General features: G+C 60.4%; 57 protein-coding genes and 3 pseudogenes (1 of these 60 only partly in view). 18 read left to right on the top strand and 42 right to left on the bottom strand.

All coding sequences use genetic code 11. The features are described from left to right. Together RT460_RS09680 and RT460_RS09675 are read left to right on the top strand one after the other, a co-directional pair. Positions 1-506, top strand: partial view of a YadA-like family protein gene (locus RT460_RS09680; protein WP_313318672.1) — the 3' portion only. Its footprint begins 1,186 nt before the window's first position; only the last 506 of its 1,692 coding nucleotides appear in the window; the start codon falls outside the window, past its left edge; it ends in the stop codon at positions 504-506. Between the two features lie 134 nt (positions 507-640). Next, entirely contained in the window at positions 641-1,126 is a 486-nt protein-coding gene (locus RT460_RS09675) for a GIY-YIG nuclease family protein (protein ID WP_313318670.1), read from the top strand. A 126-nt stretch (positions 1,127-1,252) separates the two neighbouring features. Here the strand turns inward: RT460_RS09675 and mobF are convergent, their stop codons facing one another. Further along, positions 1,253-4,204 (bottom strand): MobF family relaxase, encoded by a 2,952-nt coding sequence (gene mobF / locus RT460_RS09670; protein WP_313318668.1) that lies wholly within the window; start codon positions 4,202-4,204, stop codon positions 1,253-1,255. Between the two features lie 74 nt (positions 4,205-4,278). On the opposite strand from mobF, the gene RT460_RS09665 reads away from it, so the two are divergent. Continuing rightward, positions 4,279-4,782 carry a GIY-YIG nuclease family protein gene (locus RT460_RS09665; RefSeq protein ID WP_313318667.1) on the top strand — a complete coding sequence of 168 codons (504 nt, stop codon included), beginning with the start codon at positions 4,279-4,281 and terminating at the stop codon, positions 4,780-4,782. A 1-nt stretch (position 4,783) separates the two neighbouring features. Here RT460_RS09665 and RT460_RS09660 read toward each other — a convergent pair whose 3' ends face one another. The 10 genes from RT460_RS09660 to RT460_RS09615 all read right to left on the bottom strand — a co-directional run bounded on the left by RT460_RS09660 (position 4,784) and on the right by RT460_RS09615 (position 15,047). After that, a complete protein-coding gene (locus RT460_RS09660) occupies positions 4,784-6,694 on the bottom strand; it encodes a type IV secretion system DNA-binding domain-containing protein (protein ID WP_313318665.1) in 1,911 nt (636 codons plus the stop codon). Continuing rightward, on the bottom strand, positions 6,672-7,745 hold the full coding sequence (locus RT460_RS09655; protein ID WP_313318664.1) for an ankyrin repeat domain-containing protein: 1,074 nt from the start codon (positions 7,743-7,745) through the stop codon (positions 6,672-6,674). Before RT460_RS09655 ends, RT460_RS09660 begins: the two co-directional genes overlap by 23 nt. Positions 7,746-7,889: 144 nt before the next feature. Further along, a complete protein-coding gene (locus RT460_RS09650; protein ID WP_313318663.1) occupies positions 7,890-8,012 on the bottom strand; it encodes a hypothetical protein in 123 nt (40 codons plus the stop codon). A 113-nt stretch (positions 8,013-8,125) separates the two neighbouring features. Continuing rightward, the gene (locus tag RT460_RS09645) at positions 8,126-8,293 is read right to left on the bottom strand and encodes a hypothetical protein (RefSeq protein WP_192095073.1); all 168 of its coding nucleotides are present in this window, start codon (positions 8,291-8,293) and stop codon (positions 8,126-8,128) included. Between the two features lie 160 nt (positions 8,294-8,453). Next, positions 8,454-9,164, bottom strand: coding sequence for a hypothetical protein (locus RT460_RS09640; protein WP_313318662.1), 711 nt, complete (start codon positions 9,162-9,164; stop codon positions 8,454-8,456). Between the two features lie 42 nt (positions 9,165-9,206). Next, positions 9,207-12,083 carry a hypothetical protein gene (locus tag RT460_RS09635; protein ID WP_042613141.1) on the bottom strand — a complete coding sequence of 959 codons (2,877 nt, stop codon included), beginning with the start codon at positions 12,081-12,083 and terminating at the stop codon, positions 9,207-9,209. Positions 12,084-12,085: 2 nt separating this feature from the next. Beyond that, positions 12,086-12,694 (bottom strand): hypothetical protein, encoded by a 609-nt coding sequence (locus tag RT460_RS09630; RefSeq protein WP_042613140.1) that lies wholly within the window; start codon positions 12,692-12,694, stop codon positions 12,086-12,088. Positions 12,695-12,757: 63 nt separating this feature from the next. Then, entirely contained in the window at positions 12,758-13,762 is a 1,005-nt protein-coding gene (locus RT460_RS09625) for a hypothetical protein (RefSeq protein ID WP_313318661.1), read from the bottom strand. A gap of 196 nt (positions 13,763-13,958) precedes the next feature. Then, on the bottom strand, positions 13,959-14,579 hold the full coding sequence (locus RT460_RS09620; protein WP_313318660.1) for a hypothetical protein: 621 nt from the start codon (positions 14,577-14,579) through the stop codon (positions 13,959-13,961). A gap of 33 nt (positions 14,580-14,612) precedes the next feature. Beyond that, positions 14,613-15,047 (bottom strand): hypothetical protein, encoded by a 435-nt coding sequence (locus tag RT460_RS09615; protein WP_313318658.1) that lies wholly within the window; start codon positions 15,045-15,047, stop codon positions 14,613-14,615. 993 nt (positions 15,048-16,040) lie between these two features. On the opposite strand from RT460_RS09615, the gene RT460_RS09610 reads away from it, so the two are divergent. After that, a complete protein-coding gene (locus RT460_RS09610; RefSeq protein WP_313318657.1) occupies positions 16,041-17,093 on the top strand; it encodes a hypothetical protein in 1,053 nt (350 codons plus the stop codon). Positions 17,094-17,111: 18 nt separating this feature from the next. Here the strand turns inward: RT460_RS09610 and RT460_RS09605 are convergent, their stop codons facing one another. From RT460_RS09605 to RT460_RS09540, 14 genes and pseudogenes are all read right to left on the bottom strand, one after another. Next, on the bottom strand, positions 17,112-17,372 hold the full coding sequence (locus RT460_RS09605; protein WP_313318656.1) for a hypothetical protein: 261 nt from the start codon (positions 17,370-17,372) through the stop codon (positions 17,112-17,114). Continuing rightward, positions 17,359-17,717, bottom strand: a pseudogene (locus RT460_RS09600) (hypothetical protein). Before RT460_RS09600 ends, RT460_RS09605 begins: the two are co-directional and overlap by 14 nt. Positions 17,718-17,808: 91 nt before the next feature. Beyond that, positions 17,809-18,162, bottom strand: coding sequence for a hypothetical protein (locus tag RT460_RS09595; protein WP_313318655.1), 354 nt, complete (start codon positions 18,160-18,162; stop codon positions 17,809-17,811). After that, on the bottom strand, positions 18,155-18,367 hold the full coding sequence (locus tag RT460_RS09590; RefSeq protein ID WP_313318654.1) for a hypothetical protein: 213 nt from the start codon (positions 18,365-18,367) through the stop codon (positions 18,155-18,157). The genes RT460_RS09595 and RT460_RS09590 overlap by 8 nt, the downstream gene beginning before the upstream one ends. A gap of 346 nt (positions 18,368-18,713) precedes the next feature. After that, positions 18,714-19,289: a hypothetical protein gene (locus RT460_RS09585; protein ID WP_313318652.1), complete on the bottom strand. Its 576-nt coding sequence runs from the start codon at positions 19,287-19,289 to the stop codon at positions 18,714-18,716. Next, entirely contained in the window at positions 19,289-19,873 is a 585-nt protein-coding gene (locus RT460_RS09580) for a ParA family protein (protein WP_313318651.1), read from the bottom strand. The genes RT460_RS09585 and RT460_RS09580 overlap by 1 nt, the downstream gene beginning before the upstream one ends. A gap of 196 nt (positions 19,874-20,069) precedes the next feature. Continuing rightward, on the bottom strand, positions 20,070-20,540 hold the full coding sequence (locus tag RT460_RS09575) for a hypothetical protein (protein WP_313318650.1): 471 nt from the start codon (positions 20,538-20,540) through the stop codon (positions 20,070-20,072). Further along, the gene (locus RT460_RS09570; protein WP_313318649.1) at positions 20,537-20,779 is read right to left on the bottom strand and encodes a hypothetical protein; all 243 of its coding nucleotides are present in this window, start codon (positions 20,777-20,779) and stop codon (positions 20,537-20,539) included. The genes RT460_RS09575 and RT460_RS09570 overlap by 4 nt, the downstream gene beginning before the upstream one ends. Continuing rightward, positions 20,776-21,003 (bottom strand): hypothetical protein, encoded by a 228-nt coding sequence (locus tag RT460_RS09565; RefSeq protein ID WP_313318647.1) that lies wholly within the window; start codon positions 21,001-21,003, stop codon positions 20,776-20,778. Before RT460_RS09565 ends, RT460_RS09570 begins: the two co-directional genes overlap by 4 nt. A 2,107-nt stretch (positions 21,004-23,110) precedes the next feature. Further along, complete coding sequence (locus RT460_RS09560) at positions 23,111-25,063, bottom strand: ATP-binding protein (protein ID WP_313318646.1); 1,953 nt, start codon at positions 25,061-25,063, stop codon at positions 23,111-23,113. Positions 25,064-25,181: 118 nt separating this feature from the next. Then, on the bottom strand, positions 25,182-25,676 hold the full coding sequence (locus RT460_RS09555; RefSeq protein WP_313318645.1) for a hypothetical protein: 495 nt from the start codon (positions 25,674-25,676) through the stop codon (positions 25,182-25,184). Between the two features lie 75 nt (positions 25,677-25,751). Continuing rightward, complete coding sequence (locus tag RT460_RS09550) at positions 25,752-26,135, bottom strand: hypothetical protein (RefSeq protein WP_313318644.1); 384 nt, start codon at positions 26,133-26,135, stop codon at positions 25,752-25,754. Position 26,136: 1 nt separating this feature from the next. After that, on the bottom strand, positions 26,137-26,316 hold the full coding sequence (locus RT460_RS09545) for a hypothetical protein (RefSeq protein WP_313318643.1): 180 nt from the start codon (positions 26,314-26,316) through the stop codon (positions 26,137-26,139). Positions 26,317-26,327: 11 nt separating this feature from the next. Next, complete coding sequence (locus RT460_RS09540; RefSeq protein WP_313318642.1) at positions 26,328-26,939, bottom strand: hypothetical protein; 612 nt, start codon at positions 26,937-26,939, stop codon at positions 26,328-26,330. Between the two features lie 111 nt (positions 26,940-27,050). Here RT460_RS09540 and RT460_RS09535 point away from each other — a divergent pair, with 111 nt between their 5' ends. Next, positions 27,051-27,443, top strand: coding sequence for a helix-turn-helix transcriptional regulator (locus RT460_RS09535; RefSeq protein WP_192081650.1), 393 nt, complete (start codon positions 27,051-27,053; stop codon positions 27,441-27,443). Positions 27,444-27,651: 208 nt separating this feature from the next. Next, positions 27,652-30,270, top strand: a complete 2,619-nt coding sequence (locus RT460_RS09530) for an AAA family ATPase (RefSeq protein ID WP_313318641.1) — start codon at positions 27,652-27,654, stop codon at positions 30,268-30,270. A gap of 47 nt (positions 30,271-30,317) precedes the next feature. Here the strand turns inward: RT460_RS09530 and RT460_RS09525 are convergent, their stop codons facing one another. The 11 genes from RT460_RS09525 to RT460_RS09475 all read right to left on the bottom strand — a co-directional run bounded on the left by RT460_RS09525 (position 30,318) and on the right by RT460_RS09475 (position 35,007). Next, entirely contained in the window at positions 30,318-30,638 is a 321-nt protein-coding gene (locus RT460_RS09525; protein WP_313318640.1) for a hypothetical protein, read from the bottom strand. 121 nt (positions 30,639-30,759) lie between these two features. After that, entirely contained in the window at positions 30,760-30,945 is a 186-nt protein-coding gene (locus tag RT460_RS09520) for a hypothetical protein (RefSeq protein ID WP_313318639.1), read from the bottom strand. Positions 30,946-30,981: 36 nt separating this feature from the next. Next, complete coding sequence (locus RT460_RS09515; protein ID WP_313318638.1) at positions 30,982-31,146, bottom strand: hypothetical protein; 165 nt, start codon at positions 31,144-31,146, stop codon at positions 30,982-30,984. Beyond that, on the bottom strand, positions 31,143-31,436 hold the full coding sequence (locus RT460_RS09510; protein WP_313318637.1) for a hypothetical protein: 294 nt from the start codon (positions 31,434-31,436) through the stop codon (positions 31,143-31,145). Before RT460_RS09510 ends, RT460_RS09515 begins: the two co-directional genes overlap by 4 nt. Before the next feature lie 512 nt (positions 31,437-31,948). Further along, on the bottom strand, positions 31,949-32,323 hold the full coding sequence (locus tag RT460_RS09505) for a hypothetical protein (protein WP_313318636.1): 375 nt from the start codon (positions 32,321-32,323) through the stop codon (positions 31,949-31,951). Then, the gene (locus tag RT460_RS09500) at positions 32,308-32,532 is read right to left on the bottom strand and encodes a hypothetical protein (protein WP_313318635.1); all 225 of its coding nucleotides are present in this window, start codon (positions 32,530-32,532) and stop codon (positions 32,308-32,310) included. The genes RT460_RS09505 and RT460_RS09500 overlap by 16 nt, the downstream gene beginning before the upstream one ends. A 141-nt stretch (positions 32,533-32,673) precedes the next feature. Next, positions 32,674-33,069, bottom strand: coding sequence for a hypothetical protein (locus RT460_RS09495; protein WP_313318634.1), 396 nt, complete (start codon positions 33,067-33,069; stop codon positions 32,674-32,676). Between the two features lie 140 nt (positions 33,070-33,209). Next, positions 33,210-33,881, bottom strand: coding sequence for a hypothetical protein (locus tag RT460_RS09490; protein ID WP_313318633.1), 672 nt, complete (start codon positions 33,879-33,881; stop codon positions 33,210-33,212). Further along, positions 33,878-34,198: a hypothetical protein gene (locus RT460_RS09485; RefSeq protein WP_313318632.1), complete on the bottom strand. Its 321-nt coding sequence runs from the start codon at positions 34,196-34,198 to the stop codon at positions 33,878-33,880. Before RT460_RS09485 ends, RT460_RS09490 begins: the two co-directional genes overlap by 4 nt. Next, entirely contained in the window at positions 34,198-34,569 is a 372-nt protein-coding gene (locus tag RT460_RS09480; protein WP_313318631.1) for a hypothetical protein, read from the bottom strand. The genes RT460_RS09485 and RT460_RS09480 overlap by 1 nt, the downstream gene beginning before the upstream one ends. A gap of 258 nt (positions 34,570-34,827) precedes the next feature. Then, positions 34,828-35,007: a hypothetical protein gene (locus RT460_RS09475; RefSeq protein WP_313318630.1), complete on the bottom strand. Its 180-nt coding sequence runs from the start codon at positions 35,005-35,007 to the stop codon at positions 34,828-34,830. A gap of 245 nt (positions 35,008-35,252) precedes the next feature. On the opposite strand from RT460_RS09475, the pseudogene RT460_RS09470 reads away from it, so the two are divergent. The 7 genes and pseudogenes from RT460_RS09470 to RT460_RS09440 all read left to right on the top strand — a co-directional run bounded on the left by RT460_RS09470 (position 35,253) and on the right by RT460_RS09440 (position 43,279). Further along, positions 35,253-35,671 (top strand): annotated as a pseudogene (locus tag RT460_RS09470) (low affinity iron permease family protein). Positions 35,672-35,756: 85 nt separating this feature from the next. After that, positions 35,757-36,173, top strand: coding sequence for a hypothetical protein (locus tag RT460_RS09465; RefSeq protein WP_313318629.1), 417 nt, complete (start codon positions 35,757-35,759; stop codon positions 36,171-36,173). A gap of 136 nt (positions 36,174-36,309) precedes the next feature. Further along, positions 36,310-36,807, top strand: coding sequence for a ferritin-like domain-containing protein (locus RT460_RS09460; RefSeq protein ID WP_313318627.1), 498 nt, complete (start codon positions 36,310-36,312; stop codon positions 36,805-36,807). A gap of 49 nt (positions 36,808-36,856) precedes the next feature. Beyond that, on the top strand, positions 36,857-37,495 hold the full coding sequence (locus RT460_RS09455; protein ID WP_313318625.1) for a DUF6766 family protein: 639 nt from the start codon (positions 36,857-36,859) through the stop codon (positions 37,493-37,495). 1 nt (position 37,496) lies between these two features. Beyond that, the gene (locus tag RT460_RS09450; protein ID WP_313318623.1) at positions 37,497-38,060 is read left to right on the top strand and encodes an isochorismatase family cysteine hydrolase; all 564 of its coding nucleotides are present in this window, start codon (positions 37,497-37,499) and stop codon (positions 38,058-38,060) included. Positions 38,061-38,187: 127 nt separating this feature from the next. Further along, the gene (locus RT460_RS09445) at positions 38,188-39,876 is read left to right on the top strand and encodes a diguanylate cyclase (protein ID WP_313318621.1); all 1,689 of its coding nucleotides are present in this window, start codon (positions 38,188-38,190) and stop codon (positions 39,874-39,876) included. Positions 39,877-40,072: 196 nt separating this feature from the next. Further along, on the top strand, positions 40,073-43,279 hold the full coding sequence (locus RT460_RS09440) for an LpqB family beta-propeller domain-containing protein (protein ID WP_313318619.1): 3,207 nt from the start codon (positions 40,073-40,075) through the stop codon (positions 43,277-43,279). Positions 43,280-43,413: 134 nt separating this feature from the next. Here RT460_RS09440 and RT460_RS09435 read toward each other — a convergent pair whose 3' ends face one another. Beyond that, complete coding sequence (locus RT460_RS09435; RefSeq protein WP_313318618.1) at positions 43,414-44,307, bottom strand: LysR family transcriptional regulator; 894 nt, start codon at positions 44,305-44,307, stop codon at positions 43,414-43,416. 94 nt (positions 44,308-44,401) lie between these two features. On the opposite strand from RT460_RS09435, the gene RT460_RS09430 reads away from it, so the two are divergent. Further along, positions 44,402-45,124, top strand: a complete 723-nt coding sequence (locus RT460_RS09430; protein WP_313318616.1) for an SDR family oxidoreductase — start codon at positions 44,402-44,404, stop codon at positions 45,122-45,124. A gap of 758 nt (positions 45,125-45,882) precedes the next feature. Here RT460_RS09430 and RT460_RS09425 read toward each other — a convergent pair. Together RT460_RS09425 and RT460_RS09420 are read right to left on the bottom strand one after the other, a co-directional pair. Then, a complete protein-coding gene (locus RT460_RS09425; RefSeq protein ID WP_313318615.1) occupies positions 45,883-46,221 on the bottom strand; it encodes a tRNA-binding protein in 339 nt (112 codons plus the stop codon). A 179-nt stretch (positions 46,222-46,400) separates the two neighbouring features. Further along, the gene (locus RT460_RS09420; protein WP_313318614.1) at positions 46,401-49,316 is read right to left on the bottom strand and encodes a S41 family peptidase; all 2,916 of its coding nucleotides are present in this window, start codon (positions 49,314-49,316) and stop codon (positions 46,401-46,403) included. Positions 49,317-49,764: 448 nt separating this feature from the next. Between RT460_RS09420 and RT460_RS09415 the strand changes: the two genes are divergently transcribed. Beyond that, positions 49,765-50,679 (top strand): LysR family transcriptional regulator, encoded by a 915-nt coding sequence (locus RT460_RS09415; RefSeq protein ID WP_313318613.1) that lies wholly within the window; start codon positions 49,765-49,767, stop codon positions 50,677-50,679. A gap of 35 nt (positions 50,680-50,714) precedes the next feature. Further along, positions 50,715-51,242, top strand: coding sequence for a hypothetical protein (locus tag RT460_RS09410; protein WP_313318612.1), 528 nt, complete (start codon positions 50,715-50,717; stop codon positions 51,240-51,242). Between the two features lie 246 nt (positions 51,243-51,488). On the opposite strand, the gene RT460_RS09405 is transcribed toward RT460_RS09410, so the two are convergent. Both RT460_RS09405 and RT460_RS09400 read right to left on the bottom strand, forming a co-directional pair. Then, positions 51,489-52,115 carry a TetR/AcrR family transcriptional regulator gene (locus RT460_RS09405; protein ID WP_313318611.1) on the bottom strand — a complete coding sequence of 209 codons (627 nt, stop codon included), beginning with the start codon at positions 52,113-52,115 and terminating at the stop codon, positions 51,489-51,491. A gap of 204 nt (positions 52,116-52,319) precedes the next feature. Further along, positions 52,320-53,789 carry an aldehyde dehydrogenase family protein gene (locus RT460_RS09400; protein WP_313318610.1) on the bottom strand — a complete coding sequence of 490 codons (1,470 nt, stop codon included), beginning with the start codon at positions 53,787-53,789 and terminating at the stop codon, positions 52,320-52,322. A 300-nt stretch (positions 53,790-54,089) separates the two neighbouring features. Between RT460_RS09400 and RT460_RS09395 the strand changes: the two are divergent. Next, positions 54,090-54,287: pseudogene (locus RT460_RS09395) on the top strand (hypothetical protein); the annotation flags it as partial. Between the two features lie 214 nt (positions 54,288-54,501). Further along, on the top strand, positions 54,502-54,858 hold the full coding sequence (locus RT460_RS09390) for an HNH endonuclease (RefSeq protein WP_313318609.1): 357 nt from the start codon (positions 54,502-54,504) through the stop codon (positions 54,856-54,858). A 328-nt stretch (positions 54,859-55,186) separates the two neighbouring features. On the opposite strand, the gene RT460_RS09385 is transcribed toward RT460_RS09390, so the two are convergent. Continuing rightward, positions 55,187-55,672 carry an H-NS family nucleoid-associated regulatory protein gene (locus RT460_RS09385; RefSeq protein WP_313318608.1) on the bottom strand — a complete coding sequence of 162 codons (486 nt, stop codon included), beginning with the start codon at positions 55,670-55,672 and terminating at the stop codon, positions 55,187-55,189. Between the last annotated feature and the right edge of the window lie 99 nt (positions 55,673-55,771).

The raw sequence follows: 55,771 nt of genomic DNA, 5'->3' as shown, positions 1-55,771 counted from the left end.
TGCAACTCTCGGATGCCGGGTCGGTGAGCGTCGGCGCAACCACGGTCAATGCCCAAGGCGTCTCCATTCAAGGGGGTCCCTCGGTCACGACTGCGGGAGTCAATGCCGGCAATCAACGCGTGACCAACGTTCAAGCGGGCCGGGTCGAGCGTGGGTCGACGGACGCCGTCAACGGCGGCCAGCTCTGGGACGCTCAGCAAGCCTGGAACGACCGCTGGACCGATACCGACCGCCGCTTGCGCCACCAGGACCGTCGGGCCAATGGGCTCGGGGCGCAGCTCGGAGCGATGTCCCAGATGGCGACCTCTGCGGCGGCGAATGGTGGGACTGCCGTGGGCCAGGTCAACTTGAACGTTGGGGTGGGGTTCTCGGGCGGCGAAGCGGCGATGAGCTTCGGCTGGGGGGCCCGAATCTCGGAGCGCACCAGCGTCTCGGCTGGCGTGTCCTTCGGCTCAGGCAACAAGCCCGTAGCCGGCTTTGGGATCAGCATCAACCTGGGGCGCTGAACGATTGCGTGGTGAGAAAAGGAGGTGATCGCATCTCGGCAAGGGCCCCAGAAGGGGCCTTTGTTCGTGGCAGGCCTTGACGAATCGGATCTTTCTTTTATGGGTATGTAGGTATACCCATCTATGGAGGACCTTTGAACTGGAAACGCAATCAAAAATACCTGCCCCGCCCTCGGCGCCTCTACGGGTTGTTCTTCAACAACGGGTGCTGTTACGTGGGGCAGACCGTCGATCTGAAGCAGCGGGAGCAGCAGCACCGCAGCGCTCGTGGGGGTTGGCAAGGCAAGCCGTTCACCTTTGTTCCGCTTTCCAGCATGACTGGCACGCAGGCCGACGCGGAGCTGCACGAGTATGCCTGGCGCTACAAGGCGTTCAATCAGGGCTGGCGCATCTATGCCAAGCCCCCAGGGCAACTCATTCGCGATCCTCGCAGGCGCACCACGGGTTACATGAAGTCCCTGGCATCTGGCTATCGGTGGCCAGAGGCGGCCCCAGGAAAACGTCACGTTCTCGGGTCTTCACCGTCGCTGGCATGGGGGTTTTTCAAGTGGTTGATTCTCTATCCCGCACTTCTCTGCGCTGCTTTGACCCTCCTTCGCCTCGGTGCAATGGGTCTGTAGCTGTGTGGCCCGGCAGAAGCCGTAGTCCACCCTGCGATCTCTTTCAACGCGGCCAATGGGCCGCGCCTGAAAGCAAAAGCGTGAGGGGAAGAAGGCAAGGGGCGGCATGGCCGCCCTGCATGCCTATCACCGGGTGATTCCCTGCCGTTGAAGAGGGGTTTGCACCGGGACTGCCGGCTCGGCCTGTGGTCGTGGCGTGCGTCGAAGCGCCTCGAACACTTCAAGTAACCCGCGTGCCCTGCGCTCGCCCTCGCTCATCTGGGCTTGGGCCTGCCGCTGCTCGCGGTGCTCTTTCACTACCTTGTCCAGCTTGCCTTGGATGCCGCTTCGCTGCATGGGGGGCCGCTGGGCTTTCGGGGCCGCAGACGCAATGGGCTCCTGCTTACCCCCCTCTTCCACGGCTGGTTGCGAGTCATGACGGAGCCCAGCGTCCAGGACTGTGGACTTCAGTCGCTCCAAGCCCAATCGAGTGTTCAGCTGCTCCACGTCATCGTAGGTGCCGTAGAGCCTGTAGCGGCCCGTGGTGAGCCGGGTAAACGCCACCAGCGAACTGGCGTTGTCCATCATCCCCAAGTTCATGAGGTGGAACACCTCGCGCTTGCCCTGCCCTTGGGATTTATGGACGGTCACCGCGTAATCGTGGACCACTGCCTTGTGCTGGTGGGTGTTCCACACCACCTTGCGCCCGTTCTCCTTTGGGTTCTCAGACCGCAGCGTGCCGGTGATGTCGTAGCCGCCCGAGCGCGACGGTTTCATGGATTCGATGGTGGCCTGGGTGCCGTTGACCACCCCCAGCTCTTTATTCTTTGCGGTGAACATCACCCGATCCCCTTCCACCAAGGCTAGATCGAACTTGCGGCCATTGACGCGCCCCTCCACCACCACTTCATCGGTGCCGATCTCGCCGCGCTCCTTCAGCCCTTGGCGAATCCCGGCGTTGAGCGCGCCCACCTCGGCCCGGCTATGCGCCAGCACCAGCTTGTCGTCCAACGGGGCCTTGTTCTTGAAGTAGTCGGTCACGAGGCGCTCGATGGATTTCTCCTGCGAGTGGGCTTCCACGATGGAGTCCATCAGCCGCTTTTTTTGCTCCTCACCCATGTCCAGCGTTTGTTGCCGGCTGCGGGCGCCCTTCTTCAGATCTATCACCTTGCCGTTCTCGTCCCGAGCATAGAATCCCATTGCCGTCTCGCGGTCCTCCTGCCGCGCCTGCCGGCGAATCTCGGTCAACTTCACGTCGCCCACCGCCTTTTTGGTGAGCTGAAAGCCGGACCCGGCCCCGATGGGCTGCAACTGCTCTGCGTCGCCCTGGAGGATGACCTTGGCCTTCGCTTTCTCGGCATAGGCCAACAAGGCTCGGGTGTCGCGGGTGTCCACCATGCCTGCTTCATCGATCACGATCACGTCGTTGGGCTGAAGCAAGCGCTTCCCCTCATCCAAATCGAACAGCATCTGGGCCATAGACGCGGAGGGCATCCCCGATTCCGCTTCAAGCTTCTGGGCGGCCTTGTTCGACACGCACACCCCCAAGAGCACCATGCCTTCGGATTCCAGGGCCTCCTTGTAGAGCTCCGAAATCGTGGTCTTGCCCGTGCCTGCCAGGCCGCTCAAGTTCGCTACTCCACCACTGCCTCGGCAGATGTGGTTCACGGCCACCAACTGCTCCTGCGTAAGCTGGAAACCCTTGACTTGCTGGTAGTCCTCGATGACGCGATTCACCGTGGCCTGCGAGGTGTGGTGCTGGGCCTCTTTGGCACGGCGGTTGGCGATGTCCACCACCGCTTGCTCGGCTTCCAGCATCCACGGGGCGCAGAACCGATCCTCGGTGTGCTTGCGGGCCAGCGTCAGCCCCCGGTCTTCGTCTGCCAGGCGCTCGGCGTTGACCAGCACCAGGCCATTGTCTTGCTTGAACTGTTCAATGCGGGCATCGAGCCCTGCCGCGTCCAGCTTGCCGGCGTATTCCATCCCCAGCACCCGCACCAGATCAATGCGGTTGAACACCGCCTCGTTCTGATGCAGCAGCTCCAGCAACTCGGCGTCGCTCTTGTGCTCCACTGCGTCCAGGTTGCCCTGCGCCGCTTTTAACGTTTCCGGGGTCAGCTCGAAGCCCTTCAACGCTTCCTGCCAGTGCTCCGCCAGCTCGGCATACGTGGGTTCGTGCTTGTGCTTGCGGGTGGCCTTGTTCGCCTGCTGGTTGGTGACCCCGTGCTGCTCTGCGTATTCGAGCAGGGCCTTCCGGCGCTTGCTGAAGTGGTCGATGACGTCCTGGTCGATGCCGGCCAGGCGTGCGTAGGATCGGTCGGTTTCTTTGCCGTCGTCGTCCAGCTCCCGGACGTGCTCGACCTGGTAGCCCAAGTCCTGAAGGTTCTTGTAGAGCTCCAGCTTGTAGATTTCGTCCATGGCCCGGGCATGCCGGTAGATTTCGACGGCATCGAAGGTCGATTCCTTGCCGTCCTCGCCCAACGCCACCCCGTAGACCAGGTGGTGGGTGTGGAGATCCATGTCCAGGTCTCGCCCGGCAAAGTGCTGGTGGCTGGACCACACCAAGCCGCTGACGCCGATCACGTCTTTGCCGCCTTTCCCGCGGCGGGTCTCGACCATCGATTCCAGGCGGTTCATCGCCGTTGCAGAAGCGGCCTGGTGCGCCTTGAGCACCGCATCGCGCCGTTCTGGCGTTTCCATTGCAAAGAGAATCCCGACGTCCTTGGGCGCCGACACCGTGACGTCATAGCCGACCCGGTGACCACCGACCACAACAACCTCGGGCTTGCCCTGGGCATCCATGATGGGATCCCCGTTCTTGTCTACCTTTGGCCGCACCCTCCCCTTGTGCCCTGCGTTCTGGCATAGCGCCCTCCCCGTCAGTGGGTCGAACCCCTCAGCCAACTTGCTCATTGTCTCGCGTGTCACCGCGGCAGAGAGCAGGTTGAGGTGCGCGGCCATCTTGCCGCCCCACGCCATGGTGTCCTGCGCGTTTCCGTCTTTGTCGAAGTAATACTCGGTAGCCATCAGATACTCAACGACGGCTGCACCGGACTTGTTGTCCGTGCCTTGGGCGGTCAATGCGGTGACGTTGAACATGGGGCTCTCCTCTGCGGGTGTTCCCCAATGCATAGCAAAAATGCTCAAATCAGCAATGGGAATCGGAGGCCTGGATGATCTATTTCTTCATTGAAGACACCGACGAGCTGGTCAAGATTGGCCGAACCAAAGACATCGAACGGCGCCGTCGCAATCTACAAACTGGGAACCATCGCAAGCTGTTGCTGCTCGGCTGGATCCGCACCGACGACGACGTCCGCGTGGAGAGAGAGATCCACGAACACTTCAACGTTCAGCGAGGCCACGGCGAGTGGTTTCACATTGACCCAGCGGATGTCCTCCCAATCCTCTCGCACTTTGGCATTGACGGCTTTGTGGGGACGACGGAGGACTCATTCGCCATCGTAGGTCATGACCGAGATGGCATACCCGAATACATGGGTGTCTGGAACTGGGGTGACTTGGAGTTCGAAGAGTGCTGCCCGTTTTGCGGATCCTTCTGCGGCATGCATTTCCAAGACGCTTCTCACATGTATCACTGCATCAACTGCGACCGGCTTGAGAGCTTCGAGTTCTTGTCACCAAGCTACGGCCAGGATGAGGAAGAGCGAGATTGATCTACTTCCGGAAGATGTGTTCCAGCTCATCGTCACTGACGGCGCGGAGCTTCGGCGGCGTTGCCCCCCGCTTCTGAAGCTCTGCGCTGGCTTGATCGGCGGTCAGTTTCAGGACGCGCTGGACCTCCGCGGCGCTCTGCGCGTTGGCTTCGGGCAGGGAATTTTTCTGCACCGGTTGCGCCCCCTGCTTGGTCCACTTCGCACGTTTCTGGCCATCTCGGACCTTCGGGTAGCTGACGCCCGGCCAGGACAACAACAACAAATCGCCGGAGCTCTGCACGATGGCCCGGATGCCCCAGTGTTCCTTGCCGTAGGCCTTCCCTTTGCGGAAGCCTAGATCGTCGGTGAGCCGGCCTGGTGGCACAATCGCCTTGCTCTCCTCGTGGATGGTCGCCTTGTCGTCATGCGTGCGCCAAGCAACGGTCCGCTTGCCCAGGTTCCGGCTGATTTTTTCTCGCGTCTCGCCGACCTGCAACTGGCAAACAATGTGTGTGCCGACCAACCCACTGAATGCCCGGGCTGTCTTGTCGCCGTAGACCTTCTCAACCTGGCTCCAGTCCTGCACGGCCATGCAGGCCACTACGCCTTTTGAGCGGCCCAGGGCCAGCAATGGCTCGATGTTGAGCTTGCCAGCTGATGTGAGCTCATCGAAGAAGAACCCCAGGAATCGCCCGGCTTCATCATCCGGCAGGCTCGGCCCAATGATTTCTGGCACCGCGACGTTGATCATGGCCGAGATGTAACTGCGCGCAAGCACCTCGTCCGGCCCTGATTGAACGATGACCTGCTTGCGCCCCGTGTAGTCGTCTTTGATCCAATCCAACATGGAGAACATGCGCCGGGGAATGCGCTCAGGCCAGGCCAGGGCCAGGCGCTCGATAACCGCCGTTCCGTTGGCGAGGACGGCCATGCAGCTGGAGGTGGTGTTGCTGTCTGGATTGGAAATCAGCGCTCCTGCACGGGGGTAGTAGAGCGTCATGGCCTCCCCCATTTGTTCAGCGGGTCGGACAACCAACTCGGCCAGTTCTGACCACCCCCAGTCCTTGCCTTTCGTCGCTTGTAGCTCGCGCACGCAGCCTTCCAACAGCGCTTGCGCTGCGGAAGCCCAGAACGCCCCAGAGCCTTCTTCGCTGGGAATGATTGATTGGGAAAAAGCGGCGGCTTGGGTCACGGTGGCTACGTCCCTACCCACGTCCCAGACCCAGCTGCGTTTGTCGAACGGGCAAACAATCGCCGGCCGTTTGAAGATGGAGGTGAAGTCGCCCTTGATGTCATAAACGAAGGCTTTCTTGTTTAGCCGCATCACCTGCTCCAGCAGGTGCTTGAGGATGACGCTCTTGCCCGAGCCCACGCTTCCGTAAAGGAACATGTGACGAGCCAGAAGCTTCTTGGAGACCATCCAATCCGGGTGCAGCGACAAGGCATGCACCTCGTCTTCCCGCTCTTTCTTGGTGAGCGAACGCCGGCGAGCTTCAGTCAGCGCTTCTTTGCCCTGGAGCAGTTGAGCACCGGATACGTGCCAGGTGTTCGAGCGAGGGATGAGGCCCCGGCGGGTGACCCACGCAGCCGCCCACCCAGCTAACCCTGCAGCAACTCCAATCCTCGCCAGTGTGCCGAAGGTGGCCTGCTCGCGGGCGACCTCCCAGAACGCGCTGGCCGGCTCACGCAGGGAGATGGTGCCGGTGGCAAGGTTGCCCAGCGCCGCCAGGCTTCCGGTGAGGCCTTGGCTGTAGTTCATGAGGGTGTGGCTGCTCCCAATCTGCCAGCCCAGCCATAGCGCGGCTGGATAGGTCACCGTGGCGACGCAGACCCCGGACAGCAGGGCCTGGGGCCAATACCGGACGTCCCGGCTTGGCTCGATGCTCGATGGGACCGTCCAGCTCCAGCAGTCATAGACCGAAGGCTTGCTCACGCCCCTTCCCCCTTCCCCGGTGCACGTCACCAGGCTTCCGCCCTTCCCGGTCCAAATGCCCGGGGTCCGCGCCTGCAGCCAGCAACTCCAGGCAGCAACGCGCATGATTGTGTTGGGCAGCAACGTGGAGAGGTGTTTCGCCAAGGGGGTTGCCCAAGGCTGGATCCGAGCCGGCCCGAATCAACCGACGAACGATGCCGGGGTGGCCGTGGCGCGCAACAAGGTGTAGCGGCGTCTCACCATTGGTGTTGGGGACATTGGGCTCGGCCTGCATACCCAAACACGCCTCCACCCCATCGAGGCTCCCCGTCGTTGCGTGGTCGCAAAGCCAAGTCTGCCAAGGCGCTCCGTAGAGCCCTAAGTGCGGAGAACGCGCATGGGCAGCAGCAATCACCTGGCTCCCATGCATCCGTGTCAACGCGTCGCCGTAGGTCGCGATGAGGTGCTGTTCTGTCGCCTTTGCCTGCTGCTCGGGAACCTCGAAGCGCTGCAGCACGCGGGCAATGTCCAAACGCGGCAGGGGTGGCGAAGGCAGCTCGGGCTGGGCCCGCAGCGCCTGGAGCCGATCGGCGGCGATGCGGTTGGCCTGAACCTGGTCGATGGATTCGCGCAGTTCCGACAGGAGGCCGGCCCGTTGATCACTGGGCAGCAAGGCGTAGATCTGAGCGAGCGCCTTGTGTCCTTTGACGCCGGCATAGATCGTCGCATCCAACTGATAGGGGGAAAGAGCGGGTCCAACCTGGACCAGCGTGGCATGGCCGCCCTGACCCAGCTCAAGGTTGATTCGATTGGAGAACCGGCTGGGCGTCATCACCCAGTCGAAACCCACCTCTGTGCAGGTGTCCAAACCAGCAACTTGGGCCTGACGGCAGAACTGCTCGGCCAACGCCAGCGCTTGCCTGGGGTCGGACGTGGCCAACTGCTCGTGGTGCTTGCCGTAGAACCGGGCAAGGGTCAGCGGGTGGAGGATGGGGTGGAGCAACGACTCATGGGGACGATTCAAAAAATCGCCCCCGCTCAGGGTTGCTTGATTGTCGATGTGGGGTTCCATCCCCATTGCATACCGGTTTTTTCCGGTTTGGCAATCACCCGCAAACTTTCAGGAAGAGTGCAATCCCGACCACAAAACCGACCTGAAGGACAAACACGACGTTGTGCAGGTCCATTTGTTCTAGATCGGCGCGGATCCAGGCAATCATGCCAACCAGCCGGCGACGTTTGCGACCACGTAGCTCACCACGGAAATCCCACCCAGCGTGAGCAACAGGTTTCCCACGTTGTCTACCGAAAACTCATAAGCGTCAGCGAAAATATGCATGAGGACCTCCCTCGATTGTGTTTTGTGTAAACCCAGTCAAACACAAATGCACACATTGGCAAGCGCGAAAACGAGAAGCGCTCGACAGTTTTCCATTTTAGTCAACGCCGTAACTATTGCTTGATGAGATGTTCTTTGATCAGTCGCGAGAGGGCATCGGCCAGGGAGTAACCATGCTTGCGCGCATACGCCTCCAAGGCTTCACGGCACTCGGGCTCAACCCGCGCATTGATGACGGCGGTTCGTTTTGGCCTGGCAAATCGCTTGGGATTGTTGTTCATTGCTTCAGCATGCGTCCGCTTTTCCCTTTGTCAAACCCCGATCCTTGCTGTTGCCTTAAGCTGCTTTTGACGTTGCATTTATGGGTAGATCGGACCACTCATGATTCGACGCTGCATACACAAAGGGCCCCGAGGAGCCCTTTGTGGGAAGCGTCTGTCTTCACTGACGGAAGACGTTGGGCTGGCGCTCGCGATCCTGCTTCTGCCAGTCGAACTCGCTCTCGTATTTGCGCATCTTTTCCTGCTCGGCCTTTGCGGTGGCAGCAAAGGTGGCAAACCCGAACTTGCCATGTCCGTATTGGGGCACGCTCGCCTCCGTGCCACCGTCTCCCCCCTGCGTGGCTTGACGGTTCTTTCGCCATTCGTCCACCCGCATCATCGGGGTCTCGACCGCCCCATCGACGCGCTGCTCCTGCTTTTTCTCTTCCGAGGGCAGCATGCCCAGGCCTTGACGCTGCTTCACGGTCTCGTTGAGCTCGTCCTGCTTGCCTTGCATGCGCGCCTGATGCTTGGCTACCACCTCCGGCTCGGATTGCCGGGACCATTCCCGGATGTCTTTGCGTGCTTCCTTCAGGCCGGTCTCGATGCCCTGCAGCTTCTCGTCGTATTCGGCTCGCTGCTTCCGAAGGAAGAGGCCGGGGCGGCCGGCCACCTCCATCTCGTGGCGTTGAAGGCCTAGACTCTGAACCTGCTCCTCCAACTGGATGATGCGCTCCGGATCGAGGCGCTTGTCCAACGAGCGTTGCATCTTGTCCACGTCGCGCTGCTCGCTCTCGGCTTTCCGGTCCAGGGAGGTCCATTGCTTGGCGTCCTCACTCGTGGAAGCGGCCATGCGATCGCGAAACTGCTGGTCTTTTTCGTTGTTGCTCATAGTGATTGGCTCCTACTGTGCGGGGATATTTGGGAGGGAGGCTTACGCCGCCCTCGATGCTTTGATGGCCTTGACCACGTCGTCGACCTTGTCCAAAGGCAAAAACGGGGTCTTGCAGATGTCGGCCCGCCGAACACCGGCGCGGTTAAACCAGAGGATGGCGCGCCCCTGCTGGTTCAGCAGCCCGTTGAACTCCGCCTTGGAGAACAGCGGCTGCGACTCGCGGTGCCCGTTGGCCGGGATCTCGATGTCTTTTGTCGCCTTGATGCCCGTGAACTTTTGCCCCACCCATCGGGCCTTGCTGACCGGGTCAATGTGGCTTGCTACTACGCGACCGGCACCAGCCTTGCGCAGCTGTTTCATGCCCGCCGCGTTGGGGTGGTTGGGATCGAACAGGGCGTTGTCCAGCACCGCCTGAAGACCATTTTCGTAATCCAGGCCAGCCGTTTTCTGCTTGAAGACGGTCATTTCCTCGACTCCGAAGCGCAGTTCCATGTATTCGTAACTCTGAGGCGAGGTGCGATACAAGGCCCAGTTCTGGAAGCTGTTGCAGAACTGCTGGGCAGCGGCTTGCGGCAGCTTGGCCAAGATGCCCTCGTATCCCTGGGTTGCGTAGATGCACGCCATTTTTGTTGAGCGAGAGATCGGCAGGATGCGCTGCTCTTCACGGCCAATCAGGTTCTGGCATTCGTCCATGATCTGGATGACGGGCAGCTCACCACGTTGGCGCCACTCGGCCTCGCTGACTTCGTTGCGAAGCTTGATGCCGGTGTAGAGCCGTTGGCTGATGAGGTTCTGGACCAAGATGCCGGCCGTCCCGTGCCGGGTGTCTGGGACGTTGACGCCCATGGATGTCCCCTTCAGCACGTTGCCGACGTTGACCGACCCGTGCTCAATGCTGCTCCACGGCACCCCTTGGTCGTCCACCAGGTATTTGCCGCGCATGAGCGGCACCAGCCTGTTCTGAACGTTGGCCATGAAGCTGCCACGGGTCTCTGCGGCAAAGGACGGCCACGTCTTGAGCACCCAGCCGAACGACTGCTGGAGCAGCGAACCGGGCTGCAGCAGATCCGGATGGATGGTCTGCGGGGCCGTTGCCAGCCGCTGTGCCCAGTCAGCCTTGCGCGCAATAAAGTCTTCGTCGTTGCCCAAGTGAATGGGTTGAACCCCGATGTAGCCCGCCGCAGCCAGCAGGCCTTCCCCGGGAATATTGCTGTTGGCGCGCACGTCTCCGATTGCTTGAATCAGTTTGTCGAAGCGCTCCAGCGTCCACTTCCATTCCCGCTCTGCGGCAAGGGCCTGAATGCGCTCTTCCAGCTGCACGCCAAGCCGGTTCAACGCATCATCAATGTCGGCGACGTCTTCCCCATTGGCTTCGTCGTAATCCCTGACCTGAAGCAACCCTTCGATCTCGGTCTCCAGCTCAAGCTTTTTCACCGCATCCAGCGCACGCAGCTTGAGCTCGTGGTGATGAAGCGCTTCGAGGATCACGGCGGCGTGGTCAATGACCAAACTCGAGATGCCCGTCCAGATGTCCGCGTTGTCGTCTTCCATCTTGGTGTTGGTCAGCGCTGCTTTGAGTCCCTGCGCGTCCAAGCCTTCGATCAGTCCCAGGTGAACGCCGGTCTCAATCACCATGTCCAGCATGCCCCGCACCTCGCCCGCCAAGGCGCCCTTGCCGCAAAAGACCGCGAACGCACACGGGTAGCCGGATTTAAGAATCTCGGCCATCAACCAGCGGATATACGCGGACTTGCCCATGCCGGTTTCGGCCCAGATCATGGCGTGCATGAAGAGGTCCTCAACGGAAATGCCCGCTGGCGAATCGGTATCGTAGGACTTCTTGACGCCCTTCTTCCGCAGGTGGCCCAACGCCACGCCCCACTGGATGAAGGGGCTGGGGTCGGCCAGCGCTTTGCGGACCTGGGTCTCCAATGCTTGGCTGTTAAGGTCCTCCATGAGGCCTTGCTTGCCGAGGTTGAAGCGCGCGCTCTGGGACTGAAGAACCAAGGTGCGTTCTTTGTAGTCTCGTGCGTAGTAGACGAAGCCGTAAGCACCGGCCATCACGAACCAGAGGAAGCCCCCGATGACCGGCGGGAAGAGCATCGTCATGGCGATGGCGACCAAGCCGGCAGTGCTCCACAACGCAAACCCTTTGATCCGGGTCCAACGGCCTCCCCAAGCCTCGTCGTCCTGTTCAACAGGTGCAATCAGGCAATAGAGCAACCCGGCTAACAGATAGACGTTGAGGATCGTTGCAAACACGCCAAACGCAAAGCCGCTGGATCCTGCCGCCAGAAGCAATCCCTTGGCCGCCGCAAGGGGAAGCACGAAAGTCAGCACGGCTGCCCTGAACGCCTCGGGCGCCTTCTCGCTGCGCGCGATCGCGCGCACGTAGGGCACCACCGCCGGCAGCAGAAGCCAAGCCAGCCATCCCACGACTGGAATGGAGGTCAGGGCAGCGATCACGGCACCGATGGTCGGCAGGGCTGCATACATCAAAAACAGCGCGGTGCTGTCCCCGCCCTGCAAGCGATCGTGCGGATGGACCAGGCTTTCGATGACTTGACCGTCCCTCGACAGCTCGGCACGTCCCTCTTGGTTCTGCAGGTCCCGCGGAGCCGAGGGCCAGAACGGCGCGAACTTTGCGTCTTTCTCGTCCAATGCGTCAGGGACGACGTAGGTGTTAGTTGTTGCGTCGTAGACGGCTCCCAGTGCCTCCGCTTTGGGCCCGTAACCGGCTGGCACCACCAACCTACGGCTCGACACACGGTTGTGTGCGTTCACTTGCCCGCGAACGTTAGCAAAACGTGCGGCGACGTTGAACCAAATCCGATCGGCCACCGGTCGAGCCGGTGCTCGCAGCAGCACGCGATGTTTGAGCTGCACGGCGACGTCCAGCAGCGAATAGATGTTCATGATCATTGTTCCCCCTTGGTCGCCAATTCGTTCCACACGCTTGAACACAACGAAATGTCGCTGTTCGTATAGCGGCCGGTCTTGAATTTGTTTTCGCAATCTGCCCTCACCTTGGGGTCTGTTTCCTCTTCGGCTTCGGGCGAAGCTCTGTCTGCCGTCAGCATCGGGGCGGATAGGCTTTCGTTCTGAGGCGCTGCTTTGGAGGAGATCAGCGCCCTAACCCCCCTCTTCACGTCCACCTTGCCTAGCAGCGAAGCGCCCTGACCAATGGGAGAGCCCTTCCAATCAGCGAAAGGAGCAGAGGCCAATGCACAGACCACGCTGACAGCGGCAACGGCCAAGAACGTTGCTTTGGGAATCTCCGCCTTGCTCACCAGTCGGGCCTCCTCCGCGTGCTGCTGGTCGATCTGCCATGTTTTGAAATCGTGTTTGTGCTCTTGAACCGGACGGTCCACAGCCAAGTAGTAGTAACTATCAAGGACATCCTGAAGTGTGCCCCGAAGACCCAAGCCCTCAGGGCGACCGAGGAATCGTTCCCCGTGCCAGCGCATGAAACGGGACGTGACTGAAACCCCCGTGTCTTTATATGGAAGAAACAGCCAACCCAACATAACGCCTCCCTTTTGTGTAGATACCCATTACTTGTAATGGATCATTTGGTTTCGGCAAGGGGATTAGTTGATCCCGGCCTTCTTTGCCCATGCATCCATGTCGTCGTCGGCTTTTTCCTGCCATCCGTTTGTTTCATCGGGTTTTGGCTGGGTCGCGGGGACGGCGTAGGCTTTCGGCTTTGCCGCTGGCCGGGCCGCAGGCATCGAGACCTTGGGTGTAGGCGTGGGATCGGCAATGACAGAGCGGACGGGCTTTGCGGCCGGCGCTTCAACCGGGAGGATCGCGGCTGGCAGGGGCTTAGCCTTTGCTTCTACGGTTGAGGCAGGCTCACCCTCCACCGGCACGGTGGGCGGCAGCGGATCAACGACGGGAGCCGGGCCCGGGGTGGCAACAACCGGGGGCACTGCCACTGCGGTTGGCGTGGCCGCAGGCACGGCCGGCGTTTCGGAATCGTGGCGAGTGACCCACCATGCCGTAGTGCCCACGAGCACTAGGACAACAAAAGCAGCGGCAGCCAAGGTTTGCCAGCCCTTCGTCCGACTCGGCACGTTGGTGGGGGCATGGTCCGGCGTTGCCGATACGACGGGCGCCCCCTGAGGAATACTCATAGAGACGGATGGGGATTGCTGATCAGGGGTGACAGGGTCCACCACTTCATCGGGCAGGTCGCGCAACTGCGGGAGCGTGCCCATCCCGTCGTAGATCAATGCAGCGACTGCGGGGTGCTCACGAAGCGCCCTGGCTATCTCTTTGGCTGCTTTATTCGCATTGGCTTCCATTGGAACCAGTCGCTCGAGCAGCGCTGTTTCGTCCTCCGACTCGACCGTGGTTTCCGTCACAACCGGTGGTGAAATCGCCTCGGGCTCAACCTGCAGCATCTCGGCAGGCGCAGCGGATGGAATCGCGGCGGCGGCGTTTTGCGCTCGCTCTGCTTCCTTCTTCCCCTTGGCCTCTGCTGCCCGGCGTGCGATGGCGTCTTGGGCCTCCTTGGATTTTTCGACCGCCTTCTCTGAGATCTCTTTGGCCTTGTTCCCGAACACGCGGCCCCAATGCTTGGCAGCGTTCATGACCTCGCTTGCGCCTGGCGAAGGAGCGGACCGCTCAGGGCTCGGCGTCCCTGGCATTGCCGGGCCGTCGTCAAACATTTCAGCCAACTCTTGGAGGCGGCGGAGCTCTTCAGGGGATGGGTTGTTGCTCATGGTTCCTCCAGGAGATTGAGAGAGATTTGGACCAGGGGCTCACGCCCCCGGTCCACGGCTGGCATCAACGAACGTCGGGAATCGGCGTGACACGGATCAGGAACGGCTCGCCGTTCTCTCCGCATGCCACTTCGGCCTTGTGGCCTTTCAGGGCACCGCGGCTCTGCAGCTCATCAAAAGGAATCGGACAGACAGCCAGGTCACCGCCTTCGAACCGAACCGTCAGTTGAATGTTCGAACGCTTGATCAGGGCGGCCAGCTTGTCCAAAGTTGCGGACGTCTTCTGGTTGACCGGCGCCATGTCCTCGGGCTTGTAGCGAATGGTCAGTGCGTCCAACGCCTCTGCTTGCCCGTCCGGGGTCTGGACGGTCTTAACGCGGATTTGGGCATCCAAGCCAGCAGCCTTGGCTGCATTTGCTACTTCCTGGGCTTCCTTGACCTGAGCGCGATAGCTGGCAATGCCACCTACGACGGCGCCGGCAGCGCATGCCACTGCCGCCGCCTTGTCTTTCTTTCCGGTCAGATAGGCCAGGCCACCGCCGGCCAGGCATCCGATGCCGCCGGCCTTGAACAAGCGCAGCTTGTCCGTCTTCTTCTGCGGTTCTGGCGGGGCCGCGTCTTGGGCAAACGAAAGACCCGGGGCGAGCAATGCGCCAATGGTGAGAGCGAGTGCGAAACGTTTCATGGATAGGTCTCCTTTGAGGCAGTGGGGGAAGCGTTAAGAGCCGCTGGCGTAGCGTTGCCAGTCGGTCGAGGTGGGGTTGGAAGGCGCCGTCGCCGCTTCTGGCCGGGACTTGCGCAGGCTTTCTTGGGATGGCTCGGATGGCGACAGGAACTGGCTGAAGGCCCGAAGGGTGTCCATCACCAGTTCTCTGTTCTCATGGATCGTCACGCTTTGCTCGGCTCGTAGATCCGCCAGCAGGCTCTCCAGTGCCAAGGCACTGCGAATTTCGGATTCACGGGCCGTGGCTCGAATCTCGTTGAGTGTGTCCGTCGCTTCCAAGCCTTGAAGCACGCCTTGGGTTTTCTCGATGACAGCGAATCGCAGGAACTTATTGAGCGAAATGCCCTGCTCTTTGGCGCAATACCGGGCGCGCTCCAGCTCATCGGTGGCGATGTTGAACGACTTGGTTAGAAGCGACTGGCGAACCACTTACTCTCCCGCATTGAAAACCCATGCACCATGGATTAGCAGAGGTTTCAGTAAGCGCAAGCGGACTAAGGCGGAAAACTTCAACTCTGCTGGTTCTTCAGCATTTTTCAGCCAATCTGTTGGCTAAGTTGTTAGCCAAGACGTAGAACAAGGCGCAGCAAGGCTTGACCGGGTGGAAACGCGCAGCGTTTCTAGCCAAGCCGGAAAAACACCTTGGTGCGACTTGTGTATAGCCCACTCCCCATAAAGTTAGGAAGTCCCGTAGCGATGAATGGGGAGACAAATCGGTTCCTCGCAATCGCACCCCAGTTTTCGCTCCACCTCTTGCCCTTCCGCTTTTCCCCGGTAGAAGTTTAGGAAAGCCCCAATCCTTAACGAACCCGGAGACCCCAATGCCCCTCGCCTTCGCCCCACCGCTTCCACCCAATCCGTTCCGCTTCCCCCCTGCAACCCATCCAGCGAAGCACCCCGGCACCCTGCTTCCCAACGATCAGCCCCGCGCCCGCTTCCGTAACGGTTCCCCTTCCAACCCCCACGTCCCCGCCCCCCTGTCACCCCCTGTTTCCGCTGATCGATTCCTGGGGTTCTGGTGGTCGAGTGAAGGGGGTTGGACGCGCTGCTCGGGTGTTTGGAAAGCCCTGCCTCAATCCGTTTTAGTCAACTCTCCTCGGAGGCTCTGGCGGCCGAGTGCTGGGAGTTCGGCGCTCGGGCTGCTTGCCCGGAAAGCCTTGAGTCATTCCGTTTTAGTCAAGCGGGTTGCCAAGGTTCTCGTTCACTGCGCCCCGGCATTCGATCAGCGCATTGGGGTTCAGTGCTGGCCTGGGAACGGATCGGTGAAGCGGGTTCTTGGTTTGGGATCGGCGGTTGCTGGGGAAAATCGACTGGCTCGGCAAATCGTTTTAGTCAAATCTTTTTCAAGCGCCTGCAACGCCCCTCTGCCCACGTTTTACGATCCAGGTGCTGGATTTGCGTTGACCGAATGGGGGGTATTCGATGCTTGAGCTGACCCCATACCTGGAGGCCATCGCCCGAGCCGATGCCCCACTGGAAGGCAAGGCCAACGCGTGGCAACGCAAAGCGAGCTTGGCGGAGTTCGGCAACGCCTGCGCCTTCTGCACTGCTCCGCTGGACCTGTCTTCTCCCAAGTCTTGGACCGCAGCCGCGTTGGTTCCCGCGCAACTGGGCGGCCCCTCTGGCGTGGTGGAGAACTGGGTTCCTTCGTGCCGTTCCTGCGCGTCTAGGAAGGGCCTGCGCGATGTTGTGAGCTGGTTGGACTGGCAAGCGTTAGCGGCCCCTGACCGGGTGGCCTTGCTGTTGGCGCGGCGTCGTTCCGCGTTGCTCTACGCAGAGAACCACTTCACCCCTCTATCACGGCACTCGAAGCGCGAGCGGCTGCTCTCCCACCTGGGCTTTCGTTTTCGACAAGCCCGCTTCCGGATCTATGCTTGGTCGGGTGTGGTGGATGGGGAGCGCGTGTGCCTGGTGGGCTGGAGCACCCGAGCGGGTGATCCCCTCTCTCTGGCTGAGAGCCTCTTGGCGTTGCGCTTCAGAGATGGCGGCGAGGTGCTGGTCGAGGGACAGACCACCCTGATTCGGGTGCCAGCGGAAGGCTTCTTAGATGCCGTGTGGCGGCTCATTGAGGGCCATGGGATCGTCGTGGAGTTGGACGTGCCTGGCGGTTGCCCGCTCGATGCAAACGACTGGAGAGAGTGCTGGCGCCACCGGGTCCATGATGCGGTGAGCAACCAAAAGCGGGTTCCGATGACTGGTGGGAAGGCGCTGTCTCATGCCCCCAAAGTGCTGTCCACGAAACCGGATTCGGTTCGCCGGCTGGCCCAGCTGCAGGCAGCAAAACGGGCTGACCGGCTGGAGGAGGCGGAGCATCGTGTCCGAGAAGCCCAGTTTCGGAAGAGTAAATACCTGGAGCGGGTGAAGCGCGGCCTGGAGGCCCCAATGCCGCTGAACGATTACCGGGCGTGGGCAGATGAGGTGCGGGCGCTGGGGGTGACGTGGGCTCGGTTCGTGAACGAGAGCCGGGAGCAGTAGTCACTGCCCCAGGACTGGTCAGACGTGCAACGTGTTATCGAAAATGTCGGATTCGGGGTCCGTCTCAATGGTCGTGCTGCCGTCCGCCTGGACCGTCACTGTCACCGTGACGTCTGGACTCTTATGCTCGGCAACATAGACACCAGGCTTGCCGGGCACGGGCCTGAGGTCTGATGGAGTGATGAGGATTCCGTGCATGATGGGGTCCATGCCCTGCTCCATGTCCCCCTCGTCATCGCTGTAAACCGGGACATCGATCTTCGCTTCACCCTTCAGCATGTTCAATTCCTTTCCGTGGTGTGGTCTCGCGAGTATCCACTTTCTGGAACCACCCCGCATAGGGAGAGTTCTCCACAAGTGCCGGTTCCAGTCCGGGGCTCCATCGGTCCACCACACCGGGCCCCGTTCGCCCAGGCCTCTCTTCGCGCTGTCCACGGCACGCCGTGCGGCGGCCAGTGCCTCCTCGTCCCCGTTGAACTTCGCTGACTTCGCGGCCCGCCGCGCTTCCATCAACTCGCTGACCAGGCGCTGCCTCTCCTGCTCCCCCAAGCCTGGGTTGGCGGTTCGCCACAGTCTTCCTCGCACGATGAGGTAGCGGCCGTCTGGGGTGGTTAGGGGACCCATGTGTGGAGGGTATGGGACCAGCGGTGACGTGGGAGCGGACAAAGGAAAGGCGGAACATAGGCCGCCGTTTGCATTCCAGGTCCTCTCCTCCTCACCGGCTCTGCTCCAGGCACCGGCCCACCAGCTGCCTCAACGCCTCGCCCAACGTGACCCCCGCTGCCTTGGCATCGAATGCCAGAAGCTCCGCCTTTTCCTGGGGAACCTTAGGGTCGGGAAGCAGATCGTTGTAGCGCTGCCCCTGCCCGGCCTTGGCACGAACCCGGGACGAGAACGGCACGCGAACCTCGGCGTGCCTGCTTACCAGTGCTGCCAGAGCGGCGGTGGGCGTCAGGCCCAGTTGGCGCGCCAGGGCTCGAAACGCGTCGGCCTTGTCAGTGGAGATGCGAACCGTAGGCAACCGGCGCGGGGCCAGTTGCTTGGGTTGGATGGCGTAGGAGTTACGCAACTTCGTCCTCTTCCTCGCTCTCCTGTCCGTATGCCCAGACATCGCCGGTTTCATCCACGATGCGCATGTTGCGCCATTCGAGGTTCTGCTCCAGATCTTCCATGCCCGCCTCGGCCTCGGCGAACGTCGCGTATTCCGCGTTATCGATGGGCTCCCAGTTTCCGCCGGAGTAGTTGGCTTGGATGGTGAAAGTATTGTTTTGCATGACGGTTACCTTTGGGTCTTCAGGTCAGCGGTATTGCCTCCCTACAAATCCACGTTACGACAACCCCCTCTTTTGTAAACCAAAAAACCCAACCTTTTTCTGACTAAAATACAGAACTGCCGGAGCAACGCAGAAAACACAAAACCCTGAAACGCCTCACACTTCCATGATCTGCCAAGCGCCGGGCCCGGCGGCAGCCGAGGCCGCCTTCTGCGTTTTCCCACGCCGCTTTTGTTTTGAGCCGCATTTGACGTTTCTTTTTCCTCTAACCCGCGCCACCCTTCATCGCCCCTTGCCAGAGAAAGAGAAGGCGGCCACTGGCCGCCTGTCATTCGCCAACCGAGGGCTACCGTTGCTTCCTCGCCCGCCCCACGATGGCTTTCCGGACCTGCTTCCGCACCGGATCCAGGTCATCGGTCGCCGTGGTGACCACCAAGCGTCGCTTCGACTTCTTGAGCTCTTGGCAAGCCCAGGACGCGAGGGCGATGATCGCCGTCGTGACGATGGGCTGCTCTTCCCCGGTGACGTCCTGGATCTGTTCGCGGAGCTTCGGCGGCACGGTGACCATCGTTCGCTCCACCCGTCCACCGCTCTCGTCCCTGTAGTCGAACATCGTTGAATCTCGGCCCACCTCCAGATAGATCTTCTGCCCGGATCGGGTGTATGGCGTCTCTTCGGTGTAGTCGAAATAAGTCTTGCGCCCCGCGGCGTCCCCCGCGGCCACCATGAGCTCGGCGAGCTCCTCCTCAGAGAACTGCCCCAGGTCGATGAGCGGTGCATATTCCCGCTCCGGCTTGGAGTGAACCACCTTGGCGGCGGCGGCCAGGTTCTTGCGGACCGGGGCTTTCTTGGGCGTGGCGTTCTTGACAGGGTTCTTCGTGGTAGCCATGAGCTCAGGCAGGGGCAGCAACGGGGCATCCATCATGCATGCCCCCGGCCCGGGTTGGTCAACCTTTTTTGGATGGCGGAACCTACCCGCAAAATGTCCTCGCGCGCCTTGTCCACCCCAGCGCCACGCATGGAAAAGACGGTCTCCCCCAGCTCGTAGAAGCTTCCCAGCGCCGCGCGCTCGGGGATGACGATGGCCCCGGCCAGCTCCGGGTCTTTCAGCCGCCGACGGTGTTCAGCGCGCTTCAGGTTCACTCGGTTTGCCACCGGCAGGAAGGCCTTGCCCTGCTTCCGGAGGGTCTCGATGGTATGCAGGTAGACGACGTAACTGCCCCCGTCGAGCAGGGTGGGAACGATGTAGAGGTCGCCGTCTGGCAGCTGATCTTTCACTGGGGCACTGGGCGGCAGGTCTTGGATTTCCAAGTCGAAACCCGGTGAGGCCGAGCGGCCCACGGTGAATGGGGTTTCGTCTGAAAGCGCGGCCCAGGCCACAGAACAGCAGTGCGGATCTCGGTCGTTCACCAGAACTCGGTGCTGGGAGGCGAAGAGCGCGGCAAGATTGAGCGAAAGCGTCGTTTTTCCAACGCCCCCTTTGAAGCAACAAACAACAAGTCGCATGTTCAAGTCCTTTTTTGGGTAGGTTGTGCAACACATTAGGATGCAAACCTATTCCCGCAAGGCCCCTGCAGCTAGAGGGTTTTAGCCATGCAGACGTCCTGGGTTCAGAGAGCCAAGGGCCCGGCGGGAGCCGTGGCCGCCCCTGCCTTTTCGCCCCCTACGCTTTTTCGGCGGCGAGCAGCCGCCGGCCCTTGCTTCAAGCCAACTCGGCGATGCGCCGTGGGGATTGAACGAACGCGGGGTGGTGTCGGTGGAGTTCGGTGTTCATCCGATCCACCGTATAGCGTGCGAACCAGGCCTGCATGGCGGGCGCGAGAACGCCCTCGCAAACTTCAGCCAGCGTCTTACCATCGGCCACCCGACGCTGTTCCAGCCTTCCAAAGTGGTGCCTCTTAACGACGAACCGCTCCCCGATCCGAACCAACGGGTTGGCTCCCGCGTCCAGAAGCGCTGCAACCATGGCCGCATACCCCCCTGCTTGGTGACGGTCTGACTTGAGCACATTGGCATACATGACCGCGGCCACCGCCAAAGGGGTGATGCCCGGATCACCGGCCACGCCGGCATCCAAGGCTGGCGTTCCCCTGAGCGCGTGCAGCCATCCGTAGAAGGCCATCGAATCGTTGGTTTGAATGGCCCGGATGAGGTTTTCGGTCCCAGCGCTCATTGCCCACCTCCCAGGATCCCGATGAGCACCAAGGCCGACAAAACGTATACGGGCAACAACATCACGCGCCACCACTCCGCCGAGACGTCCTGAAGAGCGCTGCTTTGGCGACGCTGGGCCGGCAGTTGGTAGAACCGAACCAATGCACGCCCGGCGTCAAGGGGGTTGGCAACCATATCCCGATAGAACACCGCAGCGCTCAGGATGCCGACCAAAAGCAAGGCCATGTTCAAGCTCATGCGAAGCGCTCCTCTTCCTTGTTCCAGCGTCGCTCACGGCGGGCCCGGGTGGCGAGGCGCTGGATTCGGCGGTGCTTGTCGGCCAGTTGGTTCAACCCGTTGGTGCGGTCCAGGAACTGCATGGCGGTGTGGAGCTGGAAGTGCGTCAGGTCGTTGCTAGCGGGCTCTACGGGATGGATCTTCATGTCTTCAATCTCTTTTTGTGGATAGGTCGATTTACCCATTAAATCGCTCCTACACCACGATCCAACCACATCTCCAACCGATGTCAACCCATTGATTTGAAAGCTTTTTGACTAAAAACAGGCGCTGCCCTCAGGGCTTGTCAAAACGCGATTCTGTCGCATGCTGAAGTAAATGACACCGCATGCCCGCCCACGCCCACGTTTGCCCGCTCCAGGCTTTGGCCTGGCCGAGTTGTTACTGACCTTGGGTGCTGTCGCCGTCATGGGTGCAGCGGCGTTGTTCTTTTATCCCCGGGTCCAGACCAGGGTGAATGTGGCAACGGACGTTGAGAACCTACGGGCATTGGCGAGCGCCATTGATCGCTCCTACGGCGTTGTGGGCACGTATCGAAACGTGAGTGCGTCTAGCGTGGTCGAGGACAACCTGGCGCCCGCCGACTTCCGAAAGGCATCCTCTGGGTCGGCGCTGACCAACATCTGGGGCGGCCCCATCGCCATCACTCCTTCCACGGTTCGGAGGTTTGGAGACAGTTTCACTGTGGCGTTTTCCGGCGTGCCCCGCCGCGCCTGCGTGCCGTTCCTCAGTGCGGTGGCGGGGGATGCATTCGTTCAAGACGTGCGAGTGGACGGGACCTCGGCGAAATGGAACACGGGAGGCCAGCTGGATGTGCCCACATTGGCCGCCGCCTGCGAGGAGAACGGGAACGTGTTGGAGGTGGTGTATTACTCGGGGCTGGCAAGCGGAGGCTCGGTGGCCACTGTCATCGATCCGGTGGCGCCTTTGCCCTCTCCATTCCCTGATCCTCCGACGGGGACACCGGTAGGTCCCGTGGCTGGCGCGCCTTCGGTGGCCGATGCACTCCCAGGAGATCCCGTCGCGCCCTCGCCTGGGGGGTTGCCTCCTGCTCCTCCTGCAGTTCCAGCCCTGCCCCCTGCCGCAGCGACCCCGTTGGTGCCCCAACCCTCACCGGTCGGACTTCCACCGACCTTGCCGCCGGCGTTGGTGCCCTGTCAGCAGGCAGAGTCGTTTACGCAAACGGGAACGTGCCCGGCGGGGACGTGGGGGACGGAAACGCTTCGCACCCGCACCGTCTGTCCGCACGGAGGCGTTGATCCCAACACCGACGCGGCGTGGGAGCATCCCGAAGCCTGGGCACGGCCCGTCGTGGTGACGGCAACGATTGCCAGCAGCTGCCAGGCCTGCCCCACCAACGAGCGGCAAACGCAGTCCCAGTGGGTCACCCGCACGGGATCATGCCCTTCGGGGATGACTGGGAATGTGTCGCAGGAATGGGAGCAGGTCCGTTCGCGGGATATCACCTACGCCTGTCCCGCCGGTCGCACAACGGTTCCATTGCCTAACGTTGGTGGATGGTCGGCCTGGTCAGATACCGGCAACCAGCGCAACGCGGTCAACACGTGCGCGTCCACGGTCCCCCGCTGCAGCGATGGCAGCTTGCAGGTAGCGGCGTGGTATTCCTCCGATTACGTGGACCTCCCGCTCCCTTCGGGCTCCTCAGCGATTCAATACTGGTATCCCGATGCTGTGGTTCGTCTGACTCCAGCGGAGACAGCACGGCTGCAATGGGCATTGAACAACGTGCCGGTGACCCGCGTGGAGACCCCTGCCCCGATGCCTGGTAACTGGCCGGCAAACGTCAGCGAGTCAGCGAGCTACGCGGAGCAATGCAACGCATTGGCAGACGTGGGAAACATCAACTATGCCTACTCGTATGAGTTTGAGTGCGTGTCCAACATGGGCATGCACTACTGCGACTACAACTGGACCGGTGGGGGCACATCCATGGCCGTGTGCAGGCAGGCCTGCGCCTCAGAATTGGTCGGGAGGACGAACAACCCCTACCACTGGGCGTGGCCTGAGTCGTCAGTGGTTTCCGCCACACCCTCCGCAACCTGCACGGGGCAGCCCGGCTGCACCCCCAACGGCGGGTATGGGAGCCAGGAAGGCCTGCCGGCGTGCAACGAGCACAACGTGGGCCAGGCCGTCTCTTTCAACTGGTATCGGCAGTTCTACAACCCGGTCCGGGTGGACTATCAGACGCTTACGCTAACTTGCCGAGGACCCGTATGAGCTACAGATCAGATGGGGTGGTCAGTTGTGGCACTCATTGGCAGACCAGTGAGGCTACTCAGCAGGCGGCACAAACGATGCCTGGCTTGGTGTTCCCATGACCTTCTGGACAAGCTCGTAACCGGAAACCTCCTCATACCGGGAGGGGATTCTTGCCTTGAGCCCATGGAGGCGACGATTCGCCGTCAATGCGAGCTGGTTGTAGGTGGTCGCCGTCACCCGGCCGCGGCGGGAACCGTTGTATTCGCGGTTAGTGACGGTCGAGATGTTGGAGGCTACCGAATGACCCACCACGAAGGCATGGAAGAACGGAACCCCCTCAATGCCTCCACTCGAGACCAGCTCATCGACATACTCAGCCGCCTGGTTCATTTCAATGCGACCGATTTCAGAGCGCCCCTTCTTCAACTCAATGAGCAGAACATCGCGCATCATCACCAAGTGATCTTTAGCAGTATCAAAGCTCTCTGTGCCGACAATTGAGATGGTGGCATCGGAAAGGACGACGATGTCAGGGCGTTTTGCAGCATTGGCGAAAGATTGGTCGCCCCTTCTCGCTTTGAATAGGCTGGTGGCAACGGTGCGTAGCGTGTTGTTCGACGCATACTCCGAACTATCGAACTCCGGCCCAAACAGCCAACGCGCCTGTGTCACAAGCGGGTGTAGTGTGTGCAGCTCATCCGCTTCCGGGTCGCCGCTGAGCTTCTCCATGGCGGCGATGATGGACAGACGACTGTCGATCTCATCCAGAACGGTGAGCGCATCCTCCACAGTCCACTGCCCAAGCAGTCGATCCAGCCCGTCGATGTCATGCTCATCCAGCTGCATCAGCTTGTCCAGGAAGCTTGCACCGCTGCGCCCCCTCTGAATCTTGATCACCGCCTTGACCACTTTGCTGAGGGTCTCCGGCGGTATCCCTGGTTGGTCCTGCACCACGGTTTTTGTGAACTGGGCCACTTCAAGCATGGACCGTCGGGGGAGCGTCCGCAGATCTTCTCGATTCTTGTAGAGCGCGTCTTCTGAGTTTTCCTCGATCAGGTGAGCCGACAACTTCTCGACCATTTCCTGGGCATACCCGTTGGCCGTTTCGAAAAGGCGATCAGTGCGCTCCGTTGTCTTGAACTTCGACCAGTCTGGTTCGACTTCGGATAACCACTCTGCTCCGCACTCGATCACGATGGCATAGCGCTTAGCGAAGCGCACCCGCCCGTCCAGAACGGCCATTTGCCCAACGGTCCAACTCGGCAGACCCACCAAACGATTGCTCACCCAGAACGCAACACCCTGGTAACGCGTGGACTTGGCCGTGCGTGTCGTGTCCACCACATACGCGGTGACACTGAAGCCGTGTTCGACCTGAATGTTGCGCTCTTCCAGAAGGCCTTCATGCTCGGACAGGGGGACGGACTGGCCGTTCACCGAGACGATGAACTGCGGGTCGTGCAGGAAACGACCAGATAGAACAGTCCTGATCCGATCTGGATCGGGGCGATGGCGTTCAACTTCCACCAACAACCGGGTGCCATGGCCCATCCGCGTTCCCGCCTGATGACTATGAATGTAGAACGGCGACGGCTGATTTCTGGTCCCGATCACGAAGGTCGAGAGAACGCCGTTTGTCCAGGTTTCGACCGTGTAGCGATCAGAAAAGCACAACAGACCATGGCGACCTATGCCGTTGCGCCCAAAGGCCATGCGCACCCAATCGTCGCGTTCAGAGGGAAACTGGACGTTCTCCCCTTGGGTTCTTTGCCGGTTGTATCCCAAGGTCATCCAGCGCTTTCGAAACTGGTCCTCGGTCATCCCGTGGCCATCGTCCTCAACCGACAGCAACCCACCCGTTTCCGCCGGGATGATCACAGCTACTTTGGCCGCCCCGGCATCCCACGTGTTGGCTACCAGCTCAGTGAGCGCCATGTCAGGGTCATAGCCAATCCGCCCCAGTGAGCGCAGCACGTAGTCTTCTTCAAAAAGAGCTTCGTTGGCTGCCTTGCCCTTCTTGGCCATGGGGATGCCCGCTAAATGCTTGATTGTGAATGTGTGCAAGACTATGCCGCCTTCCGCCGACTTTGGCAAAAAGCTACGCCTTGCCCTTCTCACCCGCCGCGACGCCGGCGGGCATGCGTTATCTGGGGAGCGCGGTGCGATCCCATGCCCGCTTGGCCCAGCCGACGACTATAGCCATCACAACCAACACCGGCAGACCGTAGAGGAAGGCCCCGTAAAAGGCGTAGTTGGCGAAGGTTACATAGAGGGGGTCGTCCATCAGTCGCAAACCGAGCCACGCCGCCATCGCCACCAGGCCTCCGCCAAGCAAAGCGCCCACTGCCGCGCCCTTCAGGAACCCGTGATTGCGGAACGTCGGGACACGACCGGTTTGGACGTGCCAGCCCCAAAGCCGCTGAGCTCGAACATGGAGAGCGAAGCAGAAGGCCAAGAACGCAAAGATCAGGCCTCCCGGCACGCAACAGATCAGGCCTATGAAGAAGTCCCGCTTCATGATTTCCAGTCCCGCTGCCAGTGCGACGAGCCCCAACGGGCCCAAGATCACGAGCGGCAGGATCATCTGAGACGGCCCAGGTGGGGCCATCATGCGGGGCTGCGGTGCGTAAGCAGTCATCTTTTCTCTCCCTTGGGGTCGTGGCTGCACGCTTGATCGGAACCCGTGTGCAGTCAAGACATGGCGCCCAGGCGTTTAGCCTGCGGACGTCCCTTCGTCCTTCACTTCGACCACCTGCCAGCCCTCGCCTTGCGGGCGGAACACTGCACGCAGCTTCGGCTTGAGGGTGCCCGGCTCCGGCTTGGTGGGCTGGCCACCGATGGAACCCTGGGCTTTTACCGACCCGCCCACCATGCACTCCTGATCCCCATTGGGCTTTTTCTCGCAATCGAGCTCCAGCCCACCCGCATCGGTGACCTCAAACTTCCAGGTGCGCTGCAACGTCGCCTGCTTCCCTTGCTCGGTAAAGAACCCTTCTACAACTTTGACCCCATCCTCCTTGGTGGGCCCCTTGTCACCAGAGCAGGCCGTCAGGGTCAGGAGTGCCACTGCTGCGGCCACGATCATTGCTTGTTTCATGTCATGCGTCCTTGTCTTTGGAAGGGATGATGCCGATGACCTGGTTCTTGTAGCCGATCTCCATCCGGTCGATTTGGAGAACAATGTCCGGCAATCCATTGGGCTGAAGCCCGCCCTTCACGACTTTGAAAAAGATTCGGTCGCCGGTAGCGTCGCGTCCCACCCGGCCAAGCTCTGCCACGTCTTCGGGCTTCAGGCGCAGCGCCGCGTGATAGCGCCCACCGCGTTGCCCTTGCCGAAGGGCGATGCACCGATCACCGCCGTGGGAAGAAACCCGGGGGAGTTCGGATACCAGGAGTTGTTAAAGATTTTGGCGTAGGCGTGGAGGATGCCGGTTTTCTGGTCGATCTCCACGTCGAGGTGCGGCCGAAGGTAGAACGCATCCGTTGATGCAATCTGGCGCGCCTTGGCGTCAAAGGCGGAGGCAGGGTCGCCCCTCTCTCCCACCCGCTTGAACTGGTGCTCCCAGGAGCCGATGCAGTGGGTCCGGGTGGATGGGGCCATTGCGAACCCGGCTTTGGTCAGCGCGATCAGGTTGCCTTCGCACATATCGAAGCCGCCTGAGGCTGTGGCCGCAAGGCCCCAACGGATCCGCGTGTAGCCGTCCAACACCGGTGGATCGCCGTCGTCCCAGTAGGTGCCGGCGGGCTCAAAGTAAGGGCTCCTGACACGATCAGCCGCCGCCTTGGGCGTCCCCGAAATGGCCTGCCCGATCTGTCGCAGCAATCCCGTTGCATCTTGGGCGTGAGCCCCGGTTGAAACCATCAAAGCAACCGCGCAAATGCCCCCTGTCCAACGCTTCATACCCTGCTCCTAGCTATGGGTTGCCGCCAGCTTACGTGTCACGTAGAGTCTACCCGGGGCGTAGGCCTTCCGTCATCCTGACCGCATGCCTGCAATGCATCCGTTCAGCCCATGACCGCTGCCCCGTCCACGCCTAGGGCGATCGTGGCCGCGCGCCTGCGCCAAGCCCGTGACCTTCGGGGTTTGAGTCAGCGCGAAGTGGGGATCCGGATGGGCTTGGACAAAGACACTGCCTCCGCGCGAATCTCTCGATACGAGTCGGGATCGATGTCGATCAGCCTGGAGGCGCTCTTTAAGCTCGCCGAAGCACTGGAAGTGCCGCCTGCATACTTGGTCGCCACGACGCCAAGCATGTCCGAAGCCATTCTTGCCCTGAGCATGGAGGGCATCTCCCAGCAGTCCCACCTGGCGGACATGTTGAACGCGCTCGTCAAGCTGCCGATTCAAGAGCGCGAAACATTCGCCAAACTGCTTGAAGCCAAGACCAAAGACGGTCCCGCGTAACGGGACATTTCCTTCCGCATCTGGCGACATCGCCCATCGTCCTTGAGTTGGCCTCGAATACGGGCTATCGGCCTGCCCTGCCAATCCTTGAGCGCAATCCTTGATGCATAGGACCATCGCCGACTTGCCCCCAAATGTGACCCGCGTCACTATTGGCAAAGGGGGACGGAGCCTTCCTGGCTACCGCCACGCACAAGGGAAGTGACCGATGGCAAAGAAGGACGGGGCTACTGCGCCCGCGACGCTAGAGAGTTGGCTGGACTTGCGCCCGAGTTGGTTGCGAATGGCCGCGGACGGGTTGGTGCGAGACCGGCGCAATCCGAACGAACTGGAAATCGACGCACTCGCCGATCATTGCATGCAAGAGGCGGCCAAAACCCTTGCCGCCAAGCATCCCGCTCTGGCTCCTGGCGTCATCTTGGGAACCCCCACCGCGGGATCACTGCGCATTGATTCGGTATCCGAGATCCGCGGCGTGAACGCAATCGGACCAGATGCGGTGCTGGACGTGTCTACAAAGGGTATGACGGTTGTTTACGGTGCCAATGGCTCGGGCAAATCTGGCTACGCGCGCCTGTTGAAGCACATCTGCGGTGCACGCGCCAAGGGGATGATTCACGGCAACGTGTTCCACGATGCACAGCAATCCGCTTCTGCTCAGGTCGCCGTCACCACACTCAGTGAAATCGATGGATCCGCTACCCCCAGCACCCTCGCCTGGAACGCAGCGTCAGGACCACACCCGAAGCTCAACGCGGTGCCAGTGTTCGACTCAGCAACCGCCATGGAGCTTGGCGACACCCCAAGCGAAGCAACTTACCTGCCCCGTTCGATGCGTTTCGTCAGCGCCCTGATCTCCATTGCTGACCGGGTTGGAAAACGCCTAGAAGCCCGAGCGGGCCAGCTCCAGACTCACCTCCCACTTACACCAGTAGAGCACGCCCAGTCCGTGGCCAACCGCTTTCTCCAGTCTCTGAAGCCTGCGCTGGACCATGATGCAATCGACAAGGCCTGCGCTTTTCCTGACCTGTGGCTTAAAGAGCGACTGGCCTTGGAAACGGCGCTTGCGCAAGCCAATCCTGCTGATGCCCACGCAAAGGCCATCTCGGATCTGGATCGCCTCTCGAAGTTTGCCGAGAACATGGGTGAGCTTGCATCGGCATTGAGCGACGAGAAAGCGCTTGGCCTGATCGCGGCACGCAAAACCGCTGCGGACAAGCGGCAGGCCGCCACTGCCTACGCCACCGCCTTCATTGAAGGCATGCCACTGAAGGGCGTTGGGGACGCGGTCTGGGAGACGCTCTGGGAGGCGGCCAAAGCTTATTCAACGGGCCACGCCTATCCAGAGCACGCCTATCCACACGTGGGAGATGGAGCCCGTTGTGTGCTCTGCCAACAACCTCTGGACGGAGAGGGGAAGGATCGGCTCAAGAGCTTTGATCAGTATCTCAGTGCGACCCTCCAGACCGAGGCGAAGGCGGCTGAGGCTGCGCTTACTGCCCTCACGCTCCCCGCTTTGATCGACGCAGAAAGCCCATCGTGGCAAGCACAGTGCGCGGCCGTCACCCTCGACAGCGAGCAAGCCGCAGCGCTGGCACAGAACGTCAACGCCAGAGTCAAAGCGATGGGCAGTGCAATCGAGTTGTCGGCGGTTCCTGAAATGGACTGGTCCCCCTGGACCGGCGCGCTCGCCTCTTCCACTGCCACCATCACGGCTCAACGCGAAGCGCTGGCCACCTTGTTGGACCCTGCCGGCCGCGCCCAGAAGGAAGCCAGGTTGCGGGAGCTAAAGGCGCAGGAATGGCTGTCGGGTCAGGTTGAGCCGATAAAGGCAGAGGTGGAGCGACTCAAGAAGCTTGCCATCGTCGCGAAAGCCCTTCCTATGACGAAAACGACCCCACTGACGACCAAAAGCAATGACATCGGGAAGCTGGAACTGGCCCAAGGGTATTGCGATCGATTCAACGCGGAGCTTGATGGCTTGGGGGGTGGCAGTCTCCCGGTGCGCATGAACCACAAGTCCTCGGGGAAAGGCGTCTACAGTTTTTTCATTGAGTTGAAGGACGCAGCACTGTCGGTCAAGAACAGGGACGTTCTCAGCGAAGGGGAACAGCGTATCGTGGCGTTGGCCGCGTTCCTCGCCGATGCCACGGGAGCCGATCGTGGCATCCCTGTCATCTTCGACGACCCGATCTCATCCTTGGACCAACTCTATGAGGAAGCTGTCGCTAGGCGTTTGGTTAGCTTGGCAGAGCAACGACAGGTGATCGTATTCACCCACCGGCTGTCCCTGATGGTGCTGCTAAGGAACGCAGCAAAGCAGCGCGCTGACCTGGCACTCCCGCCGGTGGAGGTCACCACGGTGGCTATCGGCCGCGACGGCGCGAGCACCGGCATGCCGACTACGATTGACGCATTCTCACTCAAGCCCAAGACAGGGTTTGAACATATCAAGAACAGCATCGTCGGAATCAAGAAGCAAGACCCTGACGTCAGAGCAATCCTTCTCAAAGCTTCTTGCAGCAACTTCCGCATCCTGGTGGAGCGATCCGTTGAGGATGATCTTTGCTCAGGCGTCATCAATCGGTTCAGGCGCGAAGTAAGAACGCTAAACGTGCTTCAACGCTTGCATGCCATCACAGCAGATGATTGCGCGCTGATCAACAAGATGATGACCAAATACTCGGCATTCGAGCACTCCCAGTCTATGGAGACGCCGACGTGGCTGCCGGCGCCGGATGAGCTTCTGGCGGACGTGCAGACGATGCTGGACTGGATCAAGGACTTTAACGGACGAGCGGAAGCGGCGGCCAAGCCCAACAGCTAGTTTCGGCGTATTCGCACTCCACCCATCGGACCAACGGATCGTCGGGTTCAGAAGCGTCGCTTGCCCTTGCAGGCGGCGCTCAGCGGCGGAGGGAGGTCTTGCCGCAACTCGTGGGCCCTTAAAAACGTATGGAGCCCGGCCTCCGCTTCCCCCGCGCCTGTCAGCTCCCGGATCACGATCGCAGCCACGCAATCGCCGGGCGCAACGAAGGGGTCGTCATCGAGATCGCGGCTGGAAAGCGGCGCATAAAAGTCTGCGCCTGCCTGGAAGGCTTGTAGGAGCTCGCCCCGTGCGAGGCTGTCCCGCCGTGCCGCCCAAGCCAAGCGGACGAGATCCCCTTGAGACCAAGAGACGTCATCTTCGATCAAAACCGAACCTTGGCCCGTGGCTCCATCAACTGCGCGGACGGGAGGGGCTCGCCCGGTTGCGACCCCACGAGTATCGTCTCCTGCTTTCATGCGGGGAATGAAATCTTGGATGTGTCCATGATCACCACTCGTAGTCGTCTGGAGCACCCGAGGGAATCCCGGCCATCGGTCCTGAGTAGCCGACGTTCTGAGCCAAGTTCTGGGCGGTATGCGCCATGCGGTCAAGACGCTCCGGAACCTTGTCCAGGGCGAAGATGACCATTCCGAAGAGGGCGATGTTGAGCAGCTTGTTGAAGATCTTGCGCATGGGACGACGTCCTCCGATATGTCAGGTAATCGGGTTTCAGATGAGACGGTAATGCTGGGCAACGCCCACCAAACAGCCGCCCCAGATGCAGGCCACGACCAATGGAGCGCAGAGCAACAGGACTCCCAGTGCCACGTAGTCGTGAGCGGCCAGCGGCTTGAGCTCGGGGATCATGGGCAGCCGATCGGGTTGAGCGCTCATGGTTCGTCCCAACGAAGAGCGTTCAACGCGGCGAGCTGCTGCTCGCATTGAGCGACGGTGAGCACGTATCGGGCGTAGGAATGAGCCTGATAGGCCCGAAAGCCCTCCTCGGAGGGAACGTTCGACGCCTCGTCGACCTTGGCCGTCAACGCCTCCCACTGATCATTTCCGGCGCATTGCATCTCCAGGAACAGTGCCCAAGCCTTCGGTCCTCGTTCCCGAGCGAGCGATTGCACCTCATACATAAGGCGGTTCGTTTCGTTGTCTCGCTCGGCGTCCAACTGGTCCACGCAAGCATACCCTTGCTCATTGAATGGATAAAAGAACATAGAAACTCCTTAAACGAAATGTGGATTGGCTTCGATCCGGTCAGCGATGACCTGGGCGAGGAAGATGCCGAGCAACAGGCTGGAGGCGTAAACGGTAAGGACGATGATCATGGGCTTGTCTCTTTCTTGAAGTCGTGGTCAGCGGGTTGCCTTCCTCTGATTCCAGGTTATGAGAGAACCCATTTTTGACAATGCCCTTTACCGATCATTTTCTGACTAAAGCTCAAAACTGGATATCCAAAAGCAGATCTTGGAAATAGTTGCACCAACTCACATTTCCCCGTTCAAGATTGATCCCAGAGAGGCGCATAGGCCCTTGCATCTTTCCCCATGCAGGGTTTTGCTCTAGCCGCTTTTGGCTTTTGGATTTTGGCTTTTGGCGTTTGCTTCCCCTGATGGCACTGCATCCTCCACGGAAGCCAGTCAGCCGTTCTAAAGCGCAGACAAGAAAAAGGCAGCAACCGCCGTGCGGCTCACGAGCCCTCGCTATCTGGCCACGAACTGGCAGCCAGGCACCGGCTCACCAGCTGCCGCACGGCTTCGCCTCGCTTGATCCCGGCCCTGTTCTCATCAATCAGCAACGCCATCGCCACATGCGGTTCGACCCAGCACTCCGGCAGCATGGCCGTATACCGTTGGCCTCCCCCCTTCTGAAGACGCACGCGCTTGGCAAAGGGCTGCCGCACCTGGGCATGTTCCCGGAGGAGTTGAGTCAAGGCGGCTTGAACGGAAAGCCCCTGCTCTGCCGCCAGGCTGGAGAACGCAGCCAGCACGTCGGGAGCGATGCGCGCAGCATAGATCTCCTCAAGGCCGGCCTTGGGTGGTTTGGGCTTCAACGTGTAGGGCATGGAGTCCTCGCTTTGGGCTTGGGCAACCACGCGTGAAAGTTCGCTTCAGCAGGTGTCAGCAGCGCGGACGTGCCCAAACAACGGGCCAGCTGGTAATGGCCGATGGTGTGCGGGAACTGCTGCAGGTGGAGGTGCATGGCGCGGTCGAAGTAGCAGATGCCGCCCTTGCGGCGTTCGTAGGCGAAATAGCGTTTGCGGCGATCAGTCATGTGCTCTCTCAGATGTCATTCCCACGATCAACAAACACTATAAAAACCCCATGTTTTGACAAGGGTGCCTGCCGATCATTTATTGACTAAAGCCGCTATTTGCCGGCTCGAATGCAAAGAACACGAATACTGTGAGGGTCCTCACTTCTCTGCATCCTTGATCACCTCCAACACTTGGCAGGCGCAAATGCAGTAACCGTGGTGATCGCTGAAGGTGTTGTAGACCAGTTCGGCGATCTCGTCCGGGGCCCGATGGTCAATCTGCTCAGCATCAAGGAGCACTTCCCCTTCGCTCGGCAAGCACTTCAGCACCCGCCCGTCGATGTCCCACTCGATGCCGGAGATCAGGAACTTTCGCATGCCGTAGCCCCAACCGGGTGCAACGGTGGCGACCTTCAGCACACGGCGGACGGTGCTCGTGGACGCTTCAACGTCATGGGCGATGTCGCGAACAGTGCCACCTGCTTGTGCAAGGGCGACGATGGCCAGATCGCGGTGATGGTTGGACAGGGGGAAGTGCGGGGTTGCGTGGTTCATGGGCAACGCCTTGTCGGTTGGGTTGCTGCAAGGCTACGGCGCCGGGCGTGGGCCGTCAGGACGAAAGGGGCAGCTGCCCCTTTTCGTTGCGCTGAAGGTGAAGCCGCTTCAGGCGTGGCCTGCCCGCCGGTAGAGCTGCCTCAGCAGTTTCCGTGCATGTGCTGAACCCAAATCGCTTTGCTTGTGGGCGCCAGGACGGGCGGCGCCAGCGCCCGAATCTCTTCCTCCACAGCCTCGGCAAGATCGACCGCGTGGCACCGCAACCCGATGTCCAGGAGAACGATGTCCCGCGTCCGCTCTCGATCGCCCTCGACCAACCAAGGACGGCCAACCACGTCATGCAGAAAGGGCCGATCCGGCGCGCCTTGCAGGACAGCCCACATGGCCATGGCGCCCTGCATCCGGAACGGAAAGAACGCCCTTTCCTCCGCTTCGACCTTGCTCCGCGCGAGCAGGGCCCGCCGGGCTTTCGCGTCGCTGCGTATCACTCGCTCAAGCTCCGCAGGCGTTGGGGTGGTCATCAGAACCGTCACTTCGGCTGGCAAACAGCCTCGCAGCCAGTTCCACGAACTGTCATCGCTCATGCGATACATGGGATACCGCAGCACGCGTGCGTCGAACAGGGTGACGCTGTTCCTTTCAGGAAGCCACTGGTGCGCATAGATGAAGTGCCTCCAAGCCACCTTGTGGTTAGCCACGTCTGCTTTGCCAGCCATTCGACGCTTCTTCTCCAGCGCAAGCCAGAAGCCAACGATGAGTAGCAGGATGGCTGCCAGCAACACCATCATCACGTCACCCGTCCACCAGGTCATGCCCCCCTCCCCTCGTTGAGTGCTTCGTTCAATCCTCGCCGCACCGCTTCGCCCACGCTGACCTTCTCCTTGGCGGCCCTGGCCCTTATCGCAAGCACCAGGTCAGCAGGCGCATTGATCGGGGCCAGTGCGACCCGCCTGCTTTCCTCCTCTCGTGCGGGGGTCCTCATGGGTTGGGCGAGTGTCTGCGCCAACAACTGGCGGACGGCTTCGGCCGTGGTGATGCCGGCATCTTGGGATTGCCGGCGAAGCGCTTCATGGATGACTGTTGGAACCAAGACCTTGGGCAGGCGTTGGGGTTTGCAGAGGCGTGCCATCAGAATCGCACCTGCGGCTTGGATGGCGCAGCCTTCGGCAGCCTCTTATCCAGTGCTCCTGCCCGCCGCATCGCTTTCCTGCGTTGGCGCTCACACTCACGCTCCGCGAATGCCTTTTCCATCTTCCGGAAAAATGCCTGCGCCGCAGGCGACACCGCCACCGACCCGGATACCGCTGCGCTCATAAACCTGGTTGGCTTCTCAGCTACTGACGGAAGCAACGCTCCGAATGACGGGAGACCATGAACCTCACCCTCCACCAGCTGACCATCCGATCCAATGAAGAAGATCTTGCTCGTTCCCTCGGCCTTCTCGCCTTGTTTTAATGTGTAACTGCCCATCGATTCGCCCTCCCATGAATGTTTATTCATTCATCCTTGATCGGATCGGCGGTTTGGCAAGGGTTGACCGGCCTAAGAAAACGACTAATTTTCAGATCTGCTTTGATGCCTAAAAAACGGATGAATCCGTGAAACGGCTCACATCCGATGCAGCTGCGTGGCAAAGCCGGACCTCAGCGCAGTTGACACGTTGTTTCTTCGCCCAGGCCCGCATTGCCTGCACCACGTCCACGCGCGCACGAACCCGCTATAAGAGCTGCTCGTGTCCTCACCCACCGAGTGGGGCGGCTATCGCCACCCTAGGTCCACGCGATCCAGGTCGTAGTCAGCGCCGGCTTCGAAGGCGGCTTGTTTGGCGGGGAGGTCTCCGTAGCGTTGTGCAAACTCGGCGTGGGTGAATCCGGCGTTTTCAAGCGAGAGGGCGTAGAGGCGTTGGAACTCGGCGTTGGCTTCGGTGCAGTGCTTCATCGGGCTCGCCTGCTGGCAGAGCGGATTGCTCGCGAACCGATAGCGATAGCCCCGGACTCGGCCCTTCCCGCACCCAAGAGCAAACACGGCTACGCCGTGAGCACCCTGCGAGCGAGCTCGAGACTCAGTGATCGAGTCGGGGCCTTCCCACATCGCGGATGTTTCATTGACGCGTTGGTCAGCACGGGGCCATTCTCCTTGGTTTGCACCGGGCTGGAGCCGGGACTGACCAAGAGAACAGAACCATGAAGAAGAGATCGTTTGGACACTTTGCGGCCGTGGCGGCCCGCGCGTCCGGGAGCCTGGGGGCGTTTGTTGCAGCCTTGGGCGTGGTGGTCGTCTGGGCCGGGAGCGGGCCCCTCTTCAAGTTCAACGACACTTGGTCATCAACACCGGCACAACGACTGTGACCTTCCTGATGGTTTTCTTGATCCAGCACACTCAAAACGGGGACACGGCGGCGCTCCACATCAAGCTCGACGAGTTGATTCGGGTGACCAAGGACGCGAACCAGGAGCTCCTCAACTTGGAGTCCATGGAGCCCGCGCACTTGGAGGAGATCCGCCAACGGTATGAGTCGTTGGCCAAGACCGCGGCAGATATCAAATCGAAGAAGGAACGCTGTATGCCGTGCCGGGAAGACGCCCTGCCCGAGCCTGAATGATTTAAAGAGCGATTAGGCCTTCGTCTGGGTGGCTAAACGTCGCGGGGCGACCCGAAGTAACATTTCTCCTCTGCCCAGACCGTCCATGCCCATGTCCTATTGCGATCCCTCCCCGGCTGTCCATGGCTCCGTCTTGGTGCTGGAGAACGATGTCGACTTGGGGCCCTTGCTGCGGGACGTCCTTACCATGGCCGGCTACGATGTGTTCTTGGCCCAGTCGAGCTCCGAGGCTCTGGCCCAGCTCTCTGCCACCTCAATGGCCGCCGCCGTCTTGGAGTGGTCCGCGCCAGATGGCAGCGGAGAGGTGGTCGCCGATCACCTGCTCGCGCACCGTATTCCCTACGTGGTTGCGTGCGGCTCCATCGGCCAGCACGTGTTGCCGGCATGCCACCTTTGGGCGCCCTTTTTGCCCAAGCCTTATACGATCACCGTCTTGATCACCGCGGTGGAGTCCAGCCGGTGCTCCGGGGTGCCCGTTGAGGACCGCCCGGCGTCGCCATAGAGCCACGCGTTCGCCTGGTGCTGAGGACTGTCCGGGCGGCTTGGTTAAGAGAGTCTCAAGGCCCGAGCACCGGTCTTCACGTGTTTTGGGCGACGCTGGCGTGAAGGTATTGGTTCACCCAGCAGAGGACCGATAGATGGCCATCAAAACTCTTGAAGAGCTTTTTGTTCACGAGCTGTCTGACATTTACAGCGCTGAAAAGCAGCTGACCAAAGCCCTGCCCCGCTTGGCCCGAGCCGCCGAGAACCCGGATCTCGTGGCTGCTTTCGAGACCCACCTGGAAGAGACGCAGGGTCAGGTCGAGCGGATCGACCAGGTCGTCGAAGTGCTGGGCATCCGGCTCAAGCGCATCAAGTGCGCCGCGATGGAAGGGCTGGTCGAGGAAGGCAAAGAAGTCATTGATTCGGTGGAGAAGGGACCCGTGCGCGACGCCGCACTGATCGGTGGCGCCCAGAAGGTGGAGCACTACGAGATCGCTTCTTACGGCACCATCGCAGCGCTCGCCAAGCAGCTGGGCTACAAGGACGCCCTTCCCTACCTGTTGGAAACACTGGCGGAAGAAAAATCGACGGATGAGAAGCTCACCCTTCTCGCCGAACAGGGCGGCAATCAGAAGGCCGCGGCAGGCAAGTAACCGAATGACTGGCGGGCCTTCGGGCCCGCCCTTGATCTGGACGGGAACCATGTGGCGCCGAAACGGGTTATCGATCGTCCTCGTCGTGCTGACCGTGCTGTTCTTGAGCGCGCAAGCGGTGACGTGGTGGAGCGTTCACAACGAGGAGCTGGCACAGCACGGCCAAGCCGCGTTGGGATTCGGTGCCTACCTCACCACAGGGCACTTCAGCAGCGCGACGTTTGAGAACTGGGAGAGCGAGTTCCTGCAAACGGGGATGTATGTGCTGCTCACCGTTCGGCTACGCCAGCGTGGCTCGGCGGAGTCACGCCCGCTTGACCCCGACGAGGAAGATCCAAAACTCGACGCCGGCCCTGCCCCGTGGCCCGTCCGCCGAGGAGGCATCTGGAAGAAAATCTATGGCCACTCTCTGGCCATCGCTTTTTTAAGCTTGTTTGTGATGTCTTTTTCTCTTCACGCCCTAGGCAGCTGGCGAGCGCGGTGCGACGAAGCCCGATTGGATCACTTGCCCGTCCCTGGCTTCTTTGAACACCTTTTCAGCAGCGACTTCTGGTTCGAGTCCATGCAGAACTGGCAAAGCGAGTTCTTGGCCGTTCTCGGCCTGGTCGTGTTGACCATTTTCCTGCGTCAGAAAGATTCGCCGCAGTCCAAGGCAGTGGAGGCCCCCCACGCCCAGACGGGGGACTGACATGCAACGCCCGGCCCTGCTCATCATCGATCTCTTCTCCCGTTTCGATTTCCCCGACGGTCAAACACTGGCGCCACTGGCGCTCAAAGCCGCCAAGAAGGTCCGGCAGATCCGAGACGTCTTTGACGAAAAACAGTGGCCCGTGATCTACGCCAACGATAACTTCGGGGATTGGAAGTGTGGCTTCCATCAGCTTGCGGAGGTTTGTCGCCACGAAGAAGGCCCGTCGGGCGACATCGCCAAGCTGCTGTTCCCCGGTCCGGATCACTACACGGTGCTCAAGCCAAAGCACTCGGCCTTCCTCGCCACGCCGTTGGCGGTGCTTCTCGCCAAGATCGGCGTCGACCAGTTGGTGCTCGTCGGCATGGCATTGGACTCTTGCGTGCTTGCCACCGCCATCGATGCCAACTCCCGCGAGTTCTCCACGGTGGTGGTGTCTGATGCAACCGCCTGCGTGCCGGAACGCAGGCAAGCCGCTTTGAAGCTGCTGCGCTCCACAGGGGGAGTCGAGGTTCGCACGGCCCACGTGTTTTTGCGCTCCCACGAGAGGGGAAAGGGTCATTGACCAATGGGCGGTCTGGCCGGTCTTCTGCAGGCCATCAAGAGCCGGAAGTCGATGCCGTTCACGGAAAACCAGCTGACATGTCCCTACCCTTACCGTCTTGTCTGCCTCCAGCCAAAGAGGGACTCCAATGATCGAGCAAGCCCGTCTGTCTGCCTTGCACTCGTTGAATATCCTGGATTCAGACCCCGAGCCGTTTTTTGATGCGCTCACCCGGGCTGCGCGATCGGCAGCAGAGATGCCCATCGCGCTGATCTCACTGGTGGACGAGGGCCGTCAATGGTTCAAAGCCCAAACCGGGCTGGAGGGCGTCCGTGAGACTCCACGCGACATTTCCTTCTGCACGTGGACAATCCTTTCAGAAGAGATCTTTGAGGTGGAAGACGCTTCCATCGATCCCAAGTTCTGCAAAAACCCATTGGTGCTGGGCGCTCCTCACGTCCGGCACTACGTGGGAGCACCGATTCAAGTGGCCGGCGGCCATCGGGTGGGCACCTTGTGTCTGCTGAGCCAAATGACTGGCAAACTGACACCCCGCCAGAGGGATGTCCTTCAGTGCTTGGCCGAGGCAGCTGCCGTGGGGATGGAACAACGGGCACAGCTGCTCGATCGGGTGTCCGAGGCTACTCGACTGCACGGCGACCTGCAGATGAGCCAAGCGCTGCTCGAACAGACCAACGCCGTGGCCAAGGTGGGTGGCTGGGAGCTCAACGTTGATACCAACGAGCTGGAGTGGACCCAACAGACCCGCCTGATCCATGGGGTGATCTATGCGTCTCCCTCCTTGGAGTCGGCGCTCTCCTTCTACCCTGAATCGGCGCAGGGACCCATACAAACCGCTCTCGCCAGCTGCGCCGAGCACGGCACCCCGATCGACCTGACGGTGCCATCCACCAAGGCTGACGGAGAGCGGATATGGGTTCATGTCGTCGGACAGCGCCTCCAAGACGACCGTGGCACGCGCCTGATCGGGGCGGTTCAAGACGTGTCGCTTCAGCGCTCCGCCAGCGACGCGTTGGCGCTGAGCGAATCTAAATACCGTCGGCTGTTTCAGCACAGCATGGGTTTGATCTGCACGCACACCCTTGAGGGCACTATCACGTCCATCAACCCGGCCGCCTCCCTTTCACTGGGTCGGGAAGAGCAAGAGCTCATCGGCCAGCCGCTGTCAGAGATCCTTCCGCCGGACAGGCGGATGCAACTCCATGCCTACCTGGCCAAGATCAAAGAAGATCAGAGCGACTCAGGAGTGATGGAACTTGTTGCCTCCGATGGGTCTCAGCGCTTCTGGGCCTACCATAACGTCCTGGATACGGAGGCGGATCCTCCCTACGTTCTGGGGCATGCCCAGGACATCACCACGCAACACCTGCAAGAGCAACAACTCCAAGAGCTGGCCATCCGGGACCCGTTGACCCGATGCTTCAACCGACGCTATCTCACCGAGCTCGCTCAACGTCAGTTGGACGCTTGGGGCTGCCTGGTGTTCGACCTGGATCACTTCAAGGAGATCAACGACACCCGAGGCCATGCCCAAGGCGATAAGGTCCTTGTCGACTTCGTTGCCTTCTTGTCGGTCCCCCTCCAAGGCGAAGAGGCGGTGGTTCGGCTTGGGGGCGACGAGTTCTTGGTGTTCGTCCCTGGCGCGACGCTGGAGCGTTTGCGCGTGCTGGAAGACACCTACCAAGAGCGCGCCGGCGACGCGCCGATCCGGTTCTCCGGCGGTTGCGCCATCGGCCGCCCCTCGGAGTCTGTCGCGGACACCATCAACCGCGCGGACACCAAACTTTACGATCGTCGCAGGAAACAACGGAGCTGAGTTCCTGTCGGCCCGCAGCTAGAAATGCCGCTTCTTAGCGCAGCCCCAGCCCCGCGAGCGGAACCACGCCTATTTGGATAGATGAACATGAGCGTGCTATGTTCAAGAGGGCACTCAGGAGGAGAGTCCTCCGAATTTGATAGAGCGCCAAGCGACAAGGGAAGGCAGCAGCGCTCGATCCCTGCGGCTTCCTATGATGATTTCGAACATTCTGCTCAGTGGCCGCGCCCGCGGCTGCGCGCTTGCCTCACTCCTTTTCGCCGGCACGGCGGTTGCCTCCCCCACCCCGCTAATTCGCTTCCCCAGCAGCAGTGCTGAGCAGGTGGCATTCGTCGCCAGAGGTGACCTTTGGATCGCGCCGAAGGACGGGGGCAAGGCGAGTCGACTGATCGAGGGTCGGGACGGCATCGGCGCAGCCCAGCTGTCCCCGGATGGCAAGTGGGTGGCTTACACGCAGCAGACCGGCGGACGCAAGGACGTCTACGTGGTCCAAACTGCGGGCGGGACACCTCGACGCCTAACGTTTGACGGCCGCATATCGCCAGCCGGAAATTTGGTGGTCGCCTGGACCCCTAAAAGCGACGAGGTGGTGTTCCTGTCCGACCGCGAGTCGGTCAGCTCAAAACAGATCCAGGCGTTCATTGTCCCTATCGCCGGAGGCCTTGCGGCCAAACTCCCCATGGATCAGGCCGGATCCTTGGCATTTTCCCCTGACGGGTCTTCGATAGCCTACACCCGCACGTTTACAAGCTTGGCTGCAAGAAAGCGATACGTCGGCGGTCAAGCGGAAGATATCTTCGTCTATGAGACAGCAAAAAAAGCCCTGCGCCGCGTAACCGATTGGAAGGGCACCGACACGGCCCCAATGTGGGATGGTCGGAACCTCTATTTCTTGTCCGATCGTGGGCCCGGTTTTCGAATGAACCTGTGGCGCTATAGCTTCGACACGGAGCGCTTCGAACAACTCACCCATTTTGCGGATTTTGACATCGACACCCCGTCGCTCGGTGGTGGACGCATCACTTTCCAGCAGGGCGGGCGGCTTTGGGCTTTTGGCCTCGATGATGCCAAGCTGCGTGCCATCGCCATTAACGTGCCCAACGATCAGACGCGCACGCGCGTTCGGGCAGTGGATGCCAGCGCCTTGGTCCAGACCACGGACGTTTCCGGTGTCACGGATTTCGGGGTGAGCCCGTCCACGCTGGTGGCATCCGCCCTCGGCGAGCTCTTCACCTATGACCTGGCCTCGGGGAGCACCCGAAACCTCACCCAAACGCCGGACGTTTACGAGCAGCATCCTGCCCTGTCCCCCGATGGCGAGTGGTTGGCCTACATCACCCACGACGGTCGCGCGCAGCAGTTGGCTATCAAGCCGAGTAACGGTGGGTCTGAAAAAATCTTGACGCGGTTTGCGTCTGGCGTGCTTTACCGCCCTACGTTTTCCCCAGATGCTCGCTGGCTGGCCCTGGCCTCTGCTGGCAACGAACTGTGGTTAGTGCCTCGGGGGAAGGGCTCGCTCCGCCTGGTTCATGCGAGCACCAAGCGAGAGATTCGGGACGGGGCGTTTTCCCCGGACGGTCGATGGCTGGCTTATAGCACCACCCGGGAAACCGGGGTCTCAGCGATTCGGCTTCATGAGATCTCTACCGGCAAGGAAATAGAGGTGAGCTCCCCCATGGAGAGCGATCGGCTCCCCGTCTTTTCGGAAGACTCCCAGACCGTCTACTTCGTCTCTCGGCGGCACGAGCGTCCGCTTACCTCTGATCGCGGGGACGAAGCATCGTTCGCAACAATCGCCTCTGACGGGCTCTATGGGATCCGCCTTGCACATCTCCAAAAAAATGGATCTCCCCCATCTGCATTCGCTCTCCCCGTGACTGGAGGACGGATAGTTTCGCTGCATCGCCGCGCCAACGTTCTCTATTATTCACAGCGTCCGACAGAACTTCTCAATGGAGAAGATCCCTCCAGCGCCTCTCAACTGAGGGCATATGACCTCGCGCGCGCTAAAGACGAGCAGGTCTTGGAAGAGGTGGAGACTGTGGCGATTTCTGACCGGGGAGGTCCGGCCGTGATTGGACGAGGTAGCAACCTCTACGCGGTCGACTTGGGTATACCCCACCCAAGGGCTCACCAGTTGGACTTGGCGGGCTTCAAGGTCGATGTTGAACCACGCAAATCTTGGTCTTCTTCGTTCGACTACGCGTGGATGCTCGACCGTGATCTCTTCTTCAGTCCGTCCATGAACGGAAGCGATTGGTCTCAGGTCCGCGCCCGTTACCGCAAATTCCTTCCCTTGTTGGGCTCGCAAGACGACTTCAACTACCTGATGCGGCAGATGCAGGGTGAGTTGGCCACTTCTCACGCGTTCGTCGCCGGATCGACCCTCGGCACGGCTCAACAACCTCCAACAGGGAGGCTGGGAGCCGATTTTGCACTCGACAAGGAAAGCGGTCGCTACTACCTGCGGTCGGTCCTCCAAGGCGACCCAAGCCGCGCGAAGTTCCGGGCACCGCTGTTCTCGCCGGACACCGGTGTCGGTGTCCAACCGGGCACGTTTGTGCTGGCCATTGATGGACAGCCATTAAAGGTGCCCGCAGATCCCGACGAACTTTTGGTAGGCAAGACTGGCCCTGTAGTCTTGACGATTGCAGACCAAGCTGGCGGCCAATCGAGGCACGTGACCGTGACGCCCTTGCAGAATGACTATAACCTTCGCCTCTACGATTGGATTCGCACCAATCGGGAACGTGTCTCCGCGCTTTCTGATGGGAAGCTGGGCTACGTTTTCCTGAGCGATTTCGCGGACGCAGGCTCAGAGGATTTCGTTCGTCAGTTTCAAGGCCAACTGGACAAAGAGGGACTGATTTTTGACGTTCGCTGGAATCGCGGCGGCTTTACCAGCCAAGCCATTCTCAGCATCCTCCGGCGCGTTCACGCTGGGCTGTTTGTGAACCGCCAGGGAGGTATCGAGCCCTTGCCGCTGTTTGTCGCACCTCGCGCCATGGCTGTCTTGACCAACGAACACTCTGCATCCGATGGCGACCAGTTCCCCTACTATTTCCGCCAGTATGGTCTAGGACCGATCATCGGTCAGCGCACATGGGGCGGCGTTCAGGGCATCAAGGGCTTCATGACTCTGATGGATGGCACGCGCATCACCATCCCGAAGGATTCGCTTGCCTCCACTTCGGGACATTGGCTGATCGAGAACGAAGGCGTTTCTCCAGACATTGAGATAGTGCCGAGCGTTGAGGATTTTGATCCGGGATCCGATCGACATTTGGAGACGGCGGTGGCAGAACTTCTGAAGCGAGCCGCTCCTGCTGGCCTCACAGCTCCAGCGCCACTGCCCGCTTATCCCCAGAGAGGCGACGTGCCGCCCGCAGCCTTTGGCAGGTAGGCCGTCGGGCAGACGCTCATTGGGCGTCTGCCGGGACCCCGCCGCTTTGATTGCAATACGACGCGTGCGGCAGCTGGATCGCTGTGCTGAAGCGTTCCGCGCCTGTGCAAGCAAAGCCGTTGCAGTCGACTCGGTCATTCCTCTCGCCACTTTTTAATATGGTCCACCAGCGCCCGCAGCTTCGGAGGCATGTTGCGGCGCTGGGGGAAATAGAGGAAAAATCCCTTGAAGGGAGGCAAGAAGTCGCCCAACAACGGCTCGAGTTGGCCCGCGTCTATGTATGGACGGAAGGTGGCCTCAGGGGCAAACGTGATCCCCCCGCCCGCGACCGCTGTTCGCAGCATCAACCGCAGGTCATTGGTTGTGATCTGCGGATTGACCGCTACGCTGAACGGCACGTCGCCTTCACTGAACTCCCATTTGTAAGGTGCGGCCATCGGCGAAGGCCGCCAACCAATGCATCGGAAGTTGACCAAGTCCTTTGGATGACGGGGCCGTCCGTGTGTAGCCAGGTAGCCAGGCGAGGCCACTGCCACCTCTCGCTGCTCTCCCGTCAGTGGCACTGCCACCATATCCAGCTCGATGACCTCCCCCAGCCGGACCCCGGCATCGTAACCGCCAGCAACGATATCGAACTCCTCGTCTGTGACGGTGATATCGATGGAGATACCAGGGTAGGCGGCGGCAAACGAAGCGAGCAGCGGACCTGCCAAGAACCTTTCCGCAATGGACGTCACCGCCACGCGCAGCCGACCCTTGGGAGCGGCGTCGCTTGAACTGAACTCAAGTGCCTGCTGTATGTCGGACCACGGCTGAGTCAGCGCGTCTCGCAAGTTCTCTCCTGCTTCCGTCAAACGCACTGAGCGAGTCGTCCGCGTTAACAGCGCAATGCCACGCGCGTCTTCCAACTTCCGGATCGCTTGGCTGACTGCCGAACGGGTCAGTCCAAGCCGGTCTGCCGCCGCTCTAAAGTTCCTTTCCTCAGCCACCGCCAGAAAAAGAGGCACCAAGTTCATGTCAAGGGACACTGGTTACTCCCACTAAACAATGCGTCAAGCGCCCAAGGATGCCATAACCAATCGCCCCCATCTATCGTTGCGACTCCTTTCTACGGAGTTGGCCATGAACAAGGTTATTTTGATCACCGGCGCGTCCAGCGGCATCGGCGAGGCCATTGCAAGAGATTTGGGGAAGGCCGGCGCCAAAGTCATGCTTGGCGCCCGGCGGCGTTCAAAGATAGACGAGATCGCCAATGAGATCCGTTGGTCGGGTGGCATCGCCCAGGGCCGTGAGTTGGACGTTACCGATCGCCAGTCCATGCATGCCTTTGTTCAAGAAGCGATGGACACCTGGGGGCGAGTAGACGTTCTGATCAACAACGCTGGGGTGATGCCCCTCTCCCCACTGTCGGCGGGCAAGCTCGATGAATGGGAACAAATGGTCGATGTAAACATCAAAGGCGTGCTCTGGGGCATTGGTGCAGTGTTGCCCATCATGGAGCGTCAGGGCAGCGGCCAGATCATCAACGTCGGCTCCATAGGAGCCCACCAGGTCGTCCCCACTGCAGCAGTCTACTGCGCGACGAAGTTCGCAGTAAGAGCCATCTCTGATGGGCTGAGGCAGGAGAGCTCTTGCATTCGAGTGACCTGCGTCAATCCCGGCGTCGTCGAGAGCGAGCTCGCCGCGTCCATCACGCACGCCGAGACGCGCGAGGCGATGGATAGCTACCGCGCCATCGCGCTGCAACCATCCGACATCGCCGTGGCGGTCAGGCACGTCATCGCAGCACCGGCGAACGTGGACACCAGCGAGCTGACCATTCGCCCGACCCAATCTGCTAATTGACCTGGAGTGCAGCGTGTTTTGGTGCACCGTCTGTATGGCCCATTTTCCTACATGTCCATTGATGACACGAACAAGGCGTGGTGACCTGGGCGAAGCGGCCTCATCGGTCCGGTGGGGCGCCCGGGGCTACCTCACCAAAACCGCAGACCAAGCCGAGTTGTTGGAGGCCGTAAAGACCGTGCTCGCTGGCGGCATCTACTTTTCCGTAGCGGTTCTGACTTCGCCGCCGCGCTCGGACACCGGCAGCGCCTACGGTTTGACACCCAGTTAGGTCGGCATTACCGGGAACTCGGGCAAGCGATTCGAGCAAAGGGGATTGCATATGCCATGGGGGCTCTCGACCCGAACCACCGAGCACCACAACTCTTGATTGATACGGAAGCTCGGAGTTCACGCCACCACAGCTGGTCGCAAAAGCGAGGGAGACAGGGGACATCGAGCAGCGGCTGTCGAACCGACCTCCTGGGGCCGCTATGCGGTCCAGTTGGGCCCTCGGGGGCCACCTGCAAGCGCGACAACCCCAGAACGCTCGACTCCCACCCCGCTGGGGCCGTCAAGCACTGCCGAACCCAGGCATCTGAAGGCTCACCTGCACCCTTGCCGCTGGGCACGTGAGCCTCCTAAGTCCCTGCGTTTGAACAGGCTCATTTCGACCTTTCGAGAAGACCGAGACCAGAAGGGGCCGCGGAGCGGACGTCGGCTCGCTGGTCGCAACCACGGGCATCGCGATCCGAGGGGATAGTAGTTTCAAAAGAACTTCATAGCAGCCGGGCACCCAGCGGCACTGGGTGCTCGGGCACGCATAGGCTGACGTTTCCGCAAGCATCATGAAAACCAAGCACCAAACATTGGGACATAAATGGCCCAACTTGCTTATCGGGGAGGTTCACGACCGCCACGACGTTCTTTCCTACAAGTGACTCCAGAGAATAGAGCGTCGTGATCTGAGCACTGCACTTCCGGATGCCGACCTCTTCACCGAAATCGATCTTAAGTTTGTATGCCGGATTTTTTGCTTCTGGGAACGAGTCGACGGCAATGACGCGACCGACCCTGATCTCCACTTTGCAAAAATCGGACCACCCGATTACGTCCATCGACTCGGCCTCCATACCAGATTAAAAAACGCCGCCACGTCACGTGGCTGTGAGCCCATCCAACCGCTACAGCGGCAACAGCCGTCGGCCTAGTCCAATTGAGAGCAATGCCGACGGCAACTCCAGTTCCCAATCTAGACGCGCCGTTATTCAGCCCCACGCTCTGACAGTCCGTTTGCTCAGTCCGCGATCGCGTCCACCATCAACTTCACAGCAGCCTCCAGTTGAGCGTCGTGGCCTGCCAAAATATCGGCCGGCATGTTCTCAACTTCGACATCCGGATCTACCCCGTGGTTTTCAACGACCTCTTGTCCTCTCATGTCATATACGGCCCTGGATGGAATGGTGATGTATCCACCGTCGGCAAGCTGCACATTGCCATTGTAGCCACGCAGCCCGCCCCAAGTCCTCTTCCCAACAGCCTTGCCGAGCCCATACTCCTGGAACAAATACGGGAACAACTCTCCGTTCGAACCCGACCACTGATTGATAAGCACCGCCTTCGGTCCGGCTAAAAGCTCTTGAGGCTGGGTGTCCATTGCTCCGGCGCGATTGCCATTGAACCCCACCTGGGTCCTGCGCAGGCGCTCGATGAGATAGTCGGCCACGGAGCCACCAGCGTTCCAACGGACATCGAGCACCAATGCCTGCTTACCCATCTGCGAATAAAATTGGCGTGTGAACTGTGCCAGCCCGTGCTGTCCCATATCGGCTAAGTAGACATAGCCCACTCGGCCGTCCGACAGCCGCTCCACAGACTGGCGATTGCGTTCGATCCAATCGAGCTCGCGCAGGTTCACTTCGCTTGCGACCGGCTTGACACGCAGGGCGCGGCGCGGCTCTTTTGGCCCGACAGCAATTGTCAGCTCAACAGGCTCCGAAACCGCCAGGCCTTGCAACAGTTCGTCCGGCACTAGGGGCGCTTGCAGCTCCTTGCCATTGATAGCCAAGACATAGTCACCCTCTTTAACAGCCAACCCAGGCTGTCTTAGCGGACTGCGATACTCTGGCAAGGTATTATCGCCCGGAAAAATTTTCGAGATCCTATACCTCCCAGAATCAGGGTCGAGCACCCAGTCTATGCCGAGCCGGGGTCGGTTGGCGCGGCTGTCCGTGTGGCCGTCATCGCCGCCGCCGACGCTCATGTGCGAATTCGACAGCTCCCCCATCATCTCGCCGATGAGCCAGTTCAGGTCGGCTCGAGATCCAAGCAGCGGCAGGAGTTTAGCGTAGCTGTCGCGGACCTTATCCCAGTCCTGGCCGTTCATCTCTTGCGAGACCAACAGGTCACGCTGCAGCCGCCAAGCACTGTTGAACATCTGCGCCCATTCGATGGCCGGATCCACTAACATACTCAGCCCGCTTAGGTCTAGGCTCTGTTCCTTCTTTCCAACGTGCCCCCGCGGCACATCCAGCACCGCGTAGTCACCTCCCCTCTTGATCAGAACCTTCTGCCCCACGAGAGCTAGGGAGTAGCTGTCCAAGTCTTCTGCGAGGACCGTATCCTGCTCGGTCTCAAAATCGAACCGATGAAGCGCAGATTTCTCGCCCTTCAAGAAGCCGTCGAATGTCGAAAGCGGTTGGCTCAAGTAGTAAATTCCGTCGTCGCGGACGTTGAGCTGAACGATATTGGCGGGCTCAATCGCAACCACCGTGGCGTTCGACATGAGGTCTTCCTGGGCGATTCGCGCCGGATCTTGGGGCAGATCAACCACGTAGACACCAGTGGACTTCACCATCGCAAAGTCGATTTCCTGGTCGGAGGGAACCGCATGCACATACCGGGAGGAAGTAAAGTAGAGCCGCCTGCTGTCTGGAGACCAAGCCGGGTTTGCCTCGGTCCCCTCCCCTTTCCCAAGGCGATGCGTGCGTCCCGTCGCCAGGTCGTAGAGGTAGATGTCGCGACGTTTTGCAGTCCCTGCCATGCTGAAGGCCAGCCAGCGACCATCGGGCGAATAGACCTGATCTCGTATCCCTTGCCGCTTGTCTCGGGCCACCTCGATCGGCGCGCCCCCGCTTAGTCCCACCTGCCACAGCCGGTGATCGCCATCGCTGAAGCTAAGACTTCGGCCGTCGGGAGAAAAGACTGGAGTAAAGAAATACCCTTTTTCGAAGCGAGTGATCACGCGCTCCGACCCATTGTTGACAGCACGGACGGCCACTTGAGGTGTTCCTGCAACTTCTGTGACGTAGGCAATCCTGCTGCCGTCCGGGGACCAACTTGGAGCATCCTCTTCAGCAGCAGGGGTCTGCGTGACGTTACTGGACTTGCCTTCCCCCGTCGGAACGATGAACAGGTCTCCGCGTGCAGAGAACAAACCGTGATGACCGTCCGGCGAAATCGCGTAGTTGATTCGATCGGGAAGGTCGAGGTCGCCATCCCGCACAATCGCTTCGCCACGCACTTGATTGCCCACCGCACGCAGCCGCTTCTCCAACCGCACGTTGTCGCCAGGCAGCGAGACAGGAACTTCTGTTAAGCGCTCGCTGGGCAGGTCCAGCCGATACAGCTTGCCGCCTTGCTGGAACGTGACTGCATCGCCGCCCAAGGCAGGCGTATCGATGTCATAGTCCGTGAAAAACGTGAGCTGCTTTTCTCGGCGGGACTTGAGGTCGAGGACCCAAATGTTCGCGCGTCGATTGCTGTCCCGGTCTGAAAGGTAATAAATCTTTTGGCCATGCCACATTGGAAACGCATCCATTCCACCGGATGCAGTCAGTTGCTGGCTGCTGCGCGTTTCAAAGTCATACGTGAACACCTCACGCGACATGCCCCCGTTGTATCGCTTCCAATTTCCGTGGGGTGCCAGCAAGCGGTTGTATGCGAAGGTATGGCCGTCAGGACCATACGTGCCCATACCGACTGCGTTATCAAGTGGCATGGCCTCAGGCAAGCCACCGGCGACCGGAACCCGGTAGAGTTCCCGCACGAGTCGGTTCCATTGCCTATGCTGGCTGAGATAGAGGATAAACTGCGAATCGGGGGACCAAGTGACGACAAGGTTGTCCAGCCCACGCCCGTTGTGATGCGTCAGCCTGATCGGTTCGCCACCCGTCGACGGCATCACCCAAACGTCGCTGCCAGCGTTATTCATGCCCGTGAAAGCTATCCAACGACCGTCTGGGGAGACCCTTGGAAATACATCTGTCCCCGGCCCCTTCGTCAGCTGATTCGCTGTGCCACCTGCACGGGGAACTGACCAGAGGTGCTCGTTGGCACTGAAGACAATCTTTCCGTCGTAGGCTTGAGGATACCTCGGCAGCGCCGCAGATGCCTGGCCCCCGGCGAACATCGTGAATGCCAGAAGAAATGGAACGAAGGGACGCGATCGTCGAAACATAGAATGCTGCCGTGTGCCAAGTAGTGACGAATGCCGGGCATGGGAAGAGCGAACAGGCAACCCCAGCGCAATGCCTTTGCATTTTCGAAAAAGTCTAGTTACGAGGTATCCATACGTCAAATCGATACAAACCATCACTCACATCGATGAGTTCGATGAACGTCACCATGTTAGGATCTCACCGGGCCGCCTCGCCATAGACATGACAGTCGATCACTTCAATCTTCGTTCCTTCGATCTGAACCTGCTACTGGCTTTTGATGCCCTCATGCAAGAGCTGAGCGTGACACGCGCAGCAACGAGGCTGAGAATCCGTCAACCCGCGATGAGCCACGCGCTGTCTAACCTGCGAATGCTTTTCGACGATGAGCTGTTCATTCGTAACGGCCACGTCATGGAACCAACTCCCCGTGCGAGGGCCCTTCATGAGGGGCTGCATCCCCTGTTGGTTCAAATTGGAAGCGCGTTGGTTGTTCCTACCGGCTTCGATCCGGCGGAGGAAACCCGGATTTTTAGGCTCGGCATGAACGGCCAGGCCGAAGCGTTGCTTATGCCTTTCCTCGTTGAGCACCTCGCCAAACACTCTCCTGGAATAACCATCGAGTCCGTCCCTCTCGGCGAGCATGCAATCCAAAACCTGCTGAATGACGCCAAGATTGACCTCGCGATCGCGCATGTGAGCGAGGATACCGGACGCTTGCGCCGTGAAATGCTCTACTGCGAACAGTTCGTGTGCTGCTTTCATCCGTCCCAGCTCGCCTACGCAACCCCTATCGCCTCCGAAGACTACTTTTCCTCCGTGCACGGGCTCGTGTCGGACAGTGCAAACTTGCCTGGATTTTTGGAACATCTGCTTCGGCACGCCCCGATGCAGCTACAAGCCTCCCACTTATCGCACAACGGCATCACCTTGCTTGCGATGGCTTCTCGCGCTCCACTTGTCGCTTCCCTGCAAGCCGGTGTCGCCAGGCGTTATGCCGCGGCATTCGGCCTCGTTGTTAGCAACCTCCCGTTCGACGTTGACGAATTGCAAATCGACCTGATCTGGCATCCGCGAAGTGAAAACGACCCAGGCATCTCGTGGCTGAGACGGCTATGCCAATCGTGCGTTGCCTGATGGAGTAGTGCCGGCTGCCACGCCAGCGTTCGACCGTGACCGAGCAACTCATCGTATTTGATATTGAGCACACCGTGATAAATAGACAGTTCACCTTTAATCGTGGCAATTGGCATACCGGCCACAATTTGATGGGGCCGTTGGACGGCGAAAACGACATTGCCGGCTTAACGCGGGCCGGGTATTCACCCAACGGTTCTCACTATGGAGGTGAGCACGGCCCGCGGCTCGAAATGTTCGAGAACTCAGCAGATGGCTCGTTCTTCGCGTTTGTTTCGCCCACCGGCCGGACCACAGTGGAAGTGCTCCTCCCCGACTTTGAGAGCTTCATGCTCTTCATGAAGGACTACGGGGGTTCATTTGCCGCAGCCGGTTCCGAGGCGACCCAAAAAGTGGTCATGGAAACGCTTGCGAAACTCTTCGGTGCGCTCCATGGCCACGACTGGAGCGAAATCTGCCAGCGGTGTGACCCCGTAGGATGGCGACGCTGGAACGGTATGCAGGACAGGGGCGAAGGCCGCCTCGACCACGTTGTCCCACCGGCGTCGCGACCGACCATTTAGCTGAGCGCTTAGGACAAGCAGCGCCGGGGGTTCTCTTCGTCGAACAAGCCAGCGCGGACGGGATGCCTTGGTTGGCAAAGTATCTATCCTGGCCTCGGAAATCGTGCGCACTGGAGTTCATTTTTAGGCTTCCGCAGGCCTTGAGCACGCGCATGCGCCCCGTGTAGACACGCGCAAATCACCAAGGCGGTCACCGCTGTCGCCATCCGGGGCAGCAACTGCGCCTGGTCGATCGTGAGGTTTCCCTCACGGAGCCAAATGAAGAGCGTCCGCGAATTGGCGGTAATACTTGTCTATCAGTTCTTCGCCATTGTCCGGGGAAAACAGATACAACCTCATTGTTCCTTCAAAGACAAGCGAGAGGCGATCGGTAACGACTTCAGGGTCCAGACCACTGGTTATTTGCCCCCTTTTCTGAGCACGTCGAATTCCTTCCCGCAACATTTCCAACAAGCCCAACTCGTGGCTTCTAAGAAGCCCAGCCACATGAGGATTGCGCGCCCCTTCGCTCGCAATTTCGGCGCGCAGAACTGCCACCGCATGTCCTTCCGGCTTGAGGAAGAGGTCCGCTAAGAGCTCTTTGACGGTCCGCCGACTAAAGTCTGAGTTCCAGAACCGTGCAATCAGGGCCTGATGGCGCTGCAAATCGAGTTCGATCAGGGTGAGGATAAGTGCTTCTTTACACGAAAAATACTGATAGATGTTAGCAACGCTGACCTTTGCGTTGGCGCTTATGTCGGAGAGGGAGGAAGCGTGGAAACCCTTGTGTATAAACGACTTCCGCGCTCCATCCAGAATTTGCATCAAGCGTTTTTCTCGCGCCCCCTCATTGACAGGGCGACCAAGCTGCGGCTTGCCTTCACCTCCATTCATTCAACACCTCAAAATTGGTCCTGTCCAAAGCAACAACACTACTTCCACGGGCGACCCGGCTCAACAGGCAGCATTCGCTTGCGCGATTGCTGCCCGGCCTGAAGCAGACCATCGCAACGCTCGAATCTTCCCTTCAATGAAGTTCAGTTCCTTCATTGGCCTCCGCGCAGATGCTCTACCGACGTCCAGCTCAAGGCAGGTCGATCAAGAATCGGACGAATGTGCGCCGGTGGCGTATACCTTGATTTCCTGGAACTGCTCAATGGCGCGAGGTCCGCAAAGCACACCGATGCCGCTTTGCTTGAATCCGCTCTGTTCAAACTGCTCGGACATGACGCCCCAACAGTTCATCCAAATATGGCCGGCCCGGATAGCCTTGCCCACTCGTCGGCAACGCGATGAGTCTTCCGAGAACACCGACGCAGCGAGGCCAAACTCGGTGGCATTTGCGCGCGCAATCGCGTCGGCCTCGCCCTCAAAGATCTCGAACGTCTGGACAGGCCCAAACACCTCGTTCTGAACGACGTAAGCGTTCAAGTCTTCGACCTCGATCAAACTTGGACGGAAGAATGCGCCGGCGGCCAACGGTCCCTCTTCGACTGGGCCGCCGCGAACGAGAATATTCGCATAAGACGCCGATTCGGCAACCACTGCGTCCACGCGTGCAACGCTGGCCTTGTCGATCAACGGACCGAGCTGTGCCTGTGGGTCCTCACTCTCGCCGAGTCGAACGTTGCCATAGGCCTCAATGAGGGCAGTCCGCAGTCGGTCTGCCACCGTCCGCTGAACCAAGACACGAGAACCTGTGCAACAGAACTGGCCATTCATCGCGACGAGGGCCATGACGATCTGCGGGACAACGGCCGCAAGGTTGGCGTCGTCAAATACCACCAACGGTGCTTTCCCGCCAAGCTCCAGGTTCAGCCGCTTCAGCGTTTTTGCGCCGTTAGCGGCGATGGTTCGTCCGATGTTTGTGCTGCCGGTATAGCTGATCATGTCCACTTGTGGCGATTCCACAAGCAGGGATGCGCCAATGCTTCCTGTCTCGGTGATGACATTGAGCACGCCGGGCGGCAGCGATTGAACGGCTGCGACCGCCTCGGCGAACAGCGCGTTGGTGAGTGCCGTCTGATGAGGCAGCTTAAGCACCACCGTGCACCCGGCCGCCAACGCCGGAGCTATCGCTCGCACGGAGAGAATAATCGGGGAGTTCCAAGGCGAAATGACGCCAACAACGCCAAGCGGCTCGGGATCGGAGAAGAAGTGCACTCCTGGCGCAGCTTCAAGAGCTCGGCCACCGGTTTGGAGCAGCGCGGTTGCCGCGCCATAGCGGAGCCACTCCGACGCCAAGGAGAGTTCCCACTCGGTCTGAGCCAACAGCTTGCCCCCTTCCTGAGAGAGGCGGACCGCCATTGTTTTTGCGCGCTTGGCGACCTCGACGGCTAACTCATTTAAGGCTCTGGAACGCAATGACCGCTCTGTCGGCCAGTTCGATGTATCAAAGGCCTTACGTGCAGCCTCAATTGCAAGCTGAGCTTCGTCTTGGCCGATATCCAAATAGGTGCCCAGAGGCTGGCCCGTCGAAGGACTGACCGCTTGCCTGATCGTCCCCCCTTTGTTCCAACTGCCATTGATCCAGTTCTTTACTGCTTCAGTCGCACGCGAGTCTGTCATGGCGTTTTCCTTTCGTCGTATTGGGCAGGGTCGTTCCCCTGCTTCACCTTCCGCACCGATTGAGCGATCAACGCTGCCTTCGGACAGTTATAAGAGTGAGCGCTCACCAATGTATCTGTCAAGCGTTTTTGTTGATGGGGGTTGAGGCTGTGATGATTGGTTAGCAATAAGACCAGCTCCCTCCCCGAGCTCAGCTACTTGGGCTGCATCACGCGACGAGTTGGATCTTGGGCGTTCGGCCACACATTGAGCCTCAGCGGAGCCCCCGTTTCGAGAAGCAGCCCGAGGCGGTGGTCGTTCAGACGCGGAACCCGGAAGGCTGCGCGTCGTTACCCGGTCGAGGCCCACGCAGCGCAGGCACGCGACGTGGGCTTCACCTGGTGGCAGTGGTGGATCATGACGCCACTGACGCTGATCGGCACTTTCTGGGTGTTCGGCCTGCTGAGCGGGTTGCCGATGTTCTTGTATGTGATGTATGCACAACTGACCCAGCTCTAGAGAGCAGCCGCTTGGGGTTAGGGCGGCCCGCGTTGAGGCCGCCTTATCACCGGACGCACGTTTGCGATGGGCTTGCGCGGAATTTGGGGATGGGATATACAGCAGCTGCCGGTCGCATAAGCGCCGGTGTTGTGCCCGCATAGCCAATAGGCTCCGGGTGCCCGAGGTTCTCCTATAGGAGGCACGGGAATCGTCTTCTGATTCCGGAGCCCCTATGAGCAAGAAACGCCTCAAATCCATCCGCACTTCTGCCTTCCACGCCCAGGCCGGCCGCTGCTATTACTGCGGCTTGCCGATGTGGCTGACTTCTCCCAACGAGCTGGGGCTCAAGGGCAGCAACGGGCGCGGAGTCCAATGCACTGCCGAGCATCTAACGGCCCAACAGGACGGTGGACAGGACGTGCCAGAGAACGTCGTGGCTGCGCATGCCCGGTGCAACCAAGGCCGCCACAAGCGCCTCGGCCAAGCACCGTCTCCTGACGCGTTCAGGACGCTGGTGATGCGGAGGGTCGCACGAGGAAAGTGGTGGCCTCAGAACTTGCCGTTCTGGCTCCGTCAGCCGATCCGTTGAAATCACCGCCGGGGAGGGGAACACCGATGCTGATCGAGGGAACGCCCGCCGGTTGTTTTGGCCTTGCGGGATGCGATCAAAAACGCCCGCAGTCTGACTTGGTTCGTCCCAGCTCGTTTCACGCATCAGGCGGGGCCTTCAATGCACTGAAGGCATCCCTCTTCGGAGTCGTTGGACGCACGTCAAGGCGGACAGATGCAGTCCCAGCTGGGTGCGCAGGCGCGCTCCTGCCTCTTATTGCAAGAGCGTTCCATTGGCGATATCGAGCAACACGTGCGCCGCAGCCACCGCCTTGGCACCGGCATTGGCGAGGCCTTTGTGCACGGGGTTAGCCAGCAGACTTCGCCGAGCCCTTCTTGGGGGGCTTCCGCATCGGCTTGGCCTTGCTCGCCTTCTTCACCGCCTTGGTCACCTTCTTGACCGCCTTGGTTGGCGATTTGGTCACCGCGCCATTGGCCGCCGGGAACTTTGCACCCGGGTTGGCTTTGGCCCAAGCTTTGCCGTCGGCGGACTTGGCCCACGCGCTAAAGGCCTTCGGGGTCAAACCACGGCCCGCCCAGGTCTCACCGCTGGGAAGGCGATACTTCGGAGCCACCTTGCCGAGCTTGCGCCCCTTCAAGGATCCAGTGGTCGCCTTGGGCGCGCGCGCCGGCTGGGTGTCGATCGATTCCCCGATGAGTTTGGCGACCTGCCGCCGCTGCGCAGGACTGAGGACCTTCGCATACCTTTGGAGCACGGCGAGCGCCTTGGGCACCTCCCCGTCGCGTTTCTCGACCAGCTTTTTTCTGGGCTTCCAGCTGTTTGATCTCGGCATCGAATGATTTGAGGGTGGTCAGGGCCATTGAGATACTCGGTCAGATAAGGCCGCCTTGGTTATATCCGATAACGCGCTTGCGAGACAGGCCCCCATCTT

The organism is Stenotrophomonas sp. (genome assembly GCF_032061965.1).
Lineage (GTDB): Bacteria > Pseudomonadota > Gammaproteobacteria > Xanthomonadales > Xanthomonadaceae > Stenotrophomonas.
The sequence above is the reverse complement of the archived record's forward strand: the minus strand, read 5'-3'. Positions and strand labels throughout refer to the sequence as shown.

What these genes read in the sequence shown, in the direction of transcription:
- mobF (WP_313318668.1), bottom strand. Translation starts at nt 4,204, where the DNA reads ATGTTCAACGTCACCGCATTGACCGCCCAAGGCACGGACAACAAGTCC.
- RT460_RS09665 (WP_313318667.1), top strand. Translation starts at nt 4,279, where the DNA reads ATGATCTATTTCTTCATTGAAGACACCGACGAGCTGGTCAAGATTGGC.
- RT460_RS09655 (WP_313318664.1), bottom strand. Translation starts at nt 7,745, where the DNA reads ATGGAACCCCACATCGACAATCAAGCAACCCTGAGCGGGGGCGATTTT.
- RT460_RS09650 (WP_313318663.1), bottom strand. Translation starts at nt 8,012, where the DNA reads ATGCATATTTTCGCTGACGCTTATGAGTTTTCGGTAGACAACGTGGGA.
- RT460_RS09645 (WP_192095073.1), bottom strand. Translation starts at nt 8,293, where the DNA reads ATGAACAACAATCCCAAGCGATTTGCCAGGCCAAAACGAACCGCCGTC.
- RT460_RS09640 (WP_313318662.1), bottom strand. Translation starts at nt 9,164, where the DNA reads ATGAGCAACAACGAAAAAGACCAGCAGTTTCGCGATCGCATGGCCGCT.
- RT460_RS09635 (WP_042613141.1), bottom strand. Translation starts at nt 12,083, where the DNA reads ATGAACATCTATTCGCTGCTGGACGTCGCCGTGCAGCTCAAACATCGC.
- RT460_RS09630 (WP_042613140.1), bottom strand. Translation starts at nt 12,694, where the DNA reads ATGTTGGGTTGGCTGTTTCTTCCATATAAAGACACGGGGGTTTCAGTC.
- RT460_RS09625 (WP_313318661.1), bottom strand. Translation starts at nt 13,762, where the DNA reads ATGAACGCTGCCAAGCATTGGGGCCGCGTGTTCGGGAACAAGGCCAAA.
- RT460_RS09620 (WP_313318660.1), bottom strand. Translation starts at nt 14,579, where the DNA reads ATGAAACGTTTCGCACTCGCTCTCACCATTGGCGCATTGCTCGCCCCG.
- RT460_RS09610 (WP_313318657.1), top strand. Translation starts at nt 16,041, where the DNA reads ATGCTTGAGCTGACCCCATACCTGGAGGCCATCGCCCGAGCCGATGCC.
- RT460_RS09605 (WP_313318656.1), bottom strand. Translation starts at nt 17,372, where the DNA reads ATGCTGAAGGGTGAAGCGAAGATCGATGTCCCGGTTTACAGCGATGAC.
- RT460_RS09590 (WP_313318654.1), bottom strand. Translation starts at nt 18,367, where the DNA reads ATGCAAAACAATACTTTCACCATCCAAGCCAACTACTCCGGCGGAAAC.
- RT460_RS09585 (WP_313318652.1), bottom strand. Translation starts at nt 19,289, where the DNA reads ATGGATGCCCCGTTGCTGCCCCTGCCTGAGCTCATGGCTACCACGAAG.
- RT460_RS09580 (WP_313318651.1), bottom strand. Translation starts at nt 19,873, where the DNA reads ATGCGACTTGTTGTTTGTTGCTTCAAAGGGGGCGTTGGAAAAACGACG.
- RT460_RS09575 (WP_313318650.1), bottom strand. Translation starts at nt 20,540, where the DNA reads ATGAGCGCTGGGACCGAAAACCTCATCCGGGCCATTCAAACCAACGAT.
- RT460_RS09570 (WP_313318649.1), bottom strand. Translation starts at nt 20,779, where the DNA reads ATGAGCTTGAACATGGCCTTGCTTTTGGTCGGCATCCTGAGCGCTGCG.
- RT460_RS09565 (WP_313318647.1), bottom strand. Translation starts at nt 21,003, where the DNA reads ATGGGTAAATCGACCTATCCACAAAAAGAGATTGAAGACATGAAGATC.
- RT460_RS09560 (WP_313318646.1), bottom strand. Translation starts at nt 25,063, where the DNA reads ATGGCCAAGAAGGGCAAGGCAGCCAACGAAGCTCTTTTTGAAGAAGAC.
- RT460_RS09555 (WP_313318645.1), bottom strand. Translation starts at nt 25,676, where the DNA reads ATGACTGCTTACGCACCGCAGCCCCGCATGATGGCCCCACCTGGGCCG.
- RT460_RS09550 (WP_313318644.1), bottom strand. Translation starts at nt 26,135, where the DNA reads ATGAAACAAGCAATGATCGTGGCCGCAGCAGTGGCACTCCTGACCCTG.
- RT460_RS09540 (WP_313318642.1), bottom strand. Translation starts at nt 26,939, where the DNA reads ATGAAGCGTTGGACAGGGGGCATTTGCGCGGTTGCTTTGATGGTTTCA.
- RT460_RS09535 (WP_192081650.1), top strand. Translation starts at nt 27,051, where the DNA reads ATGACCGCTGCCCCGTCCACGCCTAGGGCGATCGTGGCCGCGCGCCTG.
- RT460_RS09530 (WP_313318641.1), top strand. Translation starts at nt 27,652, where the DNA reads ATGGCAAAGAAGGACGGGGCTACTGCGCCCGCGACGCTAGAGAGTTGG.
- RT460_RS09520 (WP_313318639.1), bottom strand. Translation starts at nt 30,945, where the DNA reads ATGCGCAAGATCTTCAACAAGCTGCTCAACATCGCCCTCTTCGGAATG.
- RT460_RS09515 (WP_313318638.1), bottom strand. Translation starts at nt 31,146, where the DNA reads ATGAGCGCTCAACCCGATCGGCTGCCCATGATCCCCGAGCTCAAGCCG.
- RT460_RS09505 (WP_313318636.1), bottom strand. Translation starts at nt 32,323, where the DNA reads ATGCCCTACACGTTGAAGCCCAAACCACCCAAGGCCGGCCTTGAGGAG.
- RT460_RS09500 (WP_313318635.1), bottom strand. Translation starts at nt 32,532, where the DNA reads ATGACTGATCGCCGCAAACGCTATTTCGCCTACGAACGCCGCAAGGGC.
- RT460_RS09495 (WP_313318634.1), bottom strand. Translation starts at nt 33,069, where the DNA reads ATGAACCACGCAACCCCGCACTTCCCCCTGTCCAACCATCACCGCGAT.
- RT460_RS09490 (WP_313318633.1), bottom strand. Translation starts at nt 33,881, where the DNA reads ATGACCTGGTGGACGGGTGACGTGATGATGGTGTTGCTGGCAGCCATC.
- RT460_RS09485 (WP_313318632.1), bottom strand. Translation starts at nt 34,198, where the DNA reads ATGGCACGCCTCTGCAAACCCCAACGCCTGCCCAAGGTCTTGGTTCCA.
- RT460_RS09480 (WP_313318631.1), bottom strand. Translation starts at nt 34,569, where the DNA reads ATGAATAAACATTCATGGGAGGGCGAATCGATGGGCAGTTACACATTA.
- RT460_RS09475 (WP_313318630.1), bottom strand. Translation starts at nt 35,007, where the DNA reads ATGAAGCACTGCACCGAAGCCAACGCCGAGTTCCAACGCCTCTACGCC.
- RT460_RS09465 (WP_313318629.1), top strand. Translation starts at nt 35,757, where the DNA reads ATGCCCATGTCCTATTGCGATCCCTCCCCGGCTGTCCATGGCTCCGTC.
- RT460_RS09460 (WP_313318627.1), top strand. Translation starts at nt 36,310, where the DNA reads ATGGCCATCAAAACTCTTGAAGAGCTTTTTGTTCACGAGCTGTCTGAC.
- RT460_RS09455 (WP_313318625.1), top strand. Translation starts at nt 36,857, where the DNA reads ATGTGGCGCCGAAACGGGTTATCGATCGTCCTCGTCGTGCTGACCGTG.
- RT460_RS09450 (WP_313318623.1), top strand. Translation starts at nt 37,497, where the DNA reads ATGCAACGCCCGGCCCTGCTCATCATCGATCTCTTCTCCCGTTTCGAT.
- RT460_RS09445 (WP_313318621.1), top strand. Translation starts at nt 38,188, where the DNA reads ATGATCGAGCAAGCCCGTCTGTCTGCCTTGCACTCGTTGAATATCCTG.
- RT460_RS09440 (WP_313318619.1), top strand. Translation starts at nt 40,073, where the DNA reads ATGATTTCGAACATTCTGCTCAGTGGCCGCGCCCGCGGCTGCGCGCTT.
- RT460_RS09430 (WP_313318616.1), top strand. Translation starts at nt 44,402, where the DNA reads ATGAACAAGGTTATTTTGATCACCGGCGCGTCCAGCGGCATCGGCGAG.
- RT460_RS09425 (WP_313318615.1), bottom strand. Translation starts at nt 46,221, where the DNA reads ATGGACGTAATCGGGTGGTCCGATTTTTGCAAAGTGGAGATCAGGGTC.
- RT460_RS09420 (WP_313318614.1), bottom strand. Translation starts at nt 49,316, where the DNA reads ATGAATAACGCTGGCAGCGACGTTTGGGTGATGCCGTCGACGGGTGGC.
- RT460_RS09415 (WP_313318613.1), top strand. Translation starts at nt 49,765, where the DNA reads ATGACAGTCGATCACTTCAATCTTCGTTCCTTCGATCTGAACCTGCTA.
- RT460_RS09405 (WP_313318611.1), bottom strand. Translation starts at nt 52,115, where the DNA reads ATGAATGGAGGTGAAGGCAAGCCGCAGCTTGGTCGCCCTGTCAATGAG.
- RT460_RS09400 (WP_313318610.1), bottom strand. Translation starts at nt 53,789, where the DNA reads ATGACAGACTCGCGTGCGACTGAAGCAGTAAAGAACTGGATCAATGGC.
- RT460_RS09390 (WP_313318609.1), top strand. Translation starts at nt 54,502, where the DNA reads ATGAGCAAGAAACGCCTCAAATCCATCCGCACTTCTGCCTTCCACGCC.
- RT460_RS09385 (WP_313318608.1), bottom strand. Translation starts at nt 55,672, where the DNA reads ATGCCGAGATCAAACAGCTGGAAGCCCAGAAAAAAGCTGGTCGAGAAA.